This window comes from Bradyrhizobium sp. 25ACV (assembly GCF_054863005.1).
Map to the genome: position 1 here is coordinate 391,103 of NZ_JAVAYO010000006.1, position 54,773 is coordinate 445,875.

56 protein-coding genes and 1 pseudogene (2 of these 57 running past the window's edge) are annotated in these 54,773 nt (G+C 64.8%); 31 read left to right on the forward strand and 26 right to left on the reverse strand.

Features of this window, described 5'->3' with window-relative positions; genetic code table 11:
- Positions 1-341 carry the 3' end of a patatin-like phospholipase family protein gene (locus RAD04_RS17115; RefSeq protein ID WP_461624680.1) on the forward strand. It extends 871 nt beyond the left edge of the window, so only the last 341 of its 1,212 coding nucleotides appear in the window; the start codon falls outside the window, past its left edge; the stop codon is at positions 339-341.
- Here the strand turns inward: RAD04_RS17115 and RAD04_RS17120 are convergent.
- Entirely contained in the window at positions 333-1,577 is a 1,245-nt protein-coding gene (locus RAD04_RS17120) for an amidase (protein WP_461624681.1), read from the reverse strand. The two genes, RAD04_RS17115 and RAD04_RS17120, sit on opposite strands and share 9 nt — an antisense overlap.
- Before the next feature lie 116 nt (positions 1,578-1,693).
- On the opposite strand from RAD04_RS17120, the gene dprA reads away from it, so the two are divergent.
- Positions 1,694-2,812 (forward strand): DNA-processing protein DprA, encoded by a 1,119-nt coding sequence (dprA, locus tag RAD04_RS17125; protein WP_461624682.1) that lies wholly within the window; start codon positions 1,694-1,696, stop codon positions 2,810-2,812.
- Here the strand turns inward: dprA and RAD04_RS17130 are convergent.
- Complete coding sequence (locus RAD04_RS17130; protein WP_461624683.1) at positions 2,809-3,231, reverse strand: winged helix-turn-helix transcriptional regulator; 423 nt, start codon at positions 3,229-3,231, stop codon at positions 2,809-2,811. The genes dprA and RAD04_RS17130 overlap by 4 nt on opposite strands.
- A gap of 83 nt (positions 3,232-3,314) precedes the next feature.
- Here RAD04_RS17130 and RAD04_RS17135 point away from each other — a divergent pair, with 83 nt between their 5' ends.
- Positions 3,315-3,923: an FMN-dependent NADH-azoreductase gene (locus RAD04_RS17135; protein ID WP_461624684.1), complete on the forward strand. Its 609-nt coding sequence runs from the start codon at positions 3,315-3,317 to the stop codon at positions 3,921-3,923.
- A gap of 72 nt (positions 3,924-3,995) precedes the next feature.
- On the opposite strand, the gene RAD04_RS17140 is transcribed toward RAD04_RS17135, so the two are convergent.
- On the reverse strand, positions 3,996-4,178 hold the full coding sequence (locus RAD04_RS17140; RefSeq protein ID WP_461624685.1) for a hypothetical protein: 183 nt from the start codon (positions 4,176-4,178) through the stop codon (positions 3,996-3,998).
- A gap of 176 nt (positions 4,179-4,354) precedes the next feature.
- Complete coding sequence (locus RAD04_RS17145; protein WP_461624686.1) at positions 4,355-5,128, reverse strand: SDR family oxidoreductase; 774 nt, start codon at positions 5,126-5,128, stop codon at positions 4,355-4,357.
- A 122-nt stretch (positions 5,129-5,250) separates the two neighbouring features.
- On the opposite strand from RAD04_RS17145, the gene RAD04_RS17150 reads away from it, so the two are divergent.
- Positions 5,251-5,715, forward strand: a complete 465-nt coding sequence (locus RAD04_RS17150; protein WP_461624687.1) for a winged helix-turn-helix transcriptional regulator — start codon at positions 5,251-5,253, stop codon at positions 5,713-5,715.
- Between the two features lie 205 nt (positions 5,716-5,920).
- Positions 5,921-6,481, forward strand: a complete 561-nt coding sequence (locus tag RAD04_RS17155; RefSeq protein ID WP_461624688.1) for a flavodoxin family protein — start codon at positions 5,921-5,923, stop codon at positions 6,479-6,481.
- A 198-nt stretch (positions 6,482-6,679) separates the two neighbouring features.
- Here the strand turns inward: RAD04_RS17155 and RAD04_RS17160 are convergent, their stop codons facing one another.
- A complete protein-coding gene (locus RAD04_RS17160; RefSeq protein WP_240536454.1) occupies positions 6,680-6,835 on the reverse strand; it encodes a hypothetical protein in 156 nt (51 codons plus the stop codon).
- Positions 6,836-7,146: 311 nt separating this feature from the next.
- On the opposite strand from RAD04_RS17160, the gene topA reads away from it, so the two are divergent.
- Genes topA through RAD04_RS17180 form a run of 4 tightly spaced genes read left to right on the forward strand, consistent with a single transcriptional unit; the run spans position 7,147 to position 13,494 of the window.
- On the forward strand, positions 7,147-9,888 hold the full coding sequence (gene topA / locus RAD04_RS17165; protein ID WP_461624689.1) for a type I DNA topoisomerase: 2,742 nt from the start codon (positions 7,147-7,149) through the stop codon (positions 9,886-9,888).
- 19 nt (positions 9,889-9,907) lie between these two features.
- Entirely contained in the window at positions 9,908-12,277 is a 2,370-nt protein-coding gene (rnr, locus tag RAD04_RS17170) for a ribonuclease R (protein ID WP_461624690.1), read from the forward strand.
- A complete protein-coding gene (locus tag RAD04_RS17175; protein WP_461624691.1) occupies positions 12,271-12,711 on the forward strand; it encodes a DUF983 domain-containing protein in 441 nt (146 codons plus the stop codon). The genes rnr and RAD04_RS17175 overlap by 7 nt, the downstream gene beginning before the upstream one ends.
- 30 nt (positions 12,712-12,741) lie before the next feature.
- Positions 12,742-13,494, forward strand: a complete 753-nt coding sequence (locus RAD04_RS17180) for an NUDIX hydrolase (RefSeq protein ID WP_183234501.1) — start codon at positions 12,742-12,744, stop codon at positions 13,492-13,494.
- Here the strand turns inward: RAD04_RS17180 and RAD04_RS17185 are convergent, their stop codons facing one another.
- Positions 13,495-14,037, reverse strand: a complete 543-nt coding sequence (locus RAD04_RS17185) for a hypothetical protein (RefSeq protein WP_461624692.1) — start codon at positions 14,035-14,037, stop codon at positions 13,495-13,497. It abuts the gene before it with no gap.
- A 67-nt stretch (positions 14,038-14,104) separates the two neighbouring features.
- Between RAD04_RS17185 and RAD04_RS17190 the strand changes: the two are divergent.
- The 4 genes and pseudogenes from RAD04_RS17190 to rpmG form a co-directional block, all read left to right on the forward strand.
- Positions 14,105-14,289 (forward strand): annotated as a pseudogene (locus tag RAD04_RS17190) (NUDIX hydrolase); the annotation flags it as partial.
- A 17-nt stretch (positions 14,290-14,306) separates the two neighbouring features.
- Positions 14,307-15,644, forward strand: coding sequence for an amidohydrolase (locus RAD04_RS17195; RefSeq protein WP_461624693.1), 1,338 nt, complete (start codon positions 14,307-14,309; stop codon positions 15,642-15,644).
- Positions 15,645-15,850: 206 nt separating this feature from the next.
- Positions 15,851-17,176, forward strand: coding sequence for an LLM class flavin-dependent oxidoreductase (locus RAD04_RS17200; protein WP_461624741.1), 1,326 nt, complete (start codon positions 15,851-15,853; stop codon positions 17,174-17,176).
- Positions 17,177-17,300: 124 nt separating this feature from the next.
- On the forward strand, positions 17,301-17,468 hold the full coding sequence (gene rpmG, locus RAD04_RS17205) for a 50S ribosomal protein L33 (protein WP_007603295.1): 168 nt from the start codon (positions 17,301-17,303) through the stop codon (positions 17,466-17,468).
- Between the two features lie 1,003 nt (positions 17,469-18,471).
- Here rpmG and RAD04_RS17210 read toward each other — a convergent pair.
- A complete protein-coding gene (locus RAD04_RS17210) occupies positions 18,472-19,710 on the reverse strand; it encodes an MFS transporter (RefSeq protein WP_461624694.1) in 1,239 nt (412 codons plus the stop codon).
- A gap of 129 nt (positions 19,711-19,839) precedes the next feature.
- Here RAD04_RS17210 and RAD04_RS17215 point away from each other — a divergent pair, with 129 nt between their 5' ends.
- Together RAD04_RS17215 and RAD04_RS17220 are read left to right on the forward strand one after the other, a co-directional pair.
- Complete coding sequence (locus RAD04_RS17215; RefSeq protein ID WP_461624695.1) at positions 19,840-20,448, forward strand: TetR/AcrR family transcriptional regulator; 609 nt, start codon at positions 19,840-19,842, stop codon at positions 20,446-20,448.
- Positions 20,449-20,658: 210 nt separating this feature from the next.
- Positions 20,659-21,630: a helix-turn-helix transcriptional regulator gene (locus tag RAD04_RS17220; RefSeq protein ID WP_461624696.1), complete on the forward strand. Its 972-nt coding sequence runs from the start codon at positions 20,659-20,661 to the stop codon at positions 21,628-21,630.
- Positions 21,631-22,149: 519 nt separating this feature from the next.
- Here the strand turns inward: RAD04_RS17220 and RAD04_RS17225 are convergent.
- Both RAD04_RS17225 and RAD04_RS17230 read right to left on the reverse strand, forming a co-directional pair.
- Positions 22,150-23,523 (reverse strand): PleD family two-component system response regulator, encoded by a 1,374-nt coding sequence (locus RAD04_RS17225; RefSeq protein WP_028143954.1) that lies wholly within the window; start codon positions 23,521-23,523, stop codon positions 22,150-22,152.
- 14 nt (positions 23,524-23,537) lie between these two features.
- Positions 23,538-23,903, reverse strand: coding sequence for a response regulator (locus RAD04_RS17230; protein ID WP_008566616.1), 366 nt, complete (start codon positions 23,901-23,903; stop codon positions 23,538-23,540).
- 241 nt (positions 23,904-24,144) lie between these two features.
- On the opposite strand from RAD04_RS17230, the gene RAD04_RS17235 reads away from it, so the two are divergent.
- Both RAD04_RS17235 and RAD04_RS17240 read left to right on the forward strand, forming a co-directional pair.
- Positions 24,145-24,456: a DUF3572 domain-containing protein gene (locus tag RAD04_RS17235; protein ID WP_461624697.1), complete on the forward strand. Its 312-nt coding sequence runs from the start codon at positions 24,145-24,147 to the stop codon at positions 24,454-24,456.
- On the forward strand, positions 24,453-25,742 hold the full coding sequence (locus RAD04_RS17240) for a DNA polymerase IV (RefSeq protein ID WP_461624698.1): 1,290 nt from the start codon (positions 24,453-24,455) through the stop codon (positions 25,740-25,742). The genes RAD04_RS17235 and RAD04_RS17240 overlap by 4 nt, the downstream gene beginning before the upstream one ends.
- Positions 25,743-25,758: 16 nt before the next feature.
- Here RAD04_RS17240 and RAD04_RS17245 read toward each other — a convergent pair whose 3' ends face one another.
- Positions 25,759-25,914: a hypothetical protein gene (locus RAD04_RS17245; protein WP_201760246.1), complete on the reverse strand. Its 156-nt coding sequence runs from the start codon at positions 25,912-25,914 to the stop codon at positions 25,759-25,761.
- Between the two features lie 145 nt (positions 25,915-26,059).
- On the opposite strand from RAD04_RS17245, the gene RAD04_RS17250 reads away from it, so the two are divergent.
- On the forward strand, positions 26,060-26,461 hold the full coding sequence (locus RAD04_RS17250) for an ACT domain-containing protein (protein WP_461624699.1): 402 nt from the start codon (positions 26,060-26,062) through the stop codon (positions 26,459-26,461).
- 38 nt (positions 26,462-26,499) lie between these two features.
- Here the strand turns inward: RAD04_RS17250 and RAD04_RS17255 are convergent, their stop codons facing one another.
- Together RAD04_RS17255 and RAD04_RS17260 are read right to left on the reverse strand one after the other, a co-directional pair.
- A complete protein-coding gene (locus RAD04_RS17255) occupies positions 26,500-26,901 on the reverse strand; it encodes a RidA family protein (protein ID WP_028143958.1) in 402 nt (133 codons plus the stop codon).
- 259 nt (positions 26,902-27,160) lie between these two features.
- Complete coding sequence (locus RAD04_RS17260) at positions 27,161-28,006, reverse strand: cell envelope integrity EipB family protein (RefSeq protein WP_461624700.1); 846 nt, start codon at positions 28,004-28,006, stop codon at positions 27,161-27,163.
- 246 nt (positions 28,007-28,252) lie between these two features.
- Here RAD04_RS17260 and RAD04_RS17265 point away from each other — a divergent pair, with 246 nt between their 5' ends.
- From RAD04_RS17265 to RAD04_RS17280, 4 genes are all read left to right on the forward strand, one after another.
- Complete coding sequence (locus RAD04_RS17265) at positions 28,253-28,720, forward strand: RidA family protein (protein WP_014494672.1); 468 nt, start codon at positions 28,253-28,255, stop codon at positions 28,718-28,720.
- Positions 28,721-28,725: 5 nt separating this feature from the next.
- A complete protein-coding gene (locus tag RAD04_RS17270; RefSeq protein WP_461624701.1) occupies positions 28,726-29,472 on the forward strand; it encodes a glycerophosphodiester phosphodiesterase in 747 nt (248 codons plus the stop codon).
- Between the two features lie 197 nt (positions 29,473-29,669).
- Entirely contained in the window at positions 29,670-30,908 is a 1,239-nt protein-coding gene (locus RAD04_RS17275; protein WP_461624702.1) for a GNAT family N-acetyltransferase, read from the forward strand.
- A 50-nt stretch (positions 30,909-30,958) separates the two neighbouring features.
- Positions 30,959-31,384, forward strand: coding sequence for an HIT domain-containing protein (locus RAD04_RS17280; protein WP_461624703.1), 426 nt, complete (start codon positions 30,959-30,961; stop codon positions 31,382-31,384).
- 110 nt (positions 31,385-31,494) lie between these two features.
- On the opposite strand, the gene tsaA is transcribed toward RAD04_RS17280, so the two are convergent.
- From tsaA to RAD04_RS17300, 4 genes are all read right to left on the reverse strand, one after another.
- Complete coding sequence (tsaA, locus tag RAD04_RS17285; RefSeq protein WP_461624704.1) at positions 31,495-31,986, reverse strand: tRNA (N6-threonylcarbamoyladenosine(37)-N6)-methyltransferase TrmO; 492 nt, start codon at positions 31,984-31,986, stop codon at positions 31,495-31,497.
- A gap of 30 nt (positions 31,987-32,016) precedes the next feature.
- On the reverse strand, positions 32,017-32,367 hold the full coding sequence (locus RAD04_RS17290; protein WP_461624705.1) for an AzlD domain-containing protein: 351 nt from the start codon (positions 32,365-32,367) through the stop codon (positions 32,017-32,019).
- The gene (locus RAD04_RS17295; protein WP_461620569.1) at positions 32,364-33,104 is read right to left on the reverse strand and encodes an AzlC family ABC transporter permease; all 741 of its coding nucleotides are present in this window, start codon (positions 33,102-33,104) and stop codon (positions 32,364-32,366) included. The genes RAD04_RS17290 and RAD04_RS17295 overlap by 4 nt, the downstream gene beginning before the upstream one ends.
- 157 nt (positions 33,105-33,261) lie before the next feature.
- The gene (locus tag RAD04_RS17300) at positions 33,262-34,227 is read right to left on the reverse strand and encodes a lytic transglycosylase domain-containing protein (RefSeq protein WP_461624706.1); all 966 of its coding nucleotides are present in this window, start codon (positions 34,225-34,227) and stop codon (positions 33,262-33,264) included.
- A gap of 76 nt (positions 34,228-34,303) precedes the next feature.
- Here RAD04_RS17300 and RAD04_RS17305 point away from each other — a divergent pair, with 76 nt between their 5' ends.
- Entirely contained in the window at positions 34,304-34,942 is a 639-nt protein-coding gene (locus RAD04_RS17305; RefSeq protein ID WP_461624707.1) for an HAD family hydrolase, read from the forward strand.
- Here the strand turns inward: RAD04_RS17305 and RAD04_RS17310 are convergent.
- The gene (locus RAD04_RS17310) at positions 34,939-35,979 is read right to left on the reverse strand and encodes a phenylacetaldoxime dehydratase family protein (protein ID WP_461624708.1); all 1,041 of its coding nucleotides are present in this window, start codon (positions 35,977-35,979) and stop codon (positions 34,939-34,941) included. The two genes, RAD04_RS17305 and RAD04_RS17310, sit on opposite strands and share 4 nt — an antisense overlap.
- Positions 35,980-36,007: 28 nt before the next feature.
- Entirely contained in the window at positions 36,008-37,024 is a 1,017-nt protein-coding gene (locus tag RAD04_RS17315; RefSeq protein ID WP_461624709.1) for a carbon-nitrogen hydrolase family protein, read from the reverse strand.
- Between the two features lie 196 nt (positions 37,025-37,220).
- Between RAD04_RS17315 and RAD04_RS17320 the strand changes: the two genes are divergently transcribed.
- The 5 genes from RAD04_RS17320 (at position 37,221) to RAD04_RS17340 (ending at position 41,784) form a co-directional block, all read left to right on the forward strand.
- Positions 37,221-38,177, forward strand: coding sequence for an AraC-like ligand-binding domain-containing protein (locus tag RAD04_RS17320; protein WP_461624710.1), 957 nt, complete (start codon positions 37,221-37,223; stop codon positions 38,175-38,177).
- Positions 38,178-38,269: 92 nt separating this feature from the next.
- Positions 38,270-38,506: a hypothetical protein gene (locus RAD04_RS17325; protein ID WP_461624711.1), complete on the forward strand. Its 237-nt coding sequence runs from the start codon at positions 38,270-38,272 to the stop codon at positions 38,504-38,506.
- Positions 38,507-38,619: 113 nt separating this feature from the next.
- On the forward strand, positions 38,620-39,645 hold the full coding sequence (locus RAD04_RS17330; RefSeq protein ID WP_461624712.1) for an aldo/keto reductase: 1,026 nt from the start codon (positions 38,620-38,622) through the stop codon (positions 39,643-39,645).
- Between the two features lie 137 nt (positions 39,646-39,782).
- Positions 39,783-41,204: an MFS transporter gene (locus RAD04_RS17335; RefSeq protein WP_461624713.1), complete on the forward strand. Its 1,422-nt coding sequence runs from the start codon at positions 39,783-39,785 to the stop codon at positions 41,202-41,204.
- A 130-nt stretch (positions 41,205-41,334) separates the two neighbouring features.
- A complete protein-coding gene (locus RAD04_RS17340) occupies positions 41,335-41,784 on the forward strand; it encodes a PEGA domain-containing protein (protein WP_461624714.1) in 450 nt (149 codons plus the stop codon).
- 71 nt (positions 41,785-41,855) lie between these two features.
- On the opposite strand, the gene clpA is transcribed toward RAD04_RS17340, so the two are convergent.
- Together clpA and clpS are read right to left on the reverse strand one after the other, a co-directional pair.
- Entirely contained in the window at positions 41,856-44,264 is a 2,409-nt protein-coding gene (gene clpA, locus RAD04_RS17345; RefSeq protein WP_461624715.1) for an ATP-dependent Clp protease ATP-binding subunit ClpA, read from the reverse strand.
- A gap of 281 nt (positions 44,265-44,545) precedes the next feature.
- The gene (clpS, locus tag RAD04_RS17350; protein ID WP_026202494.1) at positions 44,546-44,878 is read right to left on the reverse strand and encodes an ATP-dependent Clp protease adapter ClpS; all 333 of its coding nucleotides are present in this window, start codon (positions 44,876-44,878) and stop codon (positions 44,546-44,548) included.
- A 481-nt stretch (positions 44,879-45,359) separates the two neighbouring features.
- Here clpS and RAD04_RS17355 point away from each other — a divergent pair, with 481 nt between their 5' ends.
- Positions 45,360-46,721, forward strand: a complete 1,362-nt coding sequence (locus RAD04_RS17355) for a TadE/TadG family type IV pilus assembly protein (RefSeq protein WP_461624716.1) — start codon at positions 45,360-45,362, stop codon at positions 46,719-46,721.
- A 74-nt stretch (positions 46,722-46,795) separates the two neighbouring features.
- Here RAD04_RS17355 and RAD04_RS17360 read toward each other — a convergent pair whose 3' ends face one another.
- Entirely contained in the window at positions 46,796-47,134 is a 339-nt protein-coding gene (locus tag RAD04_RS17360; RefSeq protein ID WP_461624717.1) for a phasin family protein, read from the reverse strand.
- A gap of 388 nt (positions 47,135-47,522) precedes the next feature.
- Here RAD04_RS17360 and RAD04_RS17365 point away from each other — a divergent pair, with 388 nt between their 5' ends.
- Positions 47,523-49,349: a serine hydrolase gene (locus RAD04_RS17365; protein ID WP_461624718.1), complete on the forward strand. Its 1,827-nt coding sequence runs from the start codon at positions 47,523-47,525 to the stop codon at positions 49,347-49,349.
- Positions 49,350-49,569: 220 nt separating this feature from the next.
- Here the strand turns inward: RAD04_RS17365 and RAD04_RS17370 are convergent, their stop codons facing one another.
- The 4 genes from RAD04_RS17370 to RAD04_RS17385 all read right to left on the reverse strand — a co-directional run bounded on the left by RAD04_RS17370 (position 49,570) and on the right by RAD04_RS17385 (position 53,373).
- Positions 49,570-50,298: a DnaJ domain-containing protein gene (locus RAD04_RS17370; RefSeq protein WP_461624719.1), complete on the reverse strand. Its 729-nt coding sequence runs from the start codon at positions 50,296-50,298 to the stop codon at positions 49,570-49,572.
- Between the two features lie 64 nt (positions 50,299-50,362).
- Complete coding sequence (locus RAD04_RS17375; protein ID WP_461624720.1) at positions 50,363-51,112, reverse strand: vWA domain-containing protein; 750 nt, start codon at positions 51,110-51,112, stop codon at positions 50,363-50,365.
- A 133-nt stretch (positions 51,113-51,245) separates the two neighbouring features.
- Positions 51,246-52,106, reverse strand: a complete 861-nt coding sequence (locus RAD04_RS17380) for an alpha/beta fold hydrolase (RefSeq protein WP_461624721.1) — start codon at positions 52,104-52,106, stop codon at positions 51,246-51,248.
- A 343-nt stretch (positions 52,107-52,449) separates the two neighbouring features.
- The gene (locus RAD04_RS17385) at positions 52,450-53,373 is read right to left on the reverse strand and encodes a division plane positioning ATPase MipZ (RefSeq protein ID WP_461624722.1); all 924 of its coding nucleotides are present in this window, start codon (positions 53,371-53,373) and stop codon (positions 52,450-52,452) included.
- Positions 53,374-53,657: 284 nt separating this feature from the next.
- Between RAD04_RS17385 and panC the strand changes: the two genes are divergently transcribed.
- Positions 53,658-54,509 (forward strand): pantoate--beta-alanine ligase, encoded by an 852-nt coding sequence (panC, locus tag RAD04_RS17390; protein ID WP_461624723.1) that lies wholly within the window; start codon positions 53,658-53,660, stop codon positions 54,507-54,509.
- Here panC and RAD04_RS17395 read toward each other — a convergent pair.
- Positions 54,506-54,773, reverse strand: the 3' portion of a protein-coding gene (locus RAD04_RS17395) for a DUF1489 family protein (protein WP_461624724.1). 173 nt of this gene lie beyond the right edge of the window; 268 of the gene's 441 nt are visible here — the last part of the coding sequence; its start codon lies beyond the right edge, outside the window; the stop codon is at positions 54,506-54,508. The genes panC and RAD04_RS17395 overlap by 4 nt on opposite strands.

Genomic DNA, 54,773 nt, shown 5'->3' on the forward strand with positions numbered 1-54,773 from the left:
CGCCGGCGCGCGACAGCTACGTGCCGATCACGCTCGCCGCGATCGATCGCCGGCTCGACCAGATCGCGGCCAACGCCGCCCTCAATGCCGAGATCGCGGCGATCGAATGGGCGCAAGCGCATGCCGCGCCGTCGCTGCGGCTCTCCAGGATCGCGGCGGAAGATTCCGTTGACGGCCTGGCACAACGTTCGTCCACCGATCTCGGCCGCGGCTTCATTCGCCTCCTGCATCGGAGCGGGCGCGCAGCCGCAGAGCGCTGGCTCGGACAAGATGCAAAGGTCGGCGCACCGCTCTCTGCGCCCGCACAGTCCCTTGTCGCTTCCGAACTTGCGCTAACCTGATTTCGCCAGCGCGTTCTCCAGGAACCACGCCGCCGAGAGCGCGACCGGATCATTGCCGAAGCGCGCGATCACCTGCACGCCAATCGGCAGGCCACCCGCCTTCAGCACCGGCACGTTGACGCAAGGATTGCCCATCAGCGTCCAGAGCCGGTTGTAGCGGGGATCGCCTGTCGTCGCGAGCTCCTTGGCCGGTGCCGTGCCCGGGGCCGAATAGGTCAGGAGCACGTCGACGCCCTCGAACAATTCGCCGAGCTCGCGGCGGCCGCGACGGCTGATCCGGCGCGCCTCGTCATAGTCTTTCGGCGTCAGATTGGCGGTGGCATCGAGGCTTGCCCGCAGCATCGGTGCGATCTCGTCGTGACGCTCCGAAAACTCCCAGGCCAATGCGCGATGCGCCTCGAAATCCTGGACGATGGGGTGGATGCGCCAGGCCTCCTGCACCGCCTCGGGCAGATCGATCGCCTGCACGCGGGCCCCGGCACGTTCCGCGGCCTTGATCGCGGCCTGCAAGCCCTCCTCGGCCGCCGGCTCCACGGCGCCGGCAAACTCCTGCCTGACCACGCCGATGCGCGGCGATGTCGCCGGGACGATGCCGGAAAACTCGGTGCGACCCGTCATCGCCAAAAGTCCGCGCGCGAGATCTTCCGCACGTGATCCGAACAGGCCGACCGTGTCGAGCGCCCATGAATAGCATTTCACGCCGACCGTCGGCAGCATCCGGAACGACGGCTTGATCGCGGCCGTCCCGCAATAGGCGGCGGGCCGGATCACCGAGCCGCCGGTCTGGGTGCCCAGCGCCAGCGGGATCATGCCGGCACCGACGGCCGCCGCAGAGCCCGAGGACGAGCCGCCCGGCGAATGGCCGAGATTATGCGGATTGAGCGTCGGCGTCGGATCGCGCGAGGCAAACGCCGTGGTCGTGGTCTTGCCGATGATGGTGGCGCCCGCTCGCTTCAGCATCATGACAACAGGCGCATCGGCGCGCGGCTGCCAGCCGCGATAGATTTCCGAGCCCATCTCGGTCGGCATATTGGCGGTGTCGATGATGTCCTTGATGCCGACCGCGATGCCGCGCAGCGGACCGGAGGCTTGCGCCTTCGCGGATTTGTCGTGGCGGACGAAGGCGCGGACGTCCTTCTCTTTGGCCTCGATCGCCGCATGCGACTGCGCGATGGCGGCATCGGGCGACAACTCGCCGGCTTCGATGCGGCGCTGGAGGTCGGCAAGTGAGATCATGGCAAAATCCTTCTTATTGGCATCGCTTTTAGCATCGGGGCGAGGTCGCGCAAGCGCACGCCGCTGTTGCGCAACGCCCTCAGGTTGTTCCATGCTGCCCCCACAAGGGAGACGCCGTGGACGCCATCAATCCGAGCGTGGAGCTGACCGAGGCTGAGCGGATCGACCGCATGCGGCTGATCCGCTCCGACAATGTCGGGCCGCGCACCTTCCGCTCTCTGGTCGATCATTTCGGCAGCCCGCTTGCTGCGCTGGAACGGCTGCCTGATCTGGCGCGCCGCGGCGGCGCGTCGCGGTCGGGCCGCATCTGCAGCGCGGATGAGGCCAAGGCCGAGCTCGCCGCAAGCCGCAAATTCGGCATCGCCTGGCGCGCGCCCGGCGAGGACGGCTATCCGGCCCGGCTGGCGATGATCGACGATGCGCCGCCGCTGCTCGCCGTGCGCGGCGATACCACAACCCTGATGCGGCCGATGATCGCGATCGTCGGCTCGCGCAACGCCTCCGGTGCCGGGTTGAAATTCGAAGGCTTGCTGGCGCGCGAGCTTGGCGAAGCCGGTTTTATCGTCATCTCCGGGCTCGCCCGCGGCGTCGATCAGGCCGCACATCGCGCCAGCGTCGCAAGCGGCACGATCGCGGTGCTCGCCGGTGGTCATGATTGCATCTATCCGCCCGAGCATGGCGACCTGCTCGCGGGGATCCTCGACCACGCGGGGGCTGCGATCTCCGAGATGCCGCTCGGCCACGAGCCGCGCGCCCGCGACTTTCCCCGCCGCAACCGGCTGATCTCGGGCGCCTCGCTCGGCGTCGTCGTGGTGGAAGCGGCGCACCGCTCGGGCTCGCTGATCACCGCGCGCATGGCGGCCGAACAGGGCCGCGAGGTGTTCGCGGTGCCGGGCTCGCCGCTCGATCCGCGGGCCGCCGGCGCCAATGATCTGATCAAGCAGGGCGCAACCCTCGTCACCGAAGCTGCCGACATCATCAATGCTGTCGCACCGATCATGGAGCGGCCGCTGATGCACCCCGTGAGCGAGCCCGACAGCGAGCCGTTCGAGAGCGATCCGCAAAGCCACGACCGCGACCAGATCACCGGCCTGCTCGGTCCCACCCCCATCTCGATCGACGATCTCGTGCGGATGTCCGGCGCCTCGCCCGCGATCGTGCGCACGGTGCTGCTGGAGCTCGAGCTTGCCGGCAAGCTGGAGCGTCACGGCGGCGGGCTGGTGTCGCTGCTTTAGCTCTCGTTGCGCGCGTCGAAGCGCACGCGCGCCATCGCGATCTGCTCCTGGTGCGCGATCGCCCACTCGCCGAGCGCTTTCACGGGCTGCTGGAGACCGCGGCCGAGATCAGTCAACTCATAGTCCACCCGCGGCGGGATGGTGGGGAAGATCGTGCGCGTAACGAGGCCGTCGCGCTCAAGCCCCCGCAGCGTCAACGTCAGCATGCGCTGCGAGATGCCGTTGATCATGCGCTTCAGCTCGTTGAAGCGCTTAGGTCCGTCGCTCAGCATCATGATGACGAACACGCTCCATTTGTCACCGACGCGCGACAGCACGGAGGCGACCCCACGGCAGTCCGCATGGTCGGGATGCGGCATTGGATCGGGCCGCGGCGTCGCAGGAAAACCGGTGTTCTTAGGTTTCAAAGATGTGCCCATGGCTCAAAAAAGTGCGTTCTTGCGGGGTTTTCGATAGTCACTCATGTAGCTCTGGTTACAAACTTATACCAGGGTGACCCCAAATGAAACTGCTCCATATCGACTCCAGCGTGCTCGGCCCCCACTCCGTCTCCAGGCAGGTTTCCGCCGCCATCGTCGACCGGCTCCGGCAGGCGACGCCCTCACTGGACATCACTTATCGCGACCTGACCCAGACCCCGCTGGCCCACCTCTCCGGCTCGCACCTCGCCGCCGCGCAAGGCGCGCCCGCACCGGCGGAACTCGGACCCGACCTTGCCGCGAGCGCGGCCGCGCTGGATGAGTTCCTGGCCGCCGACATCATCGTGATCGGCGCGCCCATGTACAACTTCACGATTCCGAGCCAGCTCAAGGCCTGGATCGATCGCATTCTGGTGGTGGGGAAGACCTTCAAATACGGCGCAACCGGGCCCGAGGGGCTCGTCGGCGGCAAGCGCGTGATCGTGGCGATCTCACGCGGCGGCTATTACGGCGGCGAGACGCCGTACGCAGCAGGCGAACATCTCGAAAGCTATCTGCGCTGGGTGTTCGGCTTCATGGGCGTCACGGGCGTCGAATTCATTCCGGCAGACGGCGTCCAGGTCGGCCCGGACCACCGCGAGAAGTCGCTGGCCGGCGCCCTCCAGGCGGCAACAAGCCTTCGCGCGGCCTGAGTTCATGCCGACATCATCAGTCCGCCGGGGCATCGCCCGCGGCGGCTGATGGACGGCGGCCGGTCTGCGAAGCTAAAACCAGGCGCCCTGCATGCCCAGGATGACGGCGACGAGCGAAATGAACAGGCCGATGCCGGCGAACAGAACCACCCCGATGAGTTCGGACGTATCGGAGCGCTTGGCCGGAACGGCGGAATTTTCGGTGTAAATGCGCGGTGCTGAAATCGATGAAAAAATGCGGGCTGCTTTTGGCATATCGGGCTCCCTTGAAATGAGTCTTGTGACCCCCTGCCCGTAAAAATGTCTTGCCAGCTTGCGCGAAGGTTCAACGCCTCACACAAGGTTCAGGAATATACGGCTCGCCAGGTGCAGGAATCTGCCGGCGCAATTGCAATGATCGCGCCGACTGATTCAATTTTCACTTCACTTGATCAACCGCGATAGATCGGCGCGCCGCTCGGCGAGGCCACCGCGCCGCCGTCGACGAAGATCTCCTGGCCCTGCACATGCGCGGAATCATCGGAGGCAAGGAATAGCACCGTCTTCGCAACGTGATCGGTTTCACCGATGCGCCCCAGAGGCGTCGACAGCGCGATCCGCTTCTCGAACGCCTTCTCGGCTTCCGGTGTTGCCGTTGCAGGTCCCCAGATCGGCGTGCGGGTCGCGCCGGGCGCGACCACGTTGACGCGGATGCCGCGCGGCGACAGCTCCGAGGCCATGATCCGCGCCATCGCGCGCACGCCGGCCTTCGCGGCGCCGTAAGCCGAGTAGCCGGGAATGCCGAGCACTGAGATCACCGAGCCGTTGAGGATGATCGAGGCATTGTCGTTGAGATAAGGCAGCGCCGCCTGCACCGTGAAGAATACACTTGTCAGGTTCGTGCTGATGACCTTCTCGAAGACCTCGAGCGTGGCCGAGCCGAGCGGCGTGCCGCCGGCGATGCCGGCATTGGCGAACACGATGTCGAACTTGCCGAACTTTTCGGCGCCTTGCTTGATCGCAGCTTCCGTCGCCGCGATGTCGGTGGCGTCCGCAGCGAGCGCGAGCGCGTTCGGTCCGAGCTCCTTGGCCGCCGCCTCCAGCGTCTGCTTGTTGCGTCCGGTGATCACCACCTTGGCGCCTTCGGCCACGAACAGTTTTGCGGTCGCAAGGCCAATGCCGCTGTTGCCGCCGGTGATCAGGGCCGTCTTGTTCTTCAGTCTCACGTTCGCCTCCAGGGGTTGCATCATAAAACTATGTTGCCATCTAGGGCATATGGTTTTATCATGCAACCACACAAGCGCGTGATCGGCACACCGGTCGTGCGAACGCGACAGGAATCGGAACGATGGTGAAACGAACCAGCTTCGAGGGCGATGCCTGCCCGATCGCGAGGTCGCTGGACGCGATCGGGGATTGGTGGTCGCTGCTGATCATCCGCGAGGCGCTGTTCGGCCTGCGCCGGTTCGGCGAATTCCAGAGCAAGCTCGGCATGGCCAAGAACATCTTGTCGGTCCGGCTGCGCTCGCTCGTCGACCATGGCATCCTGGCAACCGCCCCCGCCTCCGACGGCAGCGCCTACCAGGAATATGTGCTGACACCGAAGGGCCGCGGCACCTTCCCGATCCTGGTGGCGCTCAGGCAATGGAGCGAGGAGTTCGACGACGCGCCTGAGGAGATCGCGACAGTGTTGGTGGATCGCGCCAAGGGCCGCCCGGTGAAGAAGCTGGAATTACGCGCCGAGGATGGCCGGTTGCTCAGCCCGGCGGATACCACGCTGAAGCCGCGGGCGACGCGGCGGCGGTCGGCGTGATGAGCCGTAACTGCCACCACACCGTCATTGCGAGGAGCCCTTTCGACGAAGCGATCCAGACTGCCCCCGCGGAAAGACTCTGGATTGCTTCCGCCTTCGCCAGGGCTTCGGCGGACTAGTCGCTCCGCTCGCAATGACGGCGTGGGGGACTTGTGCAAAGTCTCGGCGACGTCAAAGATGGCTAGGCATCCCAAAGCGTCATCCCATGCCTCTGCTCGCCATTGTCTATTTTTCCAATTCCGGCACCACCGAGACGCTGGCGCATGCAGTGGCGCGCGGAGCCGCTGGAATGGCGGAGGTCACGCTTTGCCGGATCGCCGGCGACGACATCAAGTCGGGCCGATTTCAGAATGAGCAATTACTGGCGACGATCGACCGCGCCAGCGCGGTCGCATTTGGCAGCCCGACCTACATGGGCGGAGCAGCGGCGCAGTTCAAAGCCTTCGCGGATGCTTCAAGCGATCGATGGAGCGAGCAACGATGGGCCAACAAGCTCGCAGCCGGCTTCACGACGGGCGCCTGCGCGGGTGGCGATCAACTGCACACGCTGAGCTACTTCTCCATTCTGGCGGCCCAACACGGCATGCTCTGGTGCGGACTGGATATTCCGGGAGGGGAGGATCCGAGCGGCCGCAATCGTCTGGGCAGCCAGCTTGGATTGGCGACCCATTTGGTCGACTGCGCCTTGCCGCAGAGCGATTTGAGCACAGCCGATTATCTCGGCCAGCGATTGGCCAGGATGGCTGTTCGCTATGACAGAGGATAGAGGAGCGCGCTCAACTCTCTCCCCGTCACCCTGAGGTGCTCGCCTCTTCGGCGAGCCTCGAAGGGCGACGGCCCGGCTGCATCTCGGCCGTTCATCCTTCGAGGCTCCCGCCGCGATGCTGCGCATCACGCCACTCGCGCCTCCAGCGACGAACGCTACGCGCTCGCGCAGGGATGACGGGTGGATAGAGCCGCCCCCTCACGACAGCTTGCGCTTGCTCCGCAGCCTCACATGCTCGTCGGCCTCGAGCTTGGTCATGCCCAGGAGATAATGCAGCACGTCGAGCTTGTGGCGCTCGGCGAGCTTGCGCAATGCCCCGACCTGCTCGGCGATGAAGGCGACAGCCTCGTCCACGCCGCCCTCCCCCGGTTCCTCGTGACGCGAGCCTCCCGGCGCGCCTGATGCGGCGCGCACCCGTTTCTTTCCCGGCCTAGTCACCAGCCCCCACCCGAATCCATGCCCCGCCGAAACATTACGCCGACATCGATCGCAACTCCAAGGTGGTATTTTGCAACTTTCTCGATATGAAACTTTTCCCATCCGGGCGGCTTTCAACAGCCTTCGATTTGACAGGACCCGCCTCACCACCCATGTTCGGAGCGAAACGGCCGACCCGAGTCCTTTCGTTTTCGGCCTCAGATTTTCCCGTAAGTTACTGGAACTACATGAATATCGTCATTGTGGAGTCGCCGGCGAAAGCCAAGACGATCAACAAATATTTGGGCTCGTCCTATGAGGTTCTGGCCTCGTTCGGGCATGTCCGCGACCTGCCCGCGAAGAACGGCTCCGTCGATCCCGACGCCAATTTCAAGATGATCTGGGAGGTCGACCCCAAGGCGGCCGGCCGGCTCAACGACATCGCCAAGTCCCTGAAGAATGCCGACCGCCTGATTCTCGCCACCGACCCTGATCGCGAGGGCGAGGCCATCTCCTGGCACGTGCTGGAGGTGCTGAAGGAAAAGCGCGCGCTGAAGGACCAGAAGATCGAGCGGGTGGTGTTCAACGCCATCACCAAGCAGGCGGTCTCGGACGCCATGAAGCATCCGCGCCAGATCGACGGCGCGCTGGTCGACGCCTATATGGCGCGCCGCGCGCTGGACTATCTGGTCGGCTTCACCCTCTCTCCGGTGCTGTGGCGCAAGCTGCCGGGCGCCCGCTCCGCCGGCCGCGTGCAGTCGGTGGCGCTGCGCCTCGTCTGCGACCGCGAGCTCGAGATCGAAAAATTCGTCGCGCGTGAATATTGGTCGCTGATCGCGACCCTGCTCACCCCGCGCGGCGATGCGTTCGAGGCCCGCCTCGTCGGCGCCGACGGCAAGAAGATCCAGCGCCTCGACATCGGAACCGGCGCCGAAGCCGAAGACTTCAAGAAGGCGCTGGAGACGGCCGCCTACGCCGTGACCTCGGTCGATGCGAAGCCCGCCCGGCGCAATCCGCAGGCGCCCTTCACCACCTCGACGCTGCAGCAGGAAGCCAGCCGCAAATACGGCTTTGCGCCGGCGCATACCATGCGGATCGCCCAGCGCCTTTATGAAGGCATCGACATCGGCGGCGAGACCACCGGACTCATTACTTATATGCGTACCGACGGCGTGCAGATCGCCCCCGAGGCGATCACCCAGGCGCGCAAGGTGATCGGCGAGGATTACGGCAACGCTTACGTGCCGGACGCTCCGCGCCAGTACCAGGCCAAGGCCAAGAACGCCCAGGAAGCGCACGAAGCGATCCGCCCGACCGACATGTCCCGCCGCCCCGACAGCATGAGCCGCAAGCTCGATGCCGATCAGGCGCGGCTCTATGAGTTGATCTGGAAGCGCACCATTGCGAGCCAGATGGAATCGGCCGAGCTCGAGCGCACCACCGTCGACATCACGGCGAAGGCAGGCTCCCGCACGCTGGAGCTGCGCGCCACCGGCCAGGTCGTCAAGTTCGACGGCTTCCTCGCGCTCTACCAGGAAGGCCGCGACGACGAGGAGGACGAGGACTCCCGCCGCCTGCCCGCGATGAGCCCGAACGACGCGCTCAAGCGGCAGTCGCTGTCCGTCACCCAGCACTTCACCGAGCCGCCGCCGCGCTTCTCCGAGGCCTCGCTGGTCAAGCGCATGGAAGAGCTCGGCATCGGCCGGCCCTCGACCTATGCCGCGATCCTCCAGGTGCTGAAGGACCGCGGCTACGTCAAGCTGGAGAAGAAGCGCCTGCACGGCGAGGACAAGGGCCGCGTCGTGATCGCGTTCCTGGAAAGCTTCTTCAGCCGCTACGTCGAGTACGACTTCACCGCGGGTCTCGAGGAGCAGCTCGACCGCATCTCCAACAACGAGATCTCCTGGCAGCAGGTGCTGAAGGATTTCTGGACCGGCTTCATCGGCGCCGTCGACGACATCAAGGATCTGCGCGTCGCGCAGGTGCTCGACGTGCTCGACGAGATGCTCGGGCCGCACATCTACCCGCCCCGTGCCGACGGCGGCGACGTCAGGCAGTGCCCGAACTGCGGCACCGGCCGGCTCAACCTGAAGGCCGGCAAGTTCGGCGCCTTCGTCGGCTGCTCGAACTATCCGGAGTGCCGCTACACCCGCCAGCTCGCTGCGGATGGCGAGGCCAGCGCCGACCGTTCGCTCGGCCAGGATCCCGACACCGGCTTCGATGTCTGGGTCAAGGCGGGCCGGTTCGGGCCCTATATCCAGCTCGGCGAGCAGAAGGATTATGAGGAAGGCGAGAAGCCGAAGCGCGCCGGCATTCCGAAGGGCACCTCGCCCGGCGATGTCGAGCTCGAGCTTGCGCTGAAGCTGCTGTCGCTGCCGCGCGAAATCGGCAAGCATCCGGAGACCGGTCAGCCGATCACCGCAGGCCTCGGCCGCTTCGGGCCGTTCGTCAAGCATGAGAAGACCTATGCCAGCCTGGAGGCCGGCGACGAGGTGTTCGACATCGGCCTCAACCGCGCGGTGACGCTGATCGCGGAAAAGGTCGCCAAGGGGCCGAGCCGCCGCTTCGGCGCCGATCCCGGCAAGGCGATCGGCGATCATCCCTCGCTCGGCACCGTCACTGTGAAGAGCGGCCGCTACGGCGCCTATGTCACCGCGGGCGGCGTCAACGCGACGATCCCGGCCGAGTTCGAAAAGGACACGGTCACGCTTGCACAGGCGATCGCGCTGATCGACGAGCGCGCGGCCAAGGGCGGCGGCAAGAAGCCGAAGAAGGCGGCGAAGCCGGCCAAGGCCAAGAAGGCTGCAGAGAAGGCTGCGGACGGCGATGACGCCGCGCCGAAGAAGAAACCGGCCGCGAAGAAGGCGGCCAAATCGAAAACTGAATCCACCAGCAAGGCGCGCGCAGCCGTGTCGTCGACCGCAAAAACGTCGCCGACCAAGGCCGCCGCCGCCAAGACGCCGGCCAAGAAGAGTGCCGGCAAGACTTAGATCAAGAATTAGAGGTTAAGTGAAACGCAAGAATGACCATGGCTTTCCCGACAGGAGCGCCATCGTCGCCTTCATCAAGGCAAATCAAGGAAACGTCGGCACCCGCGAAATTGCGCGCGAGTTCGGCCTGAAGAACGCCGATCGCGTCGAGCTCAAGCGCATATTGCGCGAGCTCGCCGACGACGGAACCATCAAGAAGAAGCGCCACAAGGTGTCCGAGCCGGACGCGCTGCCGCCGACGCTGGTCGCCGATATTACCGGCCGCGACCAGGACGGCGAATTGATCGCCTCCCCCACCGAATGGGACGAGGTCGAAAGCGGCGAGCCCCCCAAAATCCGCATCCAGATGCCGCGCCGGCCAAAGCCAGGCACCGTCGCCGGTGTCCGCGACCGCGTGCTGCTGCGCGTCGAGCGCACGGACGACACTGAAGGCCCGGCCTATCGCGGCCACATCATCAAGGTCTTCGACAAGGCCAAGAGCCGGATTCTCGGCGTGTTTCGCAGTCTGCCCGAAGGCGGCGGACGACTCGTCCCCGTCGACAAGAAGGCCGCGGACCGCGAGCTGAACATCGCCCCGGCGGACGCACACGGCGCGCAGGACGGTGATCTCGTAAGTGTCGACATCGTCCGCACGCGCAGCTTTGGGCTTGCGTCCGGCCGCGTGAAAGAGAAGCTCGGCTCGGTCAAGTCGGAGAAGGCGATCAGCCTGATCGCGATCTACGCCCATGACATCCCCCTGCAATTCTCGCCTGCCGCCGAGCGCGAGGCAGAAGCCGCTGAGCCCGCGAACCTGAAGGGCCGCGAGGATTGGCGCGACGTGCCGCTTCTCACCATCGATCCTCCCGACGCCAAGGATCATGACGACGCGGTGCATGCTGAGGCCGATCCCGATCCCAACAACAAGGGCGGCTTCATCGTCAACGTCGCCATTGCGGATGTGAGCTTCTACGTCCGGCCGGGCAGCGCGCTCGACCGCGACGCGCTCGATCGCGGCAACTCGGTCTACTTCCCCGACCGTGTCGTGCCGATGCTGCCCGAGCGCATCTCCAACGATCTCTGCTCGCTGGTGCCGGGCGAGCCGCGTGGCGCGCTCGCGGTGCGCATGGTGCTCGGCCCAGACGGCCGCAAGCGCTCGCACAGCTTCCACCGCATCCTGATGCGCTCGGCCGCCAAGCTGAGCTACGCGCAGGCGCAAGCCGCGATCGACGGACGGCCGGATGACACCACCGGTCCCCTGCTCGATCCGATCTTGAAACCGCTCTACGCCGCCTATGCCTGCGCCAAGCGCGCCCGCGACGAGCGCGATCCGCTCAATCTCGATCTGCCTGAGCGCAAGATCCTGTTGAAGAGCGACGGCACCGTCGACCGCGTCGTCGTCCCGGAAAGGCTCGATGCGCACAAGCTGATCGAGGAGTTCATGATCCTCGCCAACGTCGCGGCCGCCGAGATGCTGGAGAAGAAATCGCTCCCGCTGATCTACCGCGTGCACGACGAGCCCACCTTGGAGAAGGTCCACGCACTCGCGGAATTCCTGGAGACGCTCGACGTTCCCTTCGCCAAATCAGGCGCGCTGCGTCCCACCACGTTCAACCGCGTGCTGGCCCAGCTCGAAGGCCATGATTACTATCCGCTGGTCAGCGAGGTCGTGCTGCGCGCCCAGGCGCAGGCCGAATACTCTTCCGAGAATTACGGACATTTCGGCCTGAATTTGCGCCGCTACGCCCATTTCACCTCGCCGATCCGCCGCTATGCCGACCTCGTCGTACATCGCGCGCTGGTCCGCGCGCTCGGTCTCGGCGAAGGCGCGCTGCCCGACAGCGCGACGCCGGAAACCTTAAGCGAGGTCGCGGCCCACATCTCGGTGACCGAGCGGCGCGCGATGAAGGCGGAGCGCGAGACCGTCGACCGGCTCATTGCTCATCACCTGGCTGATCGCATCGGCGCCAGCTTCCAGGGCCGCGTCTCCGGCGTCACCCGCGCCGGGCTCTTTGTCAAACTGGCTGAAACTGGCGCCGACGGCCTGATCCCGATCCGATCCCTCGGCACGGAATATTTCAACTACGACGAGGGCCGACACGCCCTCGTCGGCACGCGCAGCCGCACCATGTATCAGCTGGGGGACGTGGTCGACGTCCGCCTGATCGAGGCAGCGCCGATCGCGGGCGCGCTGCGCTTCGAGCTGCTGTCGTCCTCCAGTGAGACCGCGCCGCGCGAACGCAGACCATCCGGTCCGCAGCGCCGCCCCTCGTTCAAGGCGCATCCCGGACGCAGCCCGGATAGAAAACGCAAGCCGCCGAAGCCAAAATCCGGCAAGCCGAAGAAGGGCCAGGGAAAGAACAAAGGAAAGAACAAGGGCAAAGGCGGCAGTAAAAAGGGCAAAGCATGGTGACGATGAGCACGGCCCCAAAAATTTGGACGCGCGAGACGGGTCTCGTCGAGAAGCGCGATCTCTGGACCGCGATGAAGCGGGGCTTTCGCGGCCGCTGCCCGCGCTGTGGCGAGGGCAAGCTGTTCCGCGCCTTCCTGAAGACCGCAGACGATTGCGCCGAATGCGGCCTCGATTTCACGCCGCACCGCGCCGACGATCTGCCCGCCTATCTCGTCATCGTCATCGTCGGTCACATCGTGGTGCCCGCGATCCTCTGGATCGAGACCAATTACACGACGCCGGTCTGGCTCAGCTTCGCGGCCTATCTGCCCTTCACCTTCGTCGCCTCGCTCGCGCTGCTGCAGCCGGTCAAGGGAGCTGTGGTCGGCCTGCAATGGGCTCTGCGCATGCACGGGTTTGACGACAACCCTCCGGATGGTATTCCGCCTGTGTAAGCAAGAAGCAAAAAGCGTTTGGGTGAGGACATGACGGATATTGCGCAAGTCGCGGAGAAGGCCAAGGTCCACGAGGAGAAGGAAGCCGATCACCATCCCTATTTCCGCCCGAGGGATGCGGCGACGCTGATCCTGGTCGACCGCAGCGGCGCCATTCCGAAAGTGCTGGTCGGCAAACGCCACGACAAGGTGGTGTTCATGCCCGGCAAGTTCGTCTTCCCCGGCGGGCGCGTCGACAAGGCCGACTATCGCGTGCCCTGTGCCGCGCCCATCACCGCTGAGTTAGAGGCCAACCTCGCCAAGGGCAGCCCGAAGACGCCGGCCTCGCGCGCGAAGTCACTCGCCATCGCCGCGATCCGCGAGGCCTGCGAAGAAACCGGCCTCTGCCTCGGGCGCACGGCCGAGGGCAAAGTGACAAAGCTCGACGGCCCCTGGAAGCCGTTCGCCGATGCGGGCCTCCTGCCCGATCCGTCCAGCCTGTTCCTGATCGCGCGCGCGATCACCCCGCCCGGCCGCGTCAAGCGGTTCGACACGCGCTTCTTCACGGCAGACGCCTCCGCGATCACCCATCGCGTCGACGGCGTGATCCATGCCGATGCCGAACTGGTCGAGCTGGTCTGGGTCGAGCTCGGCTCCAAGCCGCTGGCCGATTTGCATCCAATGACGCGCAACGTGCTCAACGAGCTCCACACCCGCCTTGCCACCGGCCCGCTGCGCCACGATGCGCCGGTGCCGTTCTTCCATTTCTACGGCGGCAAGATGCAGAAGGATATTTTGGGCTAGTCAGTCCGCATCCGGCTCGGTGCCGACATAGTCGCGCGCCGCCAGCTTGAGGACGCGGCCAATCTCGCTTGCGAGCTGATCGGCCTCCTCACGACGCGTGAAGCTCTGAAGCGTGATCGGCTCGATGCCCTTGTTGCCGCAGAGATTGACGTCGTACGTCGTCAGATCCGTTTCGTAGTCGTCGGTGACGCTGATGAAGTGATAGTCGGCGAGACTGCGCGACGAGCGAATGTTCAGCGGGCCGAACTGCCTGGTGATCACGATCTGGCGCAGCGTCTCGTTGAGCACGACGAAGTAGCGGAACGTCAGGAGGATGATGCCGGGAATGCCGACGAGCAACCCGAACCCCGTGAGTACCAGCACCGGCACGAGATCGTCGGCGAGCCTTCCAAAACCGAAAAAGTCCTGGCGCAGGCCGAGCGCAACGTTCCACAGCAGATAGCCACTCGCCGCCAGCAGCGGCAGCGACAACAGCCGGCCGACCCATGGCATGGGCCGGTCGATGCGGACGATGCCGCCGTCCACGGTCATTGTGCCGGCCATGAAGGGTCTCCTCGCGGGGTCATGGCTTGGTCGGCGCGAGCAGCGGATTGGTTCGAAGAGACGCCTCGATGCGGGGCTGGACAAGCCGCTCTGGGTCGAGCTCGGCTCAAGAGCGCGCGCCGATCTGCATCCGATGACGCGCAACCTGCTCAACGCGACAGCCCTCTCCGCCGCGATGCGCCGGTGCCGTTCTTCCATTTCTATGGCGGAAAGATGCGACGAGATGTGCTAGGTGAAGGAAAGAGCGCTTAAAACAACCGGAGGATCGGATGATGCGCTTCGTAAGGCCTCTGCTCGCTTCCGTGGCGTTGTGCGGCCTGCTCTCGCCACCCGCCCATGCGGAGCTCGACGTCGCCAGGTTGAAGCAAACCATCGAGACCGCCTTCGAGAGCGAATACCCGAAGCTCGACGCGCTCTATAAGGACATCCACGCCCATCCCGAGATTGCCTTCCAGGAGGAGAAGACCGCGGCGAAACTCGCCGGCGAGATGCGTGCGATTGGTTTTGAAGTCACCGAGCGCGTCGGCAAGACGGGCCTTGTTGCCATCTACAGGAACGGTGACGGTCCCACCATCATGGTTCGCACCGAGCTTGATGCGCTGCCCATGGAGGAGAAGACCGGCCTGCCCTATGCCAGCCGCGACAAGCAGATCTGGCAGGGCCGCGAGACATTCGTCGCCCATAGCTGCGGCCACGACATCCACATGGCGAGCTGGGTCGGCACGGCGAAGACCCTGGTCGGCATCAAGGACCAGTGGCACGGTACGCTGATGTTCATCGCGCAGCCCGCCGAGGAAGAGGTCGCGGGCGCAAGGGCGATGATCGCCGATGGCCTGTTCACCCGCTTTCCGAAACCCGATGCGGGGTTTGCCCTGCACGACGGCAGTGGAGCCTACGGCTCCGTCACCTACAGGGTCGGGGTCGGATCGTCGAATGTCGACGGTCTGTTCATCAGATTCGTCGGCCGCGGCGGCCATGGCGCGATCCCGCAGGCGACCATCGATCCCGTGATGATGGCATCGCGCTTCGTCGTCGACGTCCAGAGCGTGATCAGCCGCGAGAAGGACCCGACCGAATTCGGCCTCGTCACCATCGGCGCGATCCACGCCGGCACCGCCGGCAACATCATCCCCGATGAGGCCAGGGTGATCGGCACGATCCGCAGCTTCAAGCCGCAGGTGCGCGCGAGGATGCTGGCCGGGATCGAGCGGACGGCGAAAGCGGTGGCGGCGATGGCGGATGCACCGGCGCCTGAAATCCACATCGACGAAGGGACCAAGGCGGTGGTGAACGATGCCGCTGTGGTCGGCCAGGCCGAGCGGGTGCTGAAAGCGGCCTTCGGCGACAAGTTCAACGTCAGCCCGGCGAACACGACCAGCGAAGACTATTCGGAATATGTCAACGCCGGCGTGCCGTCGATGTTCTTCAACATCGGCGTTTATGAGCCCGACCGCGTCGCCGCCGCGCGCAATGGCAGCGGCCCGCCGCTTCCCGGCAATCACTCGCCGCAATTCGCCCCGGTGCCGAAACCGACCATCCAGACCGGCGTCACCGCGATGACGCTCGCCGTGCTGAGCGCCTTCGATCAAAGGGCCCGGGGGCAGTAGCCCTCTCGCCTCAGTATCTGCGGCTCGATGGATTCTCAGATGCGCAATTGCGCATCGCAGCTCGCGCGATGGGGTGCGCCCCGGAATGACGCGATTGTGCTGAGCGGACATCGAAAAACGAAAAAATCTTCCCGCCTCCCCCAATGGCGGAGTTCCGCCGCATGCCTATGTCTTTCCCCAACGTCACCAAGAACGGACACCGGGCGATGGCACAACGGCAACTCAAGCTTGGCGCGTTCATGCGCCCGATCAGCATCCACACCGGCGCCTGGCGCTATCCCGGGGCTTGGCCCGACGCCAATTTCAATTTCGGGCACATCAAGACGCTGATCCAGAAGCTCGAGGCCGGCAGGTTCGATGCCTTCTTCATGGCCGATCACCTCGCCGTGCTGAACATGCCGGTCAACGCGCTCAAGCGCAGCCACACCGTGACCTCGTTCGAGCCATTCACACTGCTGTCGGCGCTCTCGGCGGTCACCGAGCGGATTGGCCTGATCGCGACGGGCTCGACCACCTTTGACGAGCCCTACCACGTCGCGCGCCGCTTCGCCTCGCTCGATCATCTCAGCGGCGGCCGCGCCGGCTGGAATATCGTCACGACATCGAACCCGGACGCGGCCCTGAATTTCGGCCTCGATGATCACATGGAGCATGCCGAGCGCTACAAGCGCGCCCGCGAGTTCTACGATGTCGTCACGGGCCTGTGGGACTCGTTCGCCGACGACGCCTTCGTGCGCGATGTCGAGAGCGGGCTATTTTTCGATCCCGCGAAAATGCACACGCTCGATCACAACGGCAAATATCTGAAGGTGCGCGGCCCCCTCAACATCGCCCGCCCCGTGCAGGGCTGGCCGGTGATCGTGCAGGCCGGCGCCTCCGAAGACGGCAAGCAGCTCGCGGCAGAGACGGCGGAAGCCGTGTTCACCGGCGGCGGCAGCCTCGCCGACGGACAAAAGCTCTATGCCGACATCAAGGGCCGCATGGAGACCATCGGCCGCGATCCCGAGCATCTGAAGATCCTGCCCGGCGCATTCGTGGTGGTCGGCGACAGCGTCGATGAGGCCAAAGAGAAGCGCGCGCTGCTCGACAGCCGCGTGCATTACGACAGCGCCATCGCCTCGCTCTCGGTCATCCTCGGCACCGATGCCTCGGGCTTCGACCCCGACGGCCAACTGCCTGACATCCCCGAGACCAACGCCAGCAAGAGCGGCCGGCAGCGCATGGTCGACCTCGCCAGGCGCGACAAGCTCACCGTGCGCCAGCTCGCCCAGCGCGTCGGCGGCTATGGCGGGCTGTCCTTCGTCGGCACGGCCAAAACCATCGCCGACCAGATGGAGGAATGGCTGGTCGGGCGCGGCTCCGACGGCTTCAACATCATGTTCCCGTTCCTGCCCGCCGGCCTCGACGACTTCGTCGACAAGGTCGTCCCGGAGCTGCAGCGGCGCGGGATTTTCCGGAAAGAGTATGAAGGGCCCACTTTGAGGGAGAATCTGGGCCTGCCACGGCCGAAAAACCGGTTCTTCGAGGGGTAATCGGGCCGTTTTGGGGGGCTTTTGCCGCCTGAAACCTTGACATCAGGCGGTTTCTAGCTAGGTTGCCGGCCAACGCGGGCCGTTTGGCCGGCTCCAGATTCCCTTCATTCCTGAGGTTCTGAACATGGCCAAAGCGGTCACCATCAAGGTCAAGCTCGTGTCCTCGGCCGACACCGGCTTCTACTACGTCGCCAAGAAGAATTCGCGCACCATGACCGACAAGCTGGTCAAGAAGAAGTACGACCCGGTCGCGCGCAAGCACGTCGAATTCCGCGAAGCCAAGATCAAGTAAGATCGCGGACAAGCGCTGAAGAGTTTTGCGGGGCCCTTTCGGGCCCCGTTTTATTTTCGACTGCGTGTCCCGGACGCGCTGCAGCGTGCAACGCTGCGCTTCGTCCGGGGCACGAGAACGAGTTGACGTGCTCCACTTTCTCCTGACCACCATGGCCAATCATTAGGCAGAGGTCGCCTCAACCCTCGGTTGCCCAATCCCAAATGTCTGTTACCGTGCACTTACCGGCACGGAATTTCCGTCCGGATTTGGGAAGGACATGGTCATGAGATTGTCATCGAGCCTTGTCGTGCCTTCAACCATCGCTGTCTTGTCAACCGCCTTGCTGTGCGCCCCGGCCGCATCGCAAATCCCGACCGGCCCCGCCGCCACGCTTCCCCCTGTTACGGTCGATGCGCCGAAACAGGTGGCAAGGCCGCAGGTGTCGGAGCGGGGAGCAAACACAACGGCGCCGCGTCGGACTGTGTCAACCCCGCGAACGGCAACCGCGCGCACGCCTTCCTATGCACCGGGTTCTGTGATGGGGAGGATAGCCAGCCTGGAGAGAGTCGCCAGCAGCTGCAACGGTGGCTGTGCATCAAGCTTCCGGCACGGCAAGGAGCCCTGGATTGGATGCAGCGAGTCGGGCGGCAATGTGAACTATGGACCCTTCTCGCCAACGTGCCGAGATACCATCACCCATTCATCCTACGAGAATTGCGTCGAGACGAAGGTGTTCCTGGGCGAGTTTCGAAACAGAGCCCACTGGTTTTGCAGCAGCCTGCAGGCCGGCAACAGGTTCAAGGTCGCCGATCTCAAGCGCTCAGGACATCGCTAGTCCACACCGCTCGCCGATTGCTGCAAGCGCTCATCTCAATCCGTCATCCTGAGGTGCGAGTGGCGCGATGCAAGAGCATCGCGCCGGCAGCCTCGAAGGATGAACGGTCGAGATGCAGCCGCGCCGTCGCCCTTCGAGGCTCGCCGAAAGGCGAGCACCTCAGGGTGACGGTGTAAGCCCAGAAGCCTACGCCGCCTTCAACACCGGCGACGGAGGTTGCGACGGCCGGAGCAGCGCGAACGCCACCTGCACGATGCCGCCGGCTAAACCCAGCGCCACGCCGATCCGCCAGGCCATGGTGTAGGAGCCGAGCGCGTCGTACAGCACTCCGCCGCCATAGGCGCCGAGGAAGCTGCCGATCTGGTGGCTCATGAAGGCGAGGCCCTGGATCATCGCCTGCCAGCGCAGGCCGAACATCTCGGCGACCGCGCCCGCGACCAGCGGCCCTACTCCCATCCAGAGGAAGCCCATGATGGCGCCGAACAGCAGCGTCGAGAACGGCGTTGCCGGCAACATGAAATACCAGGCAAGCGCTAGCGAGCGCAGGATGTAGATCGCACCCAGCAGCGCCAGCTTGTTCCAGCGCTGGCCGGCCCAGCCGAAGAACAGCGAGCCGAGCACGTTGAAGCCGCCGATCATGCCGAGCGTCTGCGCGCTCAGCATCGGATCGAGGCCGCAGATCGCAAGGTATGACGGCAGATGCGTGGTGAGGAAGACCAGTTGCATGCCGCAGACGAGATAGGCGCAAGTCATCACCACGAAGGAGGCATTGCCGAACGCGGTCCTCGCCGCGGTCGCAGCCGTGGCGTCGTCGATCTCGTCGGCAGCCGGCTTCGGCAGCGGGACCTGGTCGACGCGCCCCGCGTACCACGCGGCCGGAATCATCAGCACCGACATGACGACGAAGCCGGCAAGCCCGACGCGCCAGCCAAACCCCTCATTGAGCATCTGTCCGATCGGCGCCGAGAGCAGCGCGCCCAGCGAGCCCGCGCCGGAGACGATGCCGAGCACGGTCGAGCGCACCGTTGCGGGCACTGCGCGCGCCGCCACCGACATCGCGATCGCAGCCGCGGTGCAGGCCAACGATGTGCCGATCAGCATGCCCGCGCCGATCATGATGCTGGGAAGCCCGTTCGCGGTCGTCATCAGAATGAGGCCTGCGATGTACATCAGCGCGCCGACGATCATGATCGGACGGAAGCCGTAGCGCACCGTCATCGCGCCGGCGAGCGGCTGGAGAAAGCCCCAGGCGAGGTTCTGCACCGCCAGCGCCAGCGTGAAATCCGAGATCGAAATGTGGATGTCGTGGGTCAGCGGCTGCATGAAGATGCCGAGGCTCTGCCGCAGCCCCATGCTCAGCGTCAGCATGATCGATGCGCCGATCAGGATGGGCAATGTCGGACGCAGGACCTGCAGCAGGGGCATTTTCGTCTCCCTTTTGGGCACGGCGCAAATGCCGTCGTCTGAAATATCGGTTGATTTTGGTTACACAGACCTGTGTACTTAGGCTATGTTGGGCCGCAGCTGTCAAGCCAAGAGGATGCGCGCTACCGCATGGCTCCCCCGCCCGCCCCACAGACGATGAAAGAGCGGATACTCGAGACCGCCGACAAGCTGTTCTATCTGCAGGGCATTCGCGCCATCGGCGTCGACACCATCGCGGCCGAGATCGGCATCTCCAAACGCACGCTCTACAACCACTTCCCGTCCAAGGACGCGCTGATCGCGGCCTACCTTGAGCGCCGCTTCGTGCACGCATCCCCCTCCGACAATCCGCCGGCCGAGCAGATCCTCGGCACCTTCGATTCGCTGGAGCGCCGGTTTGCGGCCAAGGACTTTCGCGGCTGTCCGTTCGTGAACGCGGTTGCCGAGCTAGGCCCTCAGGACCGCGCCGTGAAAAAGATCGCGGTCGCCTTCAAGGAAAGCCGCCGCCTCTGGTTTCGCGACCGCCTGAACGAGCTCGGTGTGACCAAGGCGGATGCGCTCGCAACGCAGTTGGTGCTGCTGGTCGACGGCTCGATCGCGCAGGACCTCGTGCGGGACGATCCGGCGATGGCGCGTGCGGCGAAGGAGGCGGCGAAGGTGCTGCTGCGGAATGCGGGCGTGGATGTGGGCGGCGGCGCGCGGAAGCCGGTGCAGGGACGCAAACGCGCGCCGCGATAGCAGCGGGCGCCGGACCACGCGCCGACGTCACCTCGTTCGCGGGCGCCGCCGAGTTTCGCTACGGCGCATCAAAATTGGGCTAGAGCGCACTGGTCTGCCGGACCCGGAATTTCTTGTCCTCAAACCGGGGCTGCCGCGCTAAACAGGCAAGACGATTTTCGTCGTGCCTGCCGCCCTGCAATCTGGACCGTCGAACCGAGCGATGTCAGGATGAACCGGATCACTTTCAGCTCGGACCAGCTTCCGGCGCGCCTCGGCGACGCCGCACGGTTCGGGCATTGGCATGAGCAATTCGAGGCGCTCACCTGCTGCGTCGACTATTCGCGCTTCGAGGACTGCGTCTTTCGCGCTCAGTTTCAATTCGCACAGTTCTCCGATGTGCGCGTTGCGTTGTTCGATGGAACGCTCAGACGGTTTGCCCGGTCCAAAAGCGCCATTGCACGCGGCCCTGACGATGATTTTTGCCTGTTGCTCAATCGCGGGACGTCGCAGCTCCAACTGTCGCAGTTCGGCCGGAATGCGGCGGCCGGAGCCGGTGGCGCGTTCCTCGGGACCAACGGCGCGACCGCCGAGATGGTCGTCGAGGCACCGGGGGAATGGGCGACGGTGACGATCGCCCGCGACCGTCTGCTGCAGCTCGTTCCTGGCGCGGACGATCTGATGGCAAGGCCACTCGATCCCGGCCAACCGGCGCTGCGTCATCTCAAGCGCTATCTGGAAAGCGTGCTCGATCCAGACGACGCCGGCAGCGATCCGGATTTGGACCGGCACATCGGCACCACCGTGCTGGATCTTCTCGCGCTCACGCTGGGTGCCAGCCGCGATGCCGCCGAAATTGCCACCCTGCGGGGCTTGCGCGCAGCGCGGCTGCGCGAGATTCTTGCGGAGATCAGAACGAATTTCACCAATCCGGCGTTCTCGCCTCGCAGCCTTGCTCAGAAGATCGGACTGTCGCCCCGCTACATCCAGGTTCTCCTGCAGGAGACCGGCGAGAGCTTCACCGAGCGCGTGCTGGAGTTGCGGCTCCAAAGCGCAAGGGCGGCGCTCACCTCGCGCCAGCACGGCCGGCTCAAGGTGAGCGAGATCGCCTACGCCTGCGGCTTCAACGATATCTCGTATTTCAACCAGGCCTTCCGTCGCCGCTTCGGCGCCTCGCCGACCCAATTTCGCGGATCGGCATGATCGGCATAAGCCGTCACGCAAGCCTTTGATTTAGCTGGCGTCGGCTACTGTGCATGGGGTTGTTTTCGCAATTTTTTGCTTTTGCCCCTCGCCTAGCCTCATGCCGCATGCGACCGGTGTCGGTGCCAGGCGCTGTGTGCTACAGAAGGCAAAAGGAAACGAGAGCCGATTAGCCAATTGTGATGTCAGAGAATCATTACGACGCTCAGCTTGAGGAGCTAAAGCAGCGATCCGTCGATCGTCTGCTTTGTGCAGACGTGTTTGACCTTCCCGCATTCCAAGCCCTCTATACCCATCTGTGGCACAAGGCTCGCGGGCTTACGAACGAGTATGCAATCTCAAAGCAAATCTTGGCCTGCATTCGGTCTGCATCGGCAGCAATCGATAGCCGGGCGGAATATCTGCCGTCGGTCCGAGAGCATCAAAGTATCTCCCGGGATTTCGACAGCATGCTCGATCGTATCATAGCGGGTGAGATCGAGGGTGACCGCTCCCCGGGCGTTCCGCGCGTGATTTGACTCACGCAGCCTGCGACACCACGCGGTTGCGGCCGTCGTGCTTGGCGCGATACAGCGCGGTGTCGGCACGCTTGAGGACGTCGGCGACCGCCTCGCCCTTCTGCTCCAGCGTGGTCAGGCCGATCGAGATCGTGACCTCGATGCGCTTGGCGCCTTTGTGGATCGCGAACGGCTCGCCCGCGATCGAACGGCGCAGGCGCTCGGCAACCATGCCGGCGACGTGGAGATCGGTCTCCGGCATGACGATGACGAACTCCTCGCCGCCGTAGCGGCAGGCCAGATCAATGCCGCGGATCGACTTGCGCACCCGCACGGCGAATTCGCGCAGCACGTCGTCGCCGGCGTCGTGGCCGTAATTGTCGTTGATCGACTTGAAGAAGTCGATGTCCAGGATCATCAGCGCCAGCGGCTTGCCGCGGGTCGCGGCCTGCTCGGCGAGCGTCGCCAGATGGCTCTCCATGTAGCGGCGATTGTGCAGGCCGGTGAGCGCGTCCGTGATCGCCATCTCGATCGAGTTCTGCACATTGTCACGCAGATGATCGGTATAGCGGCGGCGGCGGATCTGGGTGCGGGCCCGCGCCAAGAGCTCGATCTTGTCGATGGGACGCAGCAGATAGTCGTTGACGCCGATCTCGAGGCCGCGGAGCAGCCGCGTCGAATTCTCGGGGTCGGCGATCGCCAGGATCGGCACGTGGCGCGTGCGCTCCAGCGAGCGCGCCTGGCTGCAGAGCCTCAGGCCGTCGAAATTGTTGAGGTCGAGGGAGACGATCAGCAAATCGTAATTGCCCTCGGCGGCGTGGAACAGCGCCTCCGTCGGGTTCGGCTCGACGTCGATGGTGTGCTCGGCGGCGAGGATCGTCGCCAGCCGCTCGTAGGAGGACGGGCGGTCATCGACCAGCAGGATGCGGCCGCCCTTGCCGGTGTCGGCCACGGCGCTGCGCTCGGGCGCCTGCATGCCGATCTCGAGCGAGGTGATGGCGCGCATGCGCAGCTCATCGGTCATCATCTTCAGCCGCGTCAACGAGCGCACCCGCGCGATCAGCACGACGTCGGAGACGGGCTTGGTCAGGAAGTCATCGGCGCCCGCTTCCAGCCCCCGGTTGCGGTCGGACGGACTGTCGAGCGCCGTCACCATCACGACAGGAATGTGGTGCGTGGCCGGATCGGTCTTCAGGCGGCGGCAAACTTCAAAGCCGTCGATGTCGGGCATCATCACGTCGAGCAGGATGATGTCGCATTCGGCGCGTTGACAGATCGCCAGCGCCTCGGTGCCGTTCGAGGCGGTCATCACGTCGAAATATTCGGCAGAGAGGCGAGCCTCGAGCAGCTTGACGTTGGCAGGGACGTCATCGACGACCAGGATACGCGCGGACACTGTGAACTCACTTCCTATCCGATAAAACGCCGGACCGTCTCAATGAATTTGCCGACCGAGATCGGCTTGGACAAATAGGCCTCGCAGCCGCCCTCGCGGATGCGCTCTTCGTCGCCCTTCATCGCGAATGCCGTGACCGCGACGACGGGAATGGCGCGCAGCTCCGGATCGTCCTTGATCCAGCGCGTCACCTCGAGGCCGGAGACCTGCGGCAATTGGATATCCATCAGCACGAGGTCGGGCCGCATCTTGCGAACGAGGTCGAGCGCCTCGTAGCCGTTGCTGGTGCCGGAGGTCTGGTAGCCGTGCGCCTCCAACAGGTCGCGGAAGAGCTTCATGTTGAGCTCGTTGTCTTCCACGATCAGGACGGTCTTAGCCATCCCGCCCTCCTGATTGGTCCGCAGACCCATACATGTAACGCCTCAGGCGCCGCTCGCCGGCGCTTCGAAAACTGGATTCAAACTAGCCTCAGATTCGCTTGAGTTTCGTTAAACCCGAGGGTCGACTTTCTACGATGTGGTTTCCAGTTGCTTGCCTGGGGTCGGAAGACTCAGGGCCGAGACTCGGGCATGATGATTCCAAATTAGAGACCGAAAGTTAACGGAAAGGCAAACCGTCCCCTTGAAAAAGCCTGTTCACAACCCCCGCGAAGTCGCTGAAATCGTTGCGATTCAGGCGCTGTCATTTGTTGCGGGCGACCCTGAAAGGCTGGGCCTGTTTCTGGCCGAGACAGGGGTCGGTCCGGAGACCCTGCGCAATGCCGCCGCGGACCCCAATTTCCTGCTCAGCGTGCTCGATTTCGTGCTGCGCGATGACGCCACTGTGAAGGCCTTTGCCTCGACCGCGGAACTGCATGCGACCAACGTCGCAGCGGCGCGGCAGGTCCTCGGCGACGCGCTCGGCGACCCCTCCTGGGAGCGCGACGTGCCGTGACCGTTCCCGACCCGGCCGGGCCTCGTTGCTTCTGCCGGGATTGTTCGGCCGATCTGGACATGGGCGTGCGGCGCTGTTCCGCCTGCGGTTCCCCTCGCCTCGTCCGCCACCGCGCGCTCTCGGGCCTGACCATCGCCCATATCGACTGCGACGCCTTCTATGCGACGGTCGAGAAGCGCGACAATCCTGACATTGCCGACAAGCCGGTCATCATTGGCGGAGGAAAACGCGGCGTGGTGTCGGCCGCCTGCTACATCGCCCGCACCTACGGCGTGCGCTCGGCCATGCCGATGTTCAAGGCGCTCGAGGCCTGCCCGCACGCGACCGTGATCCCGCCGGACATGGCCAAATATGTCCGCGTCGGCCGCGAGGTGCGCCAGGCCATGCAGGCGCTGACGCCGCTGGTCGAACCGCTCTCGATCGACGAGGCCTTCCTCGATCTCTCCGGCACCGAGCGGGTGCACGGCATGATCCCGGCAAAGGTGCTGGCGCGCTTTGCCCGCGACGTCGAGCGCGACATCGGCATCTCCGTCTCGGTCGGCCTGTCCTGCAACAAGTTTTTGGCCAAGATCGCCTCCGACCTCGACAAGCCGCGGGGCTTCGCCGCGCTCGACCAAGAGGAAGCGCGCGTGATGCTGGCCGAGAAACCCGTCGGCTTCATCTTTGGCGTCGGACCTGCGACCCAGGAGCGCCTCGTGCAGCGCGGTTTCCGCATCATCGCCGATCTGCAGAAGGCCGACGAGATCGAGATGATGCGGCAGTTTCCGAGCGATGGCCGCCGGTTGTGGCGGCTCGCGCGCGGCATCGACGACCGTCGCGTCGAGCCCGACCGGGGCGCCAAGACGATATCGAGCGAAACCACCTTCGAGACCGACATCCGCGATTTCGCGACGCTGGAGAAGATTTTGTGGCGGCTGTGCGAGAAAACGTCCTCGCGCCTGAAGAGCAGCGAACTTGGCGGCTCGACCGTCACGCTGAAGCTGAAAACCGCAGATTTCCGCCAACGCACCCGCTCGCAGTCGATCGCGGCCCCGACGCAGCTCGCCGCAAAGATATTTGCGATCTGCCGCGAGATGCTGGCCAAGGAGATCGACGGCACCGCCTTCCGCCTGATGGGCGCCGGCGTCAGTGCGCTGCGCGAGGGCTCGCCCGCCGACGACACCGACATGCTCGACCGCCGCGCCGCCCACGCCGAGCGCGCGGTGGACAGCCTGCGCAAGAAATTCGGCAGCGCCGCCGTCATTCGCGGCATTGCATATGACGGGCCGGAAAAGGCCCAGGAGTGATCGAGTCCTGCTCAACTCAGTCGCGTTCGAAGATCCGTGCACCCGGATAGACGCGGCGGGCATACTGAACGACAAGCTGCCGATCCTGAGTCTCCAGGAACGGGGTTCGGATCTGACAAGACCCGATGATGAGGTGCCACAAGCCGTTGAGCTTTCGAATGACGACGTTCATTTGAGCTTCCTCGCAGTGACCCGAGTGGACTCAAATTGTAAGAATCTCCCGCCGTCGCTCAATTGTACCAGCGTAAGGTCGGCGTATGAGAAGGATTAGAGGAGATATACAAAGGTATGTTGGCCAAGGCTTCAGGGGTTGGCCCGTGACAGGGGAACGCGATCTCGACGCGCTGCTGAGCAACATGAAGCCGGAGATGCTGAACGGCACCTTCGTGTTCTGCGCGATACCGCAGAACGAGCCCGTGCTCGCAGGGCTCAATCCGCTGCTGACATTTCGCGAGCAGGAAGGCACGACGCTAGTGATCTCTCGCGAAGAGGCTGAAGCGGCGGGGCTGCGCTACGCATTCCCCTCGCGCCTGATCACCCTGACGATTCACTCGGCACTCGACGCGGTGGGCTTCCTGGCCGCGATCACGGCGCGTCTCGCTGAAGCCGGCATCAGCGTGAACGCGGTGTCGGCCTTCCACCACGACCATCTCTTCGTGCCCGACGACAGGGCCGAGGAAGCGATGGCTGTTCTGCAAACTATGTCCACAGCAAAGTAGGATGGGTTTCGCTGCAGCGAAACCCATCCTACGCAACCTCAATCCGCGACGGCGATCGCCTCGATCTCGATCAGCCATTCCGGCGCGGCGAGCGCGGAGACGCCGACCAGGGTCGAGGCCGGCGGCTCCATGCCTTCGAAGAAGGCCGAGCGGGCCTTGCCGATGATGGGGCGCAGCTCCGGCTTGTAGTTCACGACGAAGGTCGTGATCTTCACGATGTTGGAATAGCTCGCGCCGGCTGCCTTCAGCGCGTGTCCGAGATTCTGCATCACCTGCGTGGTCTGCGCGGCGATATCGCCCTCGCCGACGATCCGCCCCTCCTCGTCGGTCGAGACCTGTCCCGAAATGTAGATGGTGCGCGCGCCGGTGGCGGTGACGACGTGGGAATAAGCGGGATTGTGATGCAGGCCGCTGGGGCGGAGATGATCGAGCTTGGGCATGGGCTGGCTCCCTGAGGTTTTTGGTTAGGAGGGAGCGTAGCGGGAGATCATGACAAGAGCTAGATGCGACGCGCAACACTCGTGCACCGTCATCCTGAGGTGCGCGCCATGCGACGCGAAGCGGCGTATGGGAAGCCTCGAAGGATGCACGGCCCCGCTGATAACGGCCGGGCCGTCGCCCTTCGAGGGCCGCTGAAGAAGCGGCCACCTCAGGGTGACGGTGATGGTGTGCGCGGTACGCAGCTGTAGCAACAATCCCTCAATTACAGGGCTTGCTGTCCTTGACGTCGAACTTGCCCATCGCGCCGGAAATGACAAAGTCGTTGTAATCGAGCATGAGCTGGCGCGAGACGCCGTTTTCGTAGAGCTCAAACGCCATCGCATAGACCGGCGTCTGCTCGCCCTCTTTCTGCTGGGCCTCGCGGTCGAAATAGCTGACCGTGACGGGCCAGCGCTTGAGCGATTTCATGTGCTCGTCGGAAGTCGACGGATCCGGCGCGGCGGCGCGGTCGGCGGGGATCGGCTGGCCGATTACGGTCAGCGTGTTGTAGACCTTCTGGCCGTCGTCGGAGCCGTCATAGACGGAGAGCTCGAGCAGCGGCTTGCCGTCCTTGGCGGCGGCGATGATGCGTTGGATCTGCTCGGTCGGGAATACGATCTTGCCGTCGAGCGTGAAATTCTTCGGCGCCGGCAGCTTCAGCTTGACGTTGATGTGGTCGCCGTCGCGCTCGGCCGAGCCGTCAACGCGGCCGGCATCGGCCTCGTTCATGCGGGTTTCGATCTTGAAGCGGTAGCTTTTGCCCGCGGCGTCCTCCCAGGAATTGGAGCGGAGGTCGCTGAGCGTGACCTTGCCCTCGCCGCTGTCGAGCTCGGAGACCTGGCGGAATTCGGACGTGTAGCCCTCGCACGAGCTTCCGGTGAAGTTGTAGAGGATGCGCCCGCGCGCGCTGTTGACCGAATTGGAGCGCGATTTCACCAGGCTGAGATCGTAAAGCGCCTGGTGCGCGAGGAACGGACCGTTGGCGGCCTGCGCACCGTCGGCAAGGCCTAAACCGGCCGCCGCGAGCGCCATTACACCGAGCGAAGTCCGGAAAAGGTGCACCATGTCTGTTCCTTGGGGACGCGTCCTTGGGATGCGCAGATTCGACATTTTAATGACCGTTCCATTGCGTCGCAACTGAGGCCGTTTCACGTAAAGTTGCGGCCCTGCCGTTGAACCTGTGGCCTCGGCTCGGCAAAAGGCGCCTCCTGCGGGTTGCTTGCATGTGGCGGCACGATGGGCGAAACAGGGCGCGGCCGGCCTCCCACGGATGCGCCGGGCGAATGGAATTTCTGGACAACGAGGTCGAACATGGCGGGCACGGTCGAGCAAAAGCTGGCAGAACAGGGCATCAAGCTGCACGAGGCCCCCACCCCCGTGGCAAATTACGTCCCGTTCGTGCGCACTGGTAATTTGCTGTTCGTTTCAGGCCAGGTCTGCTTCGACCCCGCCGGCAAGCTGATCGCCAAGGGCAAGCTGGGCGCCGGCGTCTCGATCGAGGACGGCGCGGCGGCGGCCCGCGGCTGCGCGGTCAATTTGCTGGCCCAGGTCAAGGCGGCGCTCGGCGACCTCGACAAGGTCGTGCGCGTGGTGCGCCTCGGCGGCTTCATCAACTCGGCCCCCGATTTCCTGGATGGGCCGAAGGTGCTCAACGGCGCCTCCGACCTGATGGTCGCCGCCTTCGGTGACAAGGGCCGCCATGCCCGCACCACCGTCGGCGTCGCCTCGTTGCCGGCAGACGCGGCGGTCGAGGTCGAAGGCGTGTTCGAGGTCGCCTGACGCGAATGCGCGCTCCTGATTGGCTGACAGCCCGGCCGGTCGCCCATCGCGGCCTGCACGACATTTCCCGCGGCATTGTCGAGAATATGCCGGGCGCGGTGCAGGCTGCGATCGCAGGCAATTTCGCGATCGAGGTGGACATCCAGCTCTCGGCCGACGGCGAGGCCATGGTGCATCACGACCATGCGCTGGGCCGCCTCACCGAGGCCACCGGCGAGGTCGTGTCGAAGACCGCCGCAGACCTGAAGGCCGTCAAATTCAAGGACACCGACGAGCGGATGATGTCGCTGTCCGACCTCTGCGCCTTGGTCGCCGGCCGTGTGCCGCTGGTGATCGAGGTGAAGAGCCATTTTGGCGGCGACCGCAAGCTGGTGAAGCGGATGGCCGAGGTGCTGGCGTCCTATGACGGCCCCGCCGTCGGCATGTCGTTCGATCCCGACCAGGTGCTGGCGCTGCGCGAGCTGCTGCCCTCCCGCCCGCGCGGCATCGTCGCGCAGCGGACCTATGAGGACGACTACTGGGCCAAGCTCAAGCAGGAGCAGCGCGATAGCATGCTCTACCTGCGCCATGGCTTTCAGACCCAGCCCCATTTCGTCGCCTTCAGGGTCGACGACCTCCCGGCCCCCGCCCCCTGGATCGCCCGCAACCTCTTCGGCTGCGCCCTACTCGGCTGGACCGTCCGCACCCCGGAGCAGCGGACGCGGGTCGGACAAAATGCCGACCAGATGATCTTTGAGGGGTTCGTGCCGTAGGCCTCGCCCGTGTCCCGGACGCGCTGCAACGCGCAAGCGTTGCTGCGCTGAACCGGGACCCAGGGCGGCACGCGACGCAGCGAGTTGGGTCGGGGCTCGGCAGCGCGTCGCTGAAGGGCGCTGCGCTGCGTCCGGGGCACGAGAGCTGTGTTCCCGCCCCTTGAAGTCACTGCTGCAATGCACGATCTTGGGCAACGATGGCATCATCCGAAATCACGCTCGAGGCCGTACCTTCGATTGGCGAGGTATCCCCGGAGGACTGGGACGCCTGTGCCAATCCCGGCAAATGCAGCGGGCTTGGCACGGGAACTTCATCCGGACTTCCAGGCGATTCCCTCGGCCTCTCAAAACCTGCCTATAACCCGTTCGTCTCACACGCCTTTCTCTCGGCCGTTGAGAAATCGGGTTCGGCGACAATCCGCACCGGCTGGGGACCGCGGCATCTCGTGGCCAAGGTCGACGGCCGCGTCGCCGGTGTCGTGCCCTGCTATCTGAAATCGCATTCGCAAGGCGAGTACGTCTTTGATCGCGGTTGGGCGGACGCCTATGAGCGCGCCGGCGGGCGCTACTATCCGAAGCTCCAGGTCTCGGTTCCCTTCACCCCTGCCACAGGCCCGCGGCTGCTGGTTCGCGACGGCGTCGATCACGAGCGCATCATGGACGCACTGGCGAGCGGGCTGGTGGCGCTGTGCGGCGTCAGCAAGGCCTCCTCCGTCCACGTCACCTTCGCACGAGAGGCCGAGTGGAAGCTGCTCGCCGAGCACGGCTTCCTGCAGCGTACCGACCAGCAGTTCCACTGGCACAATGAGGGCTTTGCGAGCTTCGACGAATTCCTGGCGACGCTGAACTCGCGCCACCGCAAATCGATCAAGCGCGAGCGGCGCGATGCGCTGCCCGCCGGCATCACCATCCACTGGCTGACGGGAAAAGACATCACCGAGGACGCCTGGGACGCCTTCTTCGCATTCTACATGGAGACCGGCTCACGCAAATGGGGCCGTCCCTATCTGACGCGCGAGTTCTTCTCGCTGATCGGGGAGACCATGAGCGAGGACGTGCTGCTGGTGATGGTCCGCCGCAACAATCGCTGGATCGCGGGCGCGATCAACTTCATCGGCTCGGACACGCTGTTCGGCCGCAACTGGGGCGCGGTCGAACATCATCCGTTCCTGCATTTCGAAGTCTGCTATTATCAGGCAATCGATTTCGCGATCAAACGCGGCCTCACCCATGTCGAGGCCGGCGCGCAAGGCGAGCACAAGATCGCGCGCGGCTACCTGCCGCGCACCACCCATTCCGCGCACTTCATCGCCGATCCCGGCCTGCGCCGCGCCATCGATGATTACCTCAAGCGCGAGCGCGCCTATGTCGCCGAGGCCGGACGGGAGCTTGCCGAGCTCGGCCCGTTCCGGAAAGGCGCCGACGAGGCGCCTTGACGGTTTGCCGCGGCTGGTGACAGTAAGCGCAAAATCTCTAGGGAGCCGTCATGACCGCCTACGACACCAACAACATCTTCGCAAAGATCCTGCGCGGCGAGCTGCCCTGCTCCAAGGTCTACGAGGACGAGCACGTCTTTGCGTTCCTCGACATCATGCCGCGCGTTCCCGGCCACACGCTGGTGATCCCGAAGGCCCCTGCCCGCAACATCCTCGACATCAAGCCTGACGATTACGCCCATGTCGCCCGCGGCGCCCACAAGATCGCGGCGGCTGCAATGAAGGCGTTCAAGGCCGACGGCATCACCATCCAGCAATTCAACGAGCCCGCCGGCGGACAGGTGGTGTTTCACCTGCATATGCACGTGATGCCGCGCCATGACGGCGTGGCGATGCTCCCGCCCGCCAGCCGCAAGGAAGACGCAAAGGTATTGGAAGAGCACGCGGCGAGACTGATCGCGACGTTGAAGGGTTGATGTCATTCCGGGGCGCGCCCCTTGGCGCGAGCCCGGAATCCATTTCATCACCGACTCTGACCCCTGATGGATTCCGGGCTCACGCCTTCGGCGCGCCCCGGAATGACAGATCACTCCGTCTCGAAATCCCCCGGCTGCGGCGCCGCCAATGGCGTGAACTCGCAGCGGTCGGGCTTGATGTCGATCAGCGGGGTGTTGTCGAGGCAGTCGAGGCCGCGCACCAGGATCGCGTTGCCCTCGATGCCGACCAGCTTCACGATCGATGTTCCGATCGGATTGGGCCGCACCGGCGAGCGCAGCGAGAAGGTGCCGCGGGTCTTCTCGTTGTTCTTCGGGCTCTGCAGGATGATGTCGCGGCGCGACTTGTCGAGCCAATAGAGCACTTCGAGATTGCTGTAGAAATCGACGCCCTTGATGGCCGGCACGAACGGCTCGAAGATCTCGAGCCGGCAGATCGGGCCGTCCTGACGCCCCTGCCGCGGCGTCTCCATCCGCGAAGTCCAGGGCGTGCGAATGCGGCCAATGAAGACCAGGCCGGCATCCTGCGCGGGCGGCAAATCGATGGCGACCTCGCCCTCGCGGAGCTCGTTTTTACGAACCATATTTCCAATTCCTCGCTGTTGGGCAGCGTTTTAGCCCAACCACCACTTGCCGGCCAGCATGAAGACTTCGCCGGTCACCACGCCCGCAAAGATCGAGCGGCGGGTCAGCAGGAACACGACGAGGCCGGCGGCCACCGCGCCATAGCGCAGCGCGTCAGGCACGCTGGCGAGCGCCCCCGGCGGCTCGACCACGATCTGGGCGATGACGCCGGCGAGGATGGCGGTGGCGACCGCCCTCACCCAGACCAGCAGCTCGGAGCCTTCGTCGATTCCGCCGCCGAACCACAGTCCCAGCATGCGCCATATCTGGTTGGGAATGACGCCGGCGACGAACAGCACCACCAGCGCGTGCCAGTCGCCGATCGCTTGCGCAAAGCTCATGCGCGCACCTCGCGCCACCAATGCACGCCATAGGCGATCGTGCCGGCCACCACCCCGCTGACCAGGATATCGACGCCGGAGTTCATCTTCGCGGCCAGCGGATACAGCAAGATGCCCAGCACCAGCGCGACGACATCGGCCACTTCGCGGCTGTTGCGCGCAGTCGAGAACAGGAAGGACAGCGGCGTCAGCAGCAGGATCGCCGCGCCAAGAGTCTGCGTTAGATTAGCGGCGAGGAAATAGCCGACGGTGTTGGCGACCAGGCACACCGAGACGAGGCCACAGCCGAGCCCGTGAACGAAGGCGATGCGCCGCTCACGCGGCACCTGCGGCAGGAAGCGGTGGCATTCGACCCACAGCGTCACCGCGGTGAGATGCGCGGCAAAGACCAGCTCGCGCCGTTTCGTCGTCGGCGTGCGCATCAGCGGCAGCACCGAGACAACCATCGGGAACAGCCTGATGGCGCTGACGGTGACTGCAATCGCAGACTGAATAACGGTGGCGCCGGAGCCCAGCGTGGTGATCAGGATGATCTGTGCCGGCCCCGCCCAGACGAACAGCGTCGAGGCGAGCGCCCAGACCAGGCTGAAATGGGTGTCATGGGCCAGCGCGCCGATGCCGAGATAGGTCACGAACAGCACGATGGTGAGGATCGTCTGCGTGATCGAGCGCAGCCCCCAGCCGAAGGCACGCCAGGGACTATTCCATTGCGGTGAATCGAGCGGAGGAAGCGCCACGGAGTTTTTTGGCCGGGTTGCGGAATCGTGCCCGCATAACGGGTGAGACGGCGGCTCGCGTCAAGGAAACACGCGGCGGGGCTGGCATGCGCGACACACCCACCGTTGTCATTCCGGGCTCGCGCCCAAAAGCCGCGCCCCGGAATGACGAGAGGCGCTATCCGCTCACACCTCTGTTCTTCAGCACGAAGCACGCCCCGCCGGCCTTTCTGATCCGGTTACAGAGATCATCCGCCTCGCTGCGCGTGTCGGCGCCGATGCGTACCTGGTAGAAGGCGCGCGTGCCGCGGCTGCGCATCACCGAACTCAGCAGGCTCGGATCACGCTCGCCGATCGCGGCACCGAGCCGCGTGACGGCGCGGGAGTACATCGCCAGTGCCCTGTTGCGATCGAAGCCGGCGGCGAGCTGCACGCCCCAGGCCTTTGCGGCCGCAAGCTCGACATGCTGCTCGAGCTCGGCGACGAAAGCGTTCGGCGCGCGCTTGAGCAGCGCCATCAAATCGCGGCAGCTCGTCGGTGGCGCGCTCGGCGGGCCCTTGCCGGTCGCTCCTGCCTTGGCCCAGGCATCGACGCTCGTGCCGGTGATGGCCAAGACATAGTTGCGGGTCTGCTCCGGCATGCCGCCGGTGCCGGCGAGCCATTCTTGCACCCGCCGCGGACCCGCGTTGTAGGCAGCGGCCGCGAGGCCGAGATTGCCGAACTGGTTGCGTAGCTCGTTCAAGAGCTCTGCCGACTTCGGCAATGCCTGCACCGGATTGAAGGGATTGAGCAGCCCGCGCTCGCTCGCGGTGCCCGGCATGAACTGCGCGATCCCCTGTGCGTGCTCGCCGCTGCGTGTCGTCGGGCCTACCGCGTCGGCCTGGAAGCGGCTTTCCTGCCAGATCACCCGGGCGAAGAATTCCAGCGGGAGATTGGCGTCGCGCGCGGCGGCCTCGATGATCAGGCAGATCGACTCCCGCGTGTCGCTGTCGCGCGCCGACTCGGGCGATGGCGACGGTTTTGCGGGGGCTTCGGGGCCGAGCTGCGTGGGAGGAACCGGTGCGTCCTCGGCCGGCGCCGGCGTGCAGACGAACGCTGCCACGAGCAACTGCCAGATCAGCTTCTGGACCCCACCAAGCTGCATTTCGCTCCAAGCCCTTGAACTCTGGCCCCAAGGCAACTAGCAACGGCCCGAACAATCAACGCTGAGCCCGGCCAAAATGCGGACAATCTATTTTGATCTCGACGGCACACTCACCGATCCAAAGCCCGGGATCACCGGTTCGATCCAGTATGCCCTGAAAAAACTCGACCAGCCGGTCCCGAGCCAGGACGAGCTGACCTGGTGCATTGGGCCGCCGCTGCATGCCAGCCTGAAGAGGCTCGTCGGAACCGACGAACTTGCTGACCGGGCGCTGCTACTCTACCGCGAGCGGTTTTCCGAGGTCGGCCTGTTCGAGAATGCGCTCTACCAGGGCATCCACGACACGCTCGCCGCGGTGGCCGCGACGACGCCGCGCATGTTCGTGGCGACCAGCAAGCCCGCGGTCTACGCCACCCGGATCGTCGATCATTTCGGCCTGAAACCCTACTTCGAGCGCGTGTTCGGCTCCGAGCTCGACGGCACCCGCGTCGACACGCGCGACCTGCTGCGCTACGCGCTCGACGAGACCAAGGTCGACGCGAGCAGCGCCATCATGATCGGCGACCGCAGCCACGACGTGATCGGCGCCCGCACCAACGGCATGACCGCGATCGGCGTGCTCTATGGCTATGGCAGCGAGACCGAGCTCAGGGACGCCGGCGCGCATCACATCTGCGCCGCGCATTCCGAGCTGATCGGCCACTGCGTGGCCTAGGCGCTAACCATCTCGACCGCCGGAAGCATTCCCGTCTTGGGATGGCAGTTCAGATATTCGAAGAACTGCTCGTCTGCGGCCGCCACCGTAACCTCGTGATAGAGCCGCAGCTTGGCGGACGGCCCGAGCGTCGACAGATACTTCATCGCGGCACCAAAGATCCGGACATGGGTCGGATGCGACTCCGCCCAGCGTTCGAGCGCCGCCAGGCTCTTCCACCAGCTCTGGCCGTAGGACTTTTCGCTCACGCTGCCATCGGCCTGGAGCACCTGCATGTAACGGTTGGCATAGCAGCCAATAGCAAGACCCTCGTCGCGCAGGAAATCCATGCCTTCGCGCAGCACTGGCTCGACGTCATCGAGATAGAGCTTTCGCTCGGATGCCTCGGTATCGCTCCAATCCTGCCCGGAACGGATCAGGCAGAGATTATCGTGCGCCCTCACGCGCAGCCGCGCGCCGTCGCGGACCAGTTCCGGCGCGCCGCCGGGTGTCATCGCGTCGGTTTGCGACAGCGGGATACGGTCGCGCATGCCGCCGCAATAAGCGTGCTCCTGCACCTCGCCGCTCATGCCGCCGGCAATGGCCGCGACACCCTCGGTCCGGTCGGGCGAGGAGAACAGCGTCTCGTGCCGCGCCACAATGGGACGCAGCACCTCGATGAAGGTGCCGACGCCCTCGCGCTGCCTCCCGGTCCATGCCGCGCGTGCCGGTTCGAGCCAGGCATCGAAGCGCGCAATGTCGTCCCAATAGGCGACCGAGACGATGGTCTCATGGCCGACCTGGTCGACATAGCGCGCGCGATCCCAATGCAAAGGCCCGCTTTCGGCCGAAAAGCGCTCCGCGATCTCAAGGAGCGCCTCCGTTGCGGCAGCCGGCGCCGTGCCACGATACTGCACACCGAAATAGGCCATCACGACGCGGCTCACGGTCGGCTTGTAGCGCGCAACGAACGACGGGTAAGGCGGCTGGTAATCATCAGGCACGCGCTTGTGGCGCGTGCGCTGAGTCTCGAGATGCTGAGGAATTGCAGATTCCATGATCGTACCCTCCTCTCGATCTCGATGATCAGCTCGCCGCCGCGGCAATGTCGGTGGGCTCGACGGTGTCCACCGGCAACGCAAATTGCTCGACGCGTTGGTACCGCTTCTTGTTCAGGAGCAGCCGCGTCACGTCGGGCCGCGAATAATGCCCGGCCGGATCTGCCGCGTTCTTGGCAACACCGATGGCGCCGAGGTCGATCTCAGCGATCAATAACCCCTCCTGATCCGGCGCGAGCTTCTCGCCGATCTGGCTGCCGTCGGGACCGTAGATCGCGGCAAAGCCGCCGCCGGCATGCAGCAGCGCATGCTTGTCCGGCCGGTCGCAGAGCTCATCGATCATCACCTGCGAAACCGTCGCGCAAGGCGCGAGCACGAAGCAGGAGCCCTCCACCGCATAGACGCGCGAAGCGGCGTTGTTGACCTCGGCGCCAAGCGCGGGCGCGAAGGGATCGTAGAGCGAGAAGCTCGGCCAGGCCGCGACATGCACCTGCTCGTTCTGGGCGTACATCGCGTATTTCGATAGCGGCTGAAGATGCTCCCAGCAGCACAGCGCGCCGAGACGGCCGATGTCGGCCCTCGCATGCACGGCGAGATCGCTGCCGTCGCCCTCGCCGTAGACGGTACGCTCGGCATGGGTCGGCCGCAGCTTGCGGCGCTTGGCGATGGTCTCGCCATCGGGCCCGATCAGCCATTGCGCCAGATAGAGGCTGCCGCCGTCGCGTTCGGACAGGCCGATCACGGCGGTGAGCCTGGCCTTGCGTACGGCATCGCGCAAGCGCTCGGCCTGCGGACTGTCATAGGACAGCGAGTTGTCGAAATAGCGCTGCACGAAGCCGCGGCCGATTGCCCAGGCCGGCGAGTCCATCCAGATGTGCCAGGGGTAACCGGGGATGAAGGCCTCCGGAAAGGCGATCAGCCTGGCGCCCTTCTCCGCGGCCTCCCGGATCAGCGCGATCGACTTGTCGATGGAGGCGTCGAGATCGAGCCAGGCCGGCGCCGCCTGCACCACCGCCACCTTGTATTTCGGATGTTCGATGCCCATTGCCGCCTCCATTGCCGGTTGATCGGAAGCCATCTCCGATGCAGTCTATTGGGCCAAAGCGGGCAACCGGCCGCTCGACCGCGGCGGAACAAAAACTCGACCGGCCGGGATTTCGGACCGGTACGGGATTTGCCTCGGATCGGGCTGGATCTGCGCCAACATGCGATTTCGCTGGATGTGAAAGGGAGGCCTGCCGATGCCAATCCAGTTCACGACGGACGGCAGCCCGGGCTACCGGCGGCTCGCCCTCTGGCAGGACATCGTCTGCGACGTCTTCGTCGGGCTCGACTGCAAGTCCGATCTCGGCAGCGCCTTTCGCGGCTCGGTGACGCAAATCCCGCTCGGCAAGGCCGTCTGCTCCGAGGTTTGCTCCGATCGCCAGCATGTGTTCCGCACGCCGTCCCGCATCGCGCGCTCGGATCAGGATTTCGTCCTGGTGGCGCTCGGCCATCGCGGCGACGGCGGCGTGGTGCAGGACGGCCGCGAGACCGTGGTTCATCCCGGCGAGTTCGCGCTCTACGACACCACGCGCCCCTATGAGCTGAAGTTCAACGACGCTTTCACGCAGACCATCTTCAAGGTGCCGCGCGAGATGTTGCAGCGCCGGCTCGGCGGCACGGAGACGCTGACCGCGATGTCGTTCGGCCCTGAGGCACCGCTCGAGCGGCTCGCCTATGATTTCATCTTCCGGCTTTGCCAGAGTGCCGACCGGCTCGCCCCTGGCAACGCCGCCGTTCTGTCCGAACAGGCCGTCGACCTGCTCGCGATGGCGCTGAGCGAGCGGCTCGGCAAGACGTCGCTGCCATCCTCGACCCACCGCTCCGCGCTGATCTACCGGCTCAAGGCCCATGTGCGCGCGCACCTCGCCGACCCCGACCTTTCATTGCCGGAGGCCGCGGCTGCGCTCGGCATTTCGCCGCGCTACGTGAACGACCTTCTCGCCGACGAGGAGACCTCGTTCCAACGTTACGTCCTCGCCGAACGCCTTGCGCAGTGCCGTCGCGACCTCGCCTCGCCCATGCTCGTCCATCGCCACATCAGCGAGATCGCCTTCGCCTGGGGTTTTAACGACCTCTCGCATTTCGGCCGCGTCTTCCGCGAGCACTTCGGGATGTCGCCGCGCGATTTCAGGCAGAGCCAGCTGCGGCACTGAGCAGCCATCTTCACAAGCCTTCGTCCTGGCCGAAGGCAACGCTCGCCAATTCCAGATTGTCTTGCGTTGCGGCGTGGATCAGGCTGCCACGCATGAGGACTCAGACCACGATCAGCGGAACGGAGCTGTTACTGAGCGTCATCGCGATCCGTCTCGCGGTGCTGGTCGTGGTGGGATGGGGTTTGACTCTCCTGCCGCAGCAGACGCGCAATCGAGAGCTCGGCTGCGCTCTCCCATCCCAGGCAAGGGACGAGGCGAAACTTTCGGCGAAGATTGTCGGCCCGCACATCGTTGATGCCGCGTTCGACGACATGCTTCGGCACGATTAGGGCGTCCGAGCAAGGCCGGTATGTGAGCGCGTGATAGGACACGGCGTCCGCTTGCGCTAACCTCAGCGCCACGGCGACAACGATCAATCAGCGGCCTGCCGAGGAGCATATCGATGGAATACCGACGCTTGGGCCGGTCAGGCCTCATGGTGCCCGCTTTGAGCCTTGGCACCGGCACCTTCGGCGGCGTCGGCCGCCTTGCCGCGTGGGGCACGACCGACGCGACCGAGGCGCGGCGCCTGCTGGACATCTGCCTCGAGGCCGGCGTGTCGATGTTCGACACTGCGGACGTCTATTCGCTCGGCGAGTCCGAACGCGTTCTCGGCGAGGCCATCAAGGGCCGCCGCGACAAGGTGCTGGTCTCGACCAAGGCCACGTTTCGCTTCGGCGACGGCCCCAACGACATCGGCTCGTCACGGCAGCATCTGCTCGCAGCCATCGACGGTTCGCTGAGCCGGCTCGGCACCGACTACATCGATCTGTTCCAGCTCCACGGCTTCGACGCCTTCACTCCGCCCGAGGAGGTGCTCGCGACCCTCGATACGCTCGTGCGCGCCGGCAAGATCCGCTATGTCGGCGTTTCGAATTTTTCCGGCTGGCATCTGATGAAGTCGCTCGCCGTCGCCGACAAGCACGGTTTTCCGCGCTACGTGGCCAACCAGACCTATTATTCGCTGATCGGGCGCGATTACGAATGGGAGTTGATGCCGCTCGGCCTCGACCAGGGGCTAGGTGCCGTGGTCTGGTCGCCGCTCGGATGGGGACGCCTCACCGGCAAGATCCGCCGAGGGCAGCCGAAGCCCGAGGTGAGCCGCCTGCCCAAGACCGCCGATTTCGGCCCGCCGGTGCCGGACGAGCACGTCTATCGTGTCGTCGATGCCATCGACGAGGTCGCGAAGGAAACCGGAAAGAGCGTGTCGCAGATCGCGCTGAACTGGCTGCTGCAGCGCCCGACCGTATCGACGCTGATCATCGGCGCGCGCAACGAGACGCAGCTGCGCGAAAACCTCGGCGCCGTCGGCTGGTCGCTGACCACGGACCAGATCGCCAAGCTCGACGCCGCGAGCAAGGTGACGCTGCCCTATCCCTACTGGCATCAGCGCACGACCTTTACCGACCGCAATCCGCCGGCGGTCTAGCGCAAGAACCTTTGTGTTTGCCGAGCCGCCACGAGTGCTTCCGTTGGGGGAACTGCGGAAAGCCTGACGGGTTGCCGTCAATCCGGCAATTTCCTATTCGGAGATGAAACACGGCTCGAATCAAGCGCGCCTCCATCATGTCGTCCGCCCCCATCGAGCATGCCGACGGCCTGCCGCAGCCGCAGCGCAACCAGGCGGTGCTGACCATTGCGCTGGGCATCATCATGGCGGTGGTCGACAGCGCCATCGCCAATGTCGCCCTGCCGACGATCGCGGCCGACCTCGACGCAAGTCCAGCCTTCTCGATCTGGATCGTCAACGGCTACCAGCTCGCGATCACGATCTCGCTGCTGCCGCTGGCTTCGCTCGGCGAGATCGTCGGCTATCGCCGCGTCTATCTGGTCGGGCTGGTGCTGTTCACGCTGGCATCCGCCTTCTGCGCGCTGGCAAACACGCTGCCGCTGCTCACCATCGCGCGCATCATCCAGGGCTTTGGCGCGGCCGGCATCATGAGCGTCAACGCAGCGCTGGTGCGCTTCACTTACCCGCGCAGCCAGCTCGGCCGCGGCATCGGGCTCAACGCGCTCGTCGTCGCCTTCTCGGCCGCCATCGGCCCGACCCTCGCCGCAGGCATCCTGGCGGTCGGAAGCTGGCCGTGGCTGTTCGCCATCAACGTGCCGCTCGGGGCGGTGACGCTGCTGCTGGGCCTGCGCAGCCTGCCGCACACAAAGCCCGCCAGCCATTCGTTCGACTGGCAGAGCGCGGGGCTTTCAGCGATCACCTTCGGCGTCGGGATCGCAGCCGTCGACAGCGTCGGTCATGGCGAGGCCGCCATCACCTGCCTCGTGCAGTTCGCCATCGCTCTCGTCGCAGGCGCGCTGCTGATCTGGCGCGAAACCCACATGACCTCGCCGCTGCTGCCGGTCGACCTGCTGCGCATCCCCGTCTTCGCGCTGTCGATTGCGACTTCGATCGCCTCGTTCTGCGGACAGATGCTGGCCTTCGTCGCGATCCCTTTCTACCTCCAGAGCCGCTTCGGCTATTCGGCGGTCCATATGGGCCTCCTGATCACGCCATGGCCGATCGCGGTGGCGTTCGCGGCGCCCCTCGCCGGCCGCCTGGTCGAGCGTTATCCGGCCGGCCTGCTCGGCGGCATCGGCCTCACACTGTTCGCCTGCGGCCTTGCCGCGCTCGCCTTCCTGCCGGGAGCGCCTACGGCGCTCGACGTGATCTGGCGCATGGCGCTGGCCGGCGCCGGCTTCGGTCTGTTCCAGACCCCCAACAACCGCACCATGATCGCAGCCGCCCCGCGCGAGCGCGCCGGCGGCGCCAGCGGCATGTTGGGCACGGCGCGCCTGCTCGGCCAGACCACCGGCGCTGCGCTGGTGGCGCTGTTGCTCGGACGGTATCCCGTTGAGGGGACCAGGCTGGCACTGCTCGTGGGCGTCGGGTTTGCACTCTGCGGCGCGGTGCTGAGCATGTTGCGGCTGTCCCCGGCCGGCGCGCGCGGCGCCGAACACGTCCGCGTCCAGGACGATCAGCGCCTGCGGGGCGACTGACAGAGCCCCACGTCCAGGTACCGGGCATTCCCGTGCACAACCCCTGCGTGGCTTAACTATCCGGACCAATGACCTATTGCCCTCGCGCTCCGGTTGCGCTTGATTGGCGTGGGGAATTAAGGGGCATTTCATGCGATTATTGGGAATTGTGGCGCTCAGCGTCATGCTGGGCGGTTGCGCGTCTGTGACACGCGGCACGACCGAAAATATCAGCATCTCATCGACACCGTCAGGCGTGGAAGCCATGGTCTCCGGGCTCGAAGTGCCCACCACCTGCACCACACCCTGCGCCATCGTCGCCAAGCGTAACGCCGACATCACGATCACCTTCGAGAAGGAAGGCTATCAATCCCAGACGGTGCAGCTCACCAAGGAGGTTTCAGGCACCGGGGCCACCGGCTTCGCCGGCAACCTCTTGCTCGGCGGCGTCGTCGGGATGGGAGTCGACGCCGCAACGGGGGCGGCCACCGATCACAAGCCCAATCCGGTCATCGTCACGATGCAGCCGTCGGTTCGCGCACGGCCGGCCGCGCCGAAGAAGCCGCGTCCGCCAGCGGCCGCGCCCGAAGCCGGGACGTAAGAGGTCACGCACAACCTCACAAACAAAAAGGCCGGCTTTTCAGCCGGCCTTTTCGATTCATGGCGTGCCGATCAAGCCTTGACCAGCGGGCCCTTGGACGTCGGCCCCTTCGAGCCGCCGGGGCCGCCCGGCTTGGACTTGCCCGGCGGGCGCTTGCGGGTGCCCGGGAGCTTCTCCTGCTTCGGCGTGACCGGCCCCTCGACGAATTCGAAGCCGATCTTGTCCTTGGTCTCGTCAGCCTCGTCCTTGACCAGGATGACGCGGACGTGGCCGCCGCCCTTCAGCTTGCCGAACAGCACCTCGTCGGCCAACGGCTTCTTGATGTGCTCCTGGATGACGCGGGCCATGGGACGTGCGCCCATCTGCTCGTCGTAACCGTGCTTGACCAGCCAGGCCTTGGCCGGCTCGGACAGCTCGATGGTGACGTCGCGGTCGCCGAGCTGGGCTTCGAGCTGAAGCACGAACTTCTCGACCACGGTGCCGATCACCTCGACACTGAGATGGCCGAACGAGACGACGGCATCGAGACGGTTGCGGAATTCCGGCGCGAACTGCCGGTTGATCGCCTCGTGGTCGTCGCCTTCCCGCTTGGAGCGCGTGAAGCCGAACGCCTGCTTGGCGAGATCGGACGCACCCGCGTTCGTGGTCATGATCAGGATGACGTTGCGGAAATTGACCTGCTTGCCGTTGTGGTCGGTGAGCCGGCCGTGATCCATGATCTGCAGCAGCACGTTGTAGAGATCGGGATGCGCCTTCTCGATTTCGTCGAGCAGCACCACGCAATGTGGATGCTGGTCGACGCCGTCGGTGAGCAGGCCGCCCTGGTCGAAGCCGACATAGCCGGGAGGCGCGCCGATCAGGCGAGATACGGTGTGCCGCTCCATGTACTCGGACATGTCGAAGCGTAACAGCTCGACGCCGAGGCTTGCCGCGAGCTGCTTTGCAACCTCGGTCTTGCCGACGCCGGTCGGACCCGAGAACAGGTAGCAGCCGATCGGCTTCTCCGGCTCGCGCAAGCCGGCGCGCGCCAGCTTGATCGATGCCGCAAGCGACTCGATCGCCTTGTCCTGACCGAACACGGTGCGCTTCAGCGTCTGCTCGAGATGCTTCAGCACCTCGGCATCGTCCTTCGACACGCTCTTCGGCGGGATCCGCGCCATCGAGGCGATCGTGGTCTCGATCTCCTTGATGCCGATGGTCTTCTTGCGCTTGTTCTCGGCGACCAGCATCTGCGCCGCGCCCGACTCGTCGATCACGTCGATCGCCTTGTCCGGCAGCTTGCGGTCGTGGATGTAGCGCGAGGAGAGCTGCACCGCGGCCTCGATCGCCTCGTTGGTGTACTTCAGCCGGTGATAGTCCTCGAAGTACGGCTTCAGTCCCTTGAGGATCGCAATGGCGTCCTCGACCGTCGGTTCGTTGATGTCGATCTTCTGGAAGCGCCGCACCAGCGCGCGGTCCTTCTCGAAGTGCTGGCGGTATTCCTTGTAGGTGGTCGAGCCCATGCAGCGGATGGTGCCCGAGGCCAGCGCGGGCTTGAGCAGGTTCGAGGCATCCATCGCCCCGCCCGACGTCGCGCCCGCACCGATCACGGTGTGGATCTCGTCGATGAACAGGATGGCGTTGGGATGCGCCTCGAGCTCCTTCAGCACTTGCTTCAGGCGCTCTTCGAAGTCGCCGCGATAGCGCGTGCCCGCGAGCAGTGTGCCCATGTCGAGCGAGAACACCGTGGCAGCCGCCAGAACTTCCGGCACCTCGCTGTCGACGATGCGCTTGGCGAGGCCCTCCGCGATCGCGGTCTTGCCGACACCGGCTTCGCCGACGAACAGCGGGTTGTTCTTCTGCCGGCGGCACAGCACCTGGATCGCACGGTTGATTTCGGAATTGCGTCCGATCACCGGATCGATCTTGCCGTCGCGCGCCTTCTTATTGAGGTTGACGCAATAGGTCTCGAGCGCCTCGCCCTTCTTCTTGGCGTCCTCGGCGCCCTTGGTCTCGGTCTCCTCGTCGACGCCGCGTACTGGCCGCGCCTCGGAGACGCCAGGCCGCTTGGCAATGCCGTGGCTGATGTAGTTGACCGCGTCATAGCGCGTCATGTCCTGCTCCTGCAGGAAATACGCGGCGTGGCTCTCGCGCTCGGCGAAGATCGCGATCAGCACGTTGGCACCGGTCACCTCTTCACGACCGGAGGATTGCACGTGAATCACGGCGCGCTGGATCACGCGCTGGAAGCCGGCGGTCGGCTTGGCGTCGTCGGCGCCATCGGTGACCAGATTCTCGAACTCGGTCTCAAGATAATTAACCAGGCTCGTGCGGAGCTTGTCGAGATCGACACTACAGGCGCGCATGACGGCGGCTGCATCGGAGTCGTCGATCAGGGAGAGCAACAGATGCTCGAGCGTCGCGTATTGGTGATGACGCTCGTTTGCGATCGCCAGTGCACGATGCAGGGATTGTTCAAGGCTTTGGGAAAAAGTCGGCATTCGCGTCCTCTATGGCCCCCACCATCATGGTCGTGATCGCCCGGTCAGGCAACAACAACCTTTGTCACATATAGTTATACAAGACCGCGGCGAAAGACCGGTTCCGCGACTCTGGCAGCGACACACCCGCGGTATTTTCGATGCAAAACCCGTTCCGATTTGGGCAGACTACCCATTTGGGCAGGGTTGACGCCGGCGCCGAAGTTCACCGGATCATGCAGCAGGATGCGCTGCCATCACACACCGCACGAGCAGAACCACTCTAAAGACGGGACCGGCGACTACTTCTTTTCCATCACGCATTGCAGCGGATGCTGGTGCTTGCGGGCGAAATCCATCACCTGCGTCACCTTGGTCTCGGCGATCTCGTAAGTGAACACGCCGCACTCCCCGATGCCATGATGATGGACATGCAGCATGATCTTGGTCGCGGCCTCGATGTCCTTGTTGAAGAACTTCTCCAGCACGTGGACGACAAATTCCATCGGCGTGTAGTCGTCGTTCAGGATCAGCACGCGGTAGAGGTTCGGCCGTTTGGTCTTGGGCTTGACCTTGGTGATGACCGAAGTGTTCGGACCCGAAGGGTTGCCCGAACGGTTCTCGTCATTGCTCATGCGAGGAGCGTAGGCAGCGGCTGGCGCGGACAGGTCGAGTCTGGAAGTCAATTGCGGCATGGCTCAGGCGTTCAAATTCCCCATGGAAGCGAATGGCGGTCGCCGCGCGACCCCGCCCTTCGGAGCCTGGCGCAGGCGCGCCGCCTTGTTGGATCGCCGCTCCCGACAATCCGGTCCAAGCCGGATCGTTCGCCAGCAATATGGGCCTGCCCCCGGCCCGCCGCAAGCGGGCAAAGGTCCGGCCGATGCGGCCACGGCAGTCCCGATTCCCGGTCCGGGCGATCAGGAGCAAGGTTAAACAATCCGGACCGATTTGACAAAAATTTCGCCCCCGCGCGTTTAGAACATGTTGACCAGGAACCCGGCTGTTAACCCGGCTGCGACCGTTTCACGCGGTGGCTCCGGTTTTCCACGGTCCAATTTACCTGCCGTTCAATGGCGTGGCGCGAAATCGGGCAAAACACCGATTTCGGGGATCGTCATGTCTCGCCTGCCGCTCGTCAGCCGCCTTGGTCGGCAATTCGCCCGCTTTGCAGTGGCCGAGCAAGGCAATATCGCCGTGATCTTCGCCATCGCGCTGGTCCCGGTGCTGAGCTTCGTCGGTGCCGCGATCGATTATAGCCGCGCCGCCCAGGCCCGCGCCTCCATGCAGTCGGCTCTCGACTCCACCGCGCTGATGCTCTCCAGGGACCTGTCATCCGGCACGATCACGACGTCGCAGATCAGCAGCAAGGCCCAAACCTATTTCAATGCCCTGTTCACCGAGACCACGACCCTGCCATCGGTCACCGTTGGGGCCACCTATAACGCGAGCACCAGCCTTGGCTCGACAATCCAGCTCACCGGAACCGGCACCTACACGACCAGCTTCATGAAGATCGCCGGCTTCCCGACACTCGGCATCGACACCACCTCCACCAGCGCCTGGGGCTTGACGCGCATGCGCGTGGCCCTGGTGCTCGACGTCACGGGATCGATGGCCGACGACGGTAAGATGCCGGCCATGCAGACGGCCGCGACGAACCTGGTCGACCAGCTCAGCACGCTCGCCAAGACCAACGGCGACGTCTACATCTCGGTCGTTCCGTTTTCCAAGGACGTCAACGTCGGCAGCACCAACTATGACAAGTCCTGGATCGACTGGAGCGACTGGGAAGCGGTGAACGGCAGCTGCAGCGACAATTGGTACAAGCAACAGTCAAGCTGCGTCAGCGCGGGCAAGACGTGGACGCCGAAGAACCAGAACAAATGGACGGGATGCGTCACCGACCGCGATCAGGACTACGACACCAAGAATACGACTCCGGTGAGCAGCAACCCGTCGACGCTGTTCCCGGCGGAGCAGTATTCGTACTGCAATTCCAGCAATTCGGCCTACATCCAACCGATCATGCCGCTGAGCTATGACTGGTCCGCGCTCAAGACGCTGATCGGCAATCTAGTCCCGACCGGCAACACCAACCAGGGCATCGGCCTCGCCTGGGGCTGGATGACGCTCTCGACCGGCGATCCCATGGACGCGCCGGCGAAGGACACCAACTACACCTACAAGGACGCAATCGTCCTGCTCTCCGACGGCATGAACACGCAGAACCGCTGGTACAGCGACTCCTCGCAGATCGACGCGCGGGAGAAGAAGCTGTGCGACAATGCCAAGGCCCAGCCCAACAACATCACGATCTACACCGTGCAGGTGAACACCGGCAGCGATCCGACCTCGAGCGTGCTGCAGTATTGCGCCAGCAGCTCCGACAAGTTCTATCTCGTCACGTCGGCCAGCCAGACCGTTTCGGTGTTCAAGGACATCGGCACCTCGCTGTCGAAGCTGCGCGTGGCGCGCTGACGGATCGACCGCGTGCAAACAAAAAGCCCGGCTGGTTCAGCCGGGCTTTTCGATTCCAGGACGTCCTGAAAAATTTACTGAGCAGCCGGGGTGAACTTCGACACGATGGTCTCGACCGGCTTGAAGGTCTGCTTGGCGAGGTCGCTGTAGAGGCCGGCGATCTTCTGCGATTCCGCAACGAAGGTCTCGTAGGCGGAACGGGCGAAGTCGGTCTGCGCTTCCATGGCCTTGTCCAGCGACTTCACGCCGGAAAGCTTCTCGACGAAGGACTTGGTGTCTTCGAACGACTTCTTCGTATAGTCGCCATAGGCGCTGGCGATCGCCTGGAGGCCGTGCTGCACCGAGGTCGCGGAGGCGACGTACTGCTCGAAGTGCTCTTTCCCGTAGTTCTGAAAGTCTTCAACCTTGAACATTTCGGAATCCTTTTCCCTGGCTCTCGTCGGGAAGCCCCGGCTCCCTGACTCTGCCCACAATTAGTGCAACGCACAAAAAAGTCAAGAATCTTGTGCGACGCACAAAATTGGACGCAATTCGCAGAGATTCCCGGGGTTTCCCGCAAGGGTTCTTTAAGCATTTGGAAACCGCGGGCCCCTACCCTGATTCCCTGGACGTGTTCAGCTTCCGCAGACGGTCAAAAGCCGTTTGAGACCATCACCTTAGCCAGAATAGCGGTTCAGGCCCAACGTCCCCCGCGGCGAACACCAGCGGAGGGACAGCCTGAGCAGGTAATGATCCCGGGTCCATTGGGCACAATTTCGCCTCACGAGCCGGTGATCAGTTGAGAAACGGGGACGGGGTTCCATGCTTCGTAAAAACTTGTCTTCCTCGCGCTTGGCGCGGGTTGGCGTTTTCGGGCTTCTTACGGTCACCACCGCGGTCATCTTCACCACCGATGCCGCCGAGGCGCGGCGTCATCGCCGCCATTACGCGCACCACCGGGTGCAGCGCGACGTGTCCGAGAGCTCGAGCCCGAAATTCGCGTCAATCATCGTCGACGGCAATTCCGGCGCGGTGCTTCAGTCGAACGCCCCGGACGGCATCCGCCACCCCGCCTCGCTCACCAAGATCATGACGCTCTATCTGCTGTTCGAGCGTCTCGAGTCCGGCAAGATGAAGCTCGACACCGAGATGCCGGTGTCCCAGCACGCCGCCGATCAGGATCCGACCAAGCTGAATTTGCGCGCCGGCCAGACCATTCGCGTCGAGGACGCGATCAAGGGTCTCGTCACCCGCTCCGCCAACGACGCAGCCGTGGTGATCGCCGAAGCGATCGCCGGCGACGAGGACGACTTCGCCCAGATGATGACGCGCAAGGCGCGCTCGCTCGGCATGTCCAAGACGGTGTACCGCAACGCCAACGGCCTTCCCAACGACGAGCAGGTCACGACCGCGCGCGACCAGGCCACGCTCGGCCGCGCCATCCAGGAGCGCTTCCCGCGTTACTATCGCTATTTCGCGACCGCGACCTTCAACTGGCGCGGACAGTCGATCCGCAACCACAATCACCTGCTCGGCAATGTCGAGGGCGTTGACGGCATCAAGACCGGCTACACCCGCGCCTCCGGCTTCAATCTCGTGACCTCGATGCGCCGCGGCAACCGTCATCTGATCGGTGTCGTGCTCGGCGGCCGCAGCGGCGGCTCGCGCGATGCCATCATGCGCAACCTGCTCGCGGAGAATCTCGACAAGGGTGCGACCACCCACACCGTCGCCGCGGTCACGGAGCGCAACGGCGCTGACGCCAGCACCGAGGTCGCCGACGCCTCGCCTACCCCGGCCCGCGCCGTTCCGCAGGTTCAGGCCGCTTCTGCCCCTGCTCCCGAAGCCGCTCCGTCGCGTCTCGCCGCACGCCTGTCGACGCTCGCGGCTGCGACGGCCGCGGTGCCGCCGGCCCCGATCAAGCCTGAAGTTCGGCCGACGGAATCCAAGATCGAGCCGGCGCCGCTCACCAATGGCGTGATCTCGAGCCAGCCGCTCTCCATCATCCCCGGCTCGTCCGAGCCGATGAAGCCGGTCCGGGTCAAGACGGTTCAGGTCAAGGCCGGCGCCGTGAAGGTCGCCTCCGCCGCCCCCGCCCAGGTTGCTCCGCCGGTCACCAACGCCATTTCGTCCCGTTCCGACGTCGCGGAAACCTCCACCGCCATCGTCGCCCGGGCCGATCTCATCAACAAGCCCGAAGTCGTCAGCCAGCCGGAAGCGCCGAAGGCCGAGATCGCCCGCACAGAGCTGCCGCGGCAGCCGGCGGGCTTCGGCACCGGCAACGGCATCCTCGGGGTGCTGCCGGCCGCAACGACTGCCGCGCCTGCCCCGGCCGCTCCGAAGCTCGCCTCCGCCGACCCGATGCCGATCCAGATGAGCGCCACCACCAAGCCGGCGGTCACCCACAGCGGCTGGATCGTCCAGGTCGGCGCGCTCGAGAGCGAGAACGAGGCTCAGCAGCGCATCGACGCCGCGCGCAGCTCCGCCCGCGGCCTGCTCAGCAAGGCCGATCCGTTCACCGAGGTCGTCGCCAAGGACAATCGCAAGCTCTATCGCGCCCGCTTCGCCGGGCTCGAGCGCGACCAGGCCGAAGCCGTCTGCCGTACCCTGAAGCGCGCCGACATCTCCTGCATCACCGTCCGCAACTGATCTTTCGCGACCTTCCGATCAAAAAATGCCCGCGCCTTGCGCGGGCATTTTTGTTTTTGGCGGGTCCCGATGCCAGTTCCGCGACAACTTCTCGTCAAGGATTTACGGTTAAAACTTTACTCAAGAGATCAACCACGCCGACAATGGCGGGTGTCAGGGCGACGGCAGACAGAGCAAGCGGAGCTCACGCGGTACGGGCGTTTGTAGCGTGGTGCCGGAGTTAGCCGTTATGCGTACGAAGCAGAGTATCCTTGGCCTCGTTTACACGGGCAGCGAGATAGTTCGACCCCCCTTGGTCGGGATGGAGTTTCTTCATCAGGGTCTTGTGGGCCCGGCTGATGTCGTCACGCCCCGCCCCCGGCTGCAAGCCAAGGATCTGATAGGCCTCCTCCGCCGTCATTTTGCCGCTCGCCGCCGTGCGGCGCTGCCACCCTGCCGCATCGCCCTGCGCGTTCTGACGCCAGGCGGGAAACCGGCGGTCCAGATAGCTTTCAAGTAAGGCCACGCTCTCGGCGTCGAATGTCGGGACCATGGCCAGCAGGCTAGCGAGATCGAACTCGCCGAGATCGCGCCCGGCGTGAGGCCCGGCGACGATCTGCCCGCCGAGCTGGCCAGAGCCGTGGTCGAGCCGCATGTCCAGGAATTGCGAGCGCACGCGTGAGGACTGCCCTGACGCGGGCGCAGCACCACCGCCGCCGAACAGCCCTCCGACATTGCCGAAGCCGGCATTTGCCAGCGGTGTCCAGCCCAGCAGCCCGGCGCCGAAAATTCCGAGCGGGATCGCCACCACCAGCTCGCCCCGCAAGCCCGTGAAGGCTGCGACCGCCAGCGCCACCACGCCGCCACCGAACCTGATGGCCCTCGCCAGCACCGCGGGGTTGGCGGCACGGAACATCTGGAGCAGCAGATAAAGCGTGATAACAGCGACAGCGCCGGCGATCAGGGTCATGAGCGGAATATAGTCGCCCTCGCGGCAAAATGCATGGCATACGCCTCGCCGCGACGCCTGGGCGCTACTTCATTTGGCCGATCAGCCTCGCCGCGCCGCTCGCGGTCTTCGCCAGTTTCAATAGCGCCTCGCGACCGCCGGCGGCATAGGCCGCAGCGGCCCGCAGCAGCTCGCGCAACTGCGCCGCCGCGCCCGGATCGAACCGGCACCAGGCGCCACCCGTCAGGCGCGCGATCTCGCGAAAGGCCTGCTCGGCGACGGCGTCATGACCTTCCTGAAACACGAACACGGGCACTTTGAGCATGCCGAGCTCGCCCGCCTTGGCGCAGAGCTCGTCGACCTTCTCCTCCATGGCATCGCCGACGAAGACGACGGCACGCACGCCCGATGCGACCGCTTCGCGCCGCGCCTCGGTCAGCACCTTGCCGATTTGGGTGTCGCCGCCGCGGCAATCGATCTTGCTCATCAACGCCGCAAGCCTGGTGCTGTCGGAGATCCACCCCGTGGCGCGGCACTCGTTGAAGCCGCGATAATAGACCAGCCGGATGTCGAGACTGCCGAGCGCGGCGGTCTCGCGGAACATGTCGGCCTGCAGCGCGCAAGCCATGTCCCAGGTCGGCTGCCGGCTCATCGTCGCATCCAGCGCGAAGATCAGCCGCCCCCTCGCGCCCGGCGCATGCGGTGACATCGCCTGCGCCTTGGCGACGAAGGCGGCGATGTCTTCCGCAGTCGACGTTCCGGCCTGCGGCACCCCGCGGCCTGCTTGCGCCGAGACGGCATCGCCGCTGCGCGGTTTGATGGGTTCGCCCGACATGCCTTGACCCTGCGTGGGCGGCTAATGTGGTTAGCGCAAGCAGCCCGGTCAATGTGCAAAGCCCCCGCCGGCAGAGGCTGGCGGGGGCTTTGAGATCGTGACTGACGATGTGGGCGCCGTCAGGGCGAAGACGTCAGCTCTTGGCAGGCCCCATCAAGGCGACCGGACCGGGCTCGAGGATATTGGGCGGCGAGGATTGCGTGTCGACCGGCGCTATCTCGCTGTCGGTCGCGCTCAGGAATTTGTCGAGCATGCCCTGGATCGAGTTCTTGGCGACATCCGGACCGGTGTCGCGCATGTCGTTGTGCTGGAATTCGGTCTTCACGACCTGGATACCCGCCTTCTCGCATTCCTCGTCCGTCGGGATCACGCCCGCATCGGCCTTGAACTGCGGATCGGTGGAGCGGAACGACAGGATCTTGAACTTGCCGGCGGTGACGAAGGGCACGCGCAAATTGTCGAGCGTGACGACCTTTTTGACCTCATCCGGATACTGTTTGGCGAAATACATCGTGATGTCGCCGCCCATGGAATGGCCGACCATGGTCACCTTGTCGTAGTCGGCGTTGGGCTGAACCTTCCTCATTTCCTGCACGGCGAGATGGATGTTGGCCACACCGCGCAGGATCTGCGGCAGCCGGCCGACATAGAGCTCGCCGGGCTTGGTCACCATCGGAGGATCGGTCGGCAGATCGTGCTGCGGGCTCAGGACCATGTAGCCGCGCGCAGCGAAGATGTTGGCGAGGAAGCCGTACTCGGTGTTCTTGACGGTATTGCCGTGATTGATCACTGCGACCGGCAGCGTGATCATGCCGGCATTGGCCTGCATTTCCTTGTCGCGACGCACCGCGATGTCGACGGGCACCGGGCGATTGTCGCGCGAGGCATCGTAGAAGGTAATGGTCTCGTGCTTGATCGCCCACTTGCTCGCCGTGAAATAGGCGATGCCGCAGAGAGCACTGACCGAAACCAGAACGGCAATTCCACGCTTCATTTTCGTCCTCAGCCTCAGGCTCTTGCGGCCTGAATCCCTGTTGAAAATCGTGTTCTTCCGGGGCTCTTCGGCCCCTTGTCGCCTATTCGCTAATATATGTCACAGGCGCGTGACAGGAAGGCCAAATATTGTGAGCCGGCAGCCCTTTCATTGTGCGCCGCACACGTTTTATGGGCATCCCGTCCTCGCCAAGCTACGTCAGGGTGCACTTCACCATCCGACGCAACCGGTCTCAATTGGGTTCAATCTCACAGTCAACGTAAGGTGAAAACGGCGAAACGCGGCCACAGTTCCCGCGGAAACCGGACCCTCAGATCGATCGGAAGTAGCGATATACCGCCGCTCAGACGCCGAGGATGTCGTGGACCTCGAGCGGCTTGTCGACCTGGTTGAACCATTCGGCACGGTTGGCGGCGCGGCGGCGGCCGCGCTCGTCCAGCGGCAGCTTGAGCTGGCGGAGCAGGCTCGTCACCTCCTCCCGTGCGGTCAGATGGCCGAGATTGGGCCGCATGCCGAGCGTGGCCTCGTCGATCTCGTCGAGGGCCGTCAGGCCGCGCGGGAAAAATTCGCGATAGACGACGCGTTCGGCGAAGCCGTCGACGTAGCGGAAGCCGAGCCGCAGCGACAGATCCTTCAACCCCTCGGCGACGAGCTGCTTGTTGCGCGAGCCGAGCATCGACAGGCGGTTGCGCACGACGATCCAGTCGGTGGTGGAGCCGTCGAGCTGCCGGCGCTTGCGCCTGACGTCGCGCACCATCTCGGCGTAGTGGCTCTCGCCCGTCACCGCGTAGTTGGCAGGATCGACGGTGCCGAGCACGTCGAAATCGAGGAAGCTGTCGTTGATCGGCGTGACGAGCGTGTCGGCCATCGAGTGCGCCAGCCGCATCAGATAGCTGTCGGTGCCCGGCGTATCGATGACGATGAAGTCGAAGCTGCTCTCGACCGCCGAGACCGCCTCCATGAACTGCTGGAACTCGGAATTCTCGTTCTCGGCGATCTGCATGGTTTCGCCGAGCTTGATGCAGCGATGCACCGGCAGTTCGAGGTCGAGCTTGGTGCGGCGTGCCCAGGCAGCGCGGTTGCCGATGTAGCGGGTGAAGCTCTGCTGACGACAGTCGAGGTCGATGGTGGCGACGCGCTGGCCGGCCTTCAGGAGCGCAACCGCGATGTGCAAGGCGGTGGTCGACTTGCCGGAACCGCCCTTCTCGTTGCCGAGCACGACTACATGCGCCGAGCCGGATTGGCCTTGGCTAGCCTGCACAAGCATGGCGATCCTCAACACCCCTGATGAATATCTTCGAGTTGACCGCGTCTGCGGTCAAGTGAAATGCGTGACAGGTAATGCAAATCGCAGCGCGCCCTGCTTCATCGTGAATCGCGGCGCCGTCTTTCGTCTGTGATCCAGCCCGCAATGTCGCGACATCTTGCGCGACCTTGCGCGGGATGCTGTGCCGCATCCGGATGCATGGCGTCCACGATCGCCGCTTGTTAAGGTTAGTCGCCCCTGGCGCCAGGTCATGCCGCGCCGATTCCCAAACCCGTCGAGTCCTGATGTCAGCAAGCCCCTTGATCGCCCGCACGGTCCCAACCTTGCGCCGCGCCGTCGACAATCTCCGCAAGCGAAAGGCCACGATCGCGCTGGTCCCGACCATGGGGGCCCTCCATGACGGGCATGTGTCTCTCGTCCGCCTCGCCAAGCGGCGCGCCAGCCGCGTCATGGTCTCGATCTTCGTCAACCCGACCCAGTTTGCCCCGACCGAGGATTTCGGCGCCTATCCGCGCACCTGGAAGGCCGACATCGCCAAGCTCGCGGCCGAGGATGTCGATATCGTCTGGCATCCCGGCGTCGAGGCCATGTATCCGGACGGCTTTGCCACCCGCATCGTGCCGGAGGGACCGGCGCTCGCCGGCCTCGAGGACCGCTTCCGCCCGCATTTCTTCGGCGGCGTCGCCACCGTCGTCGGCAAGCTGTTCACGCAGTGCCGGCCGGACTTCGCGATCTTCGGCGAAAAGGATTTTCAGCAGTTGCGGGTGGTGTCGCAGATGGCGCGCGACCTCGACCTCGGCGTGAAGGTCGTGGGGTCCCGCACCGTGCGCGAGCGCGACGGGCTCGCGATGTCCTCGCGCAACGTCTATCTGTCGCCCGAGGAGCGGCAGACCGCCCCCATCCTCTACCGTGCCATGAAGGACAGCGCCGGCCGCATCCGTGCCGGCGAAGCCGTTGCGTCGGCCATGAAGCGTGGCGCCGCGACGATCGAGGCGGCCGGCTTTGCGCTCGACTATTACGAGGCGCGCCATGCCGAGACGCTGGCGCCCCTCACCTCGCGCAAGGACGGCCCGTTGCGGATCCTGGTCGCGGCCAAGCTCGGCAACACCCGGCTGATCGACAATATCGCGGTTTAGAGCAGCCCGAGATCACGCAATTCGCGTCGCATCGGCTCCGGCATCGCCGCGATCGAGCCGGCGGCGGACTTGCCGAGATCGGCCGGCACGGAATCATCAGTGAGATAGCGCCAGCCCTGGAACGGGCGCATCGGCCGCGGCGACACCGAGACCACTTTCGGCTGCATCACGATCCGGCAGCGTCCGATACCGTCCTTGTCGCGGAACGGCTCGATGCCGATGATCTTTTCCCGCGCGGCGATCTCGCCCTTGATCACCCAATAG

Excerpts from the sequence above, each read along its gene's own strand:
- RAD04_RS17275 (WP_461624702.1), top strand. The coding sequence starts at position 29,670 with ATGGCATCATCCGAAATCACGCTCGAGGCCGTACCTTCGATTGGCGAG.
- RAD04_RS17270 (WP_461624701.1), top strand. The coding sequence starts at position 28,726 with ATGCGCGCTCCTGATTGGCTGACAGCCCGGCCGGTCGCCCATCGCGGC.
- RAD04_RS17385 (WP_461624722.1), bottom strand. The coding sequence starts at position 53,373 with ATGCTTGTGCAGGCTAGCCAAGGCCAATCCGGCTCGGCGCATGTAGTC.
- RAD04_RS17375 (WP_461624720.1), bottom strand. The coding sequence starts at position 51,112 with ATGTCGGGCGAACCCATCAAACCGCGCAGCGGCGATGCCGTCTCGGCG.
- clpS (WP_026202494.1), bottom strand. The coding sequence starts at position 44,878 with ATGAGCAATGACGAGAACCGTTCGGGCAACCCTTCGGGTCCGAACACT.
- panC (WP_461624723.1), top strand. The coding sequence starts at position 53,658 with ATGTCAGCAAGCCCCTTGATCGCCCGCACGGTCCCAACCTTGCGCCGC.
- tsaA (WP_461624704.1), bottom strand. The coding sequence starts at position 31,986 with ATGGTTCGTAAAAACGAGCTCCGCGAGGGCGAGGTCGCCATCGATTTG.
- RAD04_RS17150 (WP_461624687.1), top strand. The coding sequence starts at position 5,251 with ATGGTGAAACGAACCAGCTTCGAGGGCGATGCCTGCCCGATCGCGAGG.
- rpmG (WP_007603295.1), top strand. The coding sequence starts at position 17,301 with ATGGCCAAAGCGGTCACCATCAAGGTCAAGCTCGTGTCCTCGGCCGAC.
- RAD04_RS17325 (WP_461624711.1), top strand. The coding sequence starts at position 38,270 with ATGAGGACTCAGACCACGATCAGCGGAACGGAGCTGTTACTGAGCGTC.
- RAD04_RS17365 (WP_461624718.1), top strand. The coding sequence starts at position 47,523 with ATGCTTCGTAAAAACTTGTCTTCCTCGCGCTTGGCGCGGGTTGGCGTT.
- RAD04_RS17215 (WP_461624695.1), top strand. The coding sequence starts at position 19,840 with ATGGCTCCCCCGCCCGCCCCACAGACGATGAAAGAGCGGATACTCGAG.
- RAD04_RS17315 (WP_461624709.1), bottom strand. The coding sequence starts at position 37,024 with ATGGGCATCGAACATCCGAAATACAAGGTGGCGGTGGTGCAGGCGGCG.
- RAD04_RS17280 (WP_461624703.1), top strand. The coding sequence starts at position 30,959 with ATGACCGCCTACGACACCAACAACATCTTCGCAAAGATCCTGCGCGGC.
- RAD04_RS17340 (WP_461624714.1), top strand. The coding sequence starts at position 41,335 with ATGCGATTATTGGGAATTGTGGCGCTCAGCGTCATGCTGGGCGGTTGC.
- RAD04_RS17195 (WP_461624693.1), top strand. The coding sequence starts at position 14,307 with ATGATGCGCTTCGTAAGGCCTCTGCTCGCTTCCGTGGCGTTGTGCGGC.
- RAD04_RS17335 (WP_461624713.1), top strand. The coding sequence starts at position 39,783 with ATGTCGTCCGCCCCCATCGAGCATGCCGACGGCCTGCCGCAGCCGCAG.
- RAD04_RS17320 (WP_461624710.1), top strand. The coding sequence starts at position 37,221 with ATGCCAATCCAGTTCACGACGGACGGCAGCCCGGGCTACCGGCGGCTC.
- RAD04_RS17120 (WP_461624681.1), bottom strand. The coding sequence starts at position 1,577 with ATGATCTCACTTGCCGACCTCCAGCGCCGCATCGAAGCCGGCGAGTTG.
- RAD04_RS17210 (WP_461624694.1), bottom strand. The coding sequence starts at position 19,710 with ATGCCCCTGCTGCAGGTCCTGCGTCCGACATTGCCCATCCTGATCGGC.
- RAD04_RS17230 (WP_008566616.1), bottom strand. The coding sequence starts at position 23,903 with ATGGCTAAGACCGTCCTGATCGTGGAAGACAACGAGCTCAACATGAAG.
- RAD04_RS17300 (WP_461624706.1), bottom strand. The coding sequence starts at position 34,227 with ATGCAGCTTGGTGGGGTCCAGAAGCTGATCTGGCAGTTGCTCGTGGCA.
- RAD04_RS17290 (WP_461624705.1), bottom strand. The coding sequence starts at position 32,367 with ATGAGCTTTGCGCAAGCGATCGGCGACTGGCACGCGCTGGTGGTGCTG.
- RAD04_RS17180 (WP_183234501.1), top strand. The coding sequence starts at position 12,742 with ATGACGGATATTGCGCAAGTCGCGGAGAAGGCCAAGGTCCACGAGGAG.
- RAD04_RS17185 (WP_461624692.1), bottom strand. The coding sequence starts at position 14,037 with ATGGCCGGCACAATGACCGTGGACGGCGGCATCGTCCGCATCGACCGG.
- RAD04_RS17245 (WP_201760246.1), bottom strand. The coding sequence starts at position 25,914 with ATGAACGTCGTCATTCGAAAGCTCAACGGCTTGTGGCACCTCATCATC.
- RAD04_RS17140 (WP_461624685.1), bottom strand. The coding sequence starts at position 4,178 with ATGCCAAAAGCAGCCCGCATTTTTTCATCGATTTCAGCACCGCGCATT.
- clpA (WP_461624715.1), bottom strand. The coding sequence starts at position 44,264 with ATGCCGACTTTTTCCCAAAGCCTTGAACAATCCCTGCATCGTGCACTG.
- topA (WP_461624689.1), top strand. The coding sequence starts at position 7,147 with ATGAATATCGTCATTGTGGAGTCGCCGGCGAAAGCCAAGACGATCAAC.
- RAD04_RS17130 (WP_461624683.1), bottom strand. The coding sequence starts at position 3,231 with ATGGGCACATCTTTGAAACCTAAGAACACCGGTTTTCCTGCGACGCCG.
- RAD04_RS17355 (WP_461624716.1), top strand. The coding sequence starts at position 45,360 with ATGTCTCGCCTGCCGCTCGTCAGCCGCCTTGGTCGGCAATTCGCCCGC.
- RAD04_RS17380 (WP_461624721.1), bottom strand. The coding sequence starts at position 52,106 with ATGAAGCGTGGAATTGCCGTTCTGGTTTCGGTCAGTGCTCTCTGCGGC.
- RAD04_RS17200 (WP_461624741.1), top strand. The coding sequence starts at position 15,851 with ATGGCACAACGGCAACTCAAGCTTGGCGCGTTCATGCGCCCGATCAGC.
- RAD04_RS17135 (WP_461624684.1), top strand. The coding sequence starts at position 3,315 with ATGAAACTGCTCCATATCGACTCCAGCGTGCTCGGCCCCCACTCCGTC.
- RAD04_RS17330 (WP_461624712.1), top strand. The coding sequence starts at position 38,620 with ATGGAATACCGACGCTTGGGCCGGTCAGGCCTCATGGTGCCCGCTTTG.
- RAD04_RS17175 (WP_461624691.1), top strand. The coding sequence starts at position 12,271 with ATGGTGACGATGAGCACGGCCCCAAAAATTTGGACGCGCGAGACGGGT.
- RAD04_RS17360 (WP_461624717.1), bottom strand. The coding sequence starts at position 47,134 with ATGTTCAAGGTTGAAGACTTTCAGAACTACGGGAAAGAGCACTTCGAG.
- RAD04_RS17255 (WP_028143958.1), bottom strand. The coding sequence starts at position 26,901 with ATGCCCAAGCTCGATCATCTCCGCCCCAGCGGCCTGCATCACAATCCC.
- RAD04_RS17220 (WP_461624696.1), top strand. The coding sequence starts at position 20,659 with ATGAACCGGATCACTTTCAGCTCGGACCAGCTTCCGGCGCGCCTCGGC.
- RAD04_RS17310 (WP_461624708.1), bottom strand. The coding sequence starts at position 35,979 with ATGGAATCTGCAATTCCTCAGCATCTCGAGACTCAGCGCACGCGCCAC.
- RAD04_RS17260 (WP_461624700.1), bottom strand. The coding sequence starts at position 28,006 with ATGGTGCACCTTTTCCGGACTTCGCTCGGTGTAATGGCGCTCGCGGCG.
- RAD04_RS17155 (WP_461624688.1), top strand. The coding sequence starts at position 5,921 with ATGCCTCTGCTCGCCATTGTCTATTTTTCCAATTCCGGCACCACCGAG.
- RAD04_RS17370 (WP_461624719.1), bottom strand. The coding sequence starts at position 50,298 with ATGACCCTGATCGCCGGCGCTGTCGCTGTTATCACGCTTTATCTGCTG.
- RAD04_RS17265 (WP_014494672.1), top strand. The coding sequence starts at position 28,253 with ATGGCGGGCACGGTCGAGCAAAAGCTGGCAGAACAGGGCATCAAGCTG.
- RAD04_RS17305 (WP_461624707.1), top strand. The coding sequence starts at position 34,304 with ATGCGGACAATCTATTTTGATCTCGACGGCACACTCACCGATCCAAAG.